The sequence below is a fragment of the Streptomyces cucumeris genome, from assembly GCF_024295805.1.
In the GTDB taxonomy this organism is placed as follows: domain Bacteria; phylum Actinomycetota; class Actinomycetes; order Streptomycetales; family Streptomycetaceae; genus Streptomyces; species Streptomyces cucumeris.
The window spans coordinates 1-55905 of record NZ_JANCLX010000020.1 but is presented as its reverse complement, the minus strand read 5'-3'; the positions used below and the strand labels follow the sequence as shown (position 1 = coordinate 55905).

General features: G+C 73.4%; 52 protein-coding genes (1 of these 52 only partly in view). 27 read left to right on the top strand and 25 right to left on the bottom strand.

The annotated features are described in order from the left end of the window. Positions 1-1016, top strand: partial view of an MFS transporter gene (locus NMK44_RS26355; protein ID WP_254747566.1) — the 3' portion only. 406 nt of this gene lie to the left of the window's left edge; the window shows 1016 of its 1422 coding nt (coding positions 407-1422); the start codon falls outside the window, past its left edge; its stop codon occupies positions 1014-1016. Positions 1017-1091: 75 nt separating this feature from the next. On the opposite strand, the gene NMK44_RS26350 is transcribed toward NMK44_RS26355, so the two are convergent. The 3 genes from NMK44_RS26350 to NMK44_RS26340 all read right to left on the bottom strand — a co-directional run bounded on the left by NMK44_RS26350 (position 1092) and on the right by NMK44_RS26340 (position 4526). Further along, positions 1092-3035: a helix-turn-helix domain-containing protein gene (locus NMK44_RS26350; RefSeq protein WP_254747387.1), complete on the bottom strand. Its 1944-nt coding sequence runs from the start codon at positions 3033-3035 to the stop codon at positions 1092-1094. Between the two features lie 107 nt (positions 3036-3142). Further along, positions 3143-3940 (bottom strand): 3-hydroxybutyrate dehydrogenase, encoded by a 798-nt coding sequence (locus tag NMK44_RS26345; protein WP_254747385.1) that lies wholly within the window; start codon positions 3938-3940, stop codon positions 3143-3145. Between the two features lie 106 nt (positions 3941-4046). Continuing rightward, on the bottom strand, positions 4047-4526 hold the full coding sequence (locus NMK44_RS26340; RefSeq protein WP_254747383.1) for an NUDIX hydrolase: 480 nt from the start codon (positions 4524-4526) through the stop codon (positions 4047-4049). Positions 4527-4737: 211 nt separating this feature from the next. Here NMK44_RS26340 and NMK44_RS26335 point away from each other — a divergent pair, with 211 nt between their 5' ends. Continuing rightward, positions 4738-5763 (top strand): O-antigen ligase family protein, encoded by a 1026-nt coding sequence (locus NMK44_RS26335; RefSeq protein WP_254747382.1) that lies wholly within the window; start codon positions 4738-4740, stop codon positions 5761-5763. Between the two features lie 63 nt (positions 5764-5826). Here the strand turns inward: NMK44_RS26335 and NMK44_RS26330 are convergent, their stop codons facing one another. Together NMK44_RS26330 and NMK44_RS26325 are read right to left on the bottom strand one after the other, a co-directional pair. Then, complete coding sequence (locus tag NMK44_RS26330; protein WP_254747380.1) at positions 5827-6387, bottom strand: hypothetical protein; 561 nt, start codon at positions 6385-6387, stop codon at positions 5827-5829. 75 nt (positions 6388-6462) lie between these two features. Beyond that, the gene (locus tag NMK44_RS26325) at positions 6463-7260 is read right to left on the bottom strand and encodes a glutamate racemase (RefSeq protein ID WP_254747378.1); all 798 of its coding nucleotides are present in this window, start codon (positions 7258-7260) and stop codon (positions 6463-6465) included. A 68-nt stretch (positions 7261-7328) separates the two neighbouring features. Here NMK44_RS26325 and NMK44_RS26320 point away from each other — a divergent pair, with 68 nt between their 5' ends. Next, entirely contained in the window at positions 7329-8540 is a 1212-nt protein-coding gene (locus NMK44_RS26320; protein WP_254747376.1) for a glycosyltransferase, read from the top strand. Between the two features lie 46 nt (positions 8541-8586). On the opposite strand, the gene NMK44_RS26315 is transcribed toward NMK44_RS26320, so the two are convergent. Continuing rightward, complete coding sequence (locus tag NMK44_RS26315; protein WP_254747564.1) at positions 8587-9957, bottom strand: TerD family protein; 1371 nt, start codon at positions 9955-9957, stop codon at positions 8587-8589. A 253-nt stretch (positions 9958-10210) separates the two neighbouring features. Here NMK44_RS26315 and NMK44_RS26310 point away from each other — a divergent pair, with 253 nt between their 5' ends. Beyond that, positions 10211-10684, top strand: coding sequence for a DUF6643 family protein (locus NMK44_RS26310; protein WP_254747374.1), 474 nt, complete (start codon positions 10211-10213; stop codon positions 10682-10684). A 407-nt stretch (positions 10685-11091) separates the two neighbouring features. On the opposite strand, the gene NMK44_RS26305 is transcribed toward NMK44_RS26310, so the two are convergent. The 3 genes from NMK44_RS26305 to NMK44_RS26295 all read right to left on the bottom strand — a co-directional run bounded on the left by NMK44_RS26305 (position 11092) and on the right by NMK44_RS26295 (position 13142). Further along, positions 11092-11808 (bottom strand): response regulator, encoded by a 717-nt coding sequence (locus NMK44_RS26305; RefSeq protein WP_254747372.1) that lies wholly within the window; start codon positions 11806-11808, stop codon positions 11092-11094. 92 nt (positions 11809-11900) lie between these two features. Further along, a complete protein-coding gene (locus tag NMK44_RS26300) occupies positions 11901-12482 on the bottom strand; it encodes a TlpA family protein disulfide reductase (RefSeq protein ID WP_254747370.1) in 582 nt (193 codons plus the stop codon). Between the two features lie 210 nt (positions 12483-12692). Further along, a complete protein-coding gene (locus tag NMK44_RS26295; RefSeq protein WP_254747368.1) occupies positions 12693-13142 on the bottom strand; it encodes a cyclic nucleotide-binding domain-containing protein in 450 nt (149 codons plus the stop codon). Between the two features lie 245 nt (positions 13143-13387). Here NMK44_RS26295 and NMK44_RS26290 point away from each other — a divergent pair, with 245 nt between their 5' ends. From NMK44_RS26290 to NMK44_RS26270, 5 genes are all read left to right on the top strand, one after another. Continuing rightward, complete coding sequence (locus tag NMK44_RS26290) at positions 13388-13813, top strand: ATP-binding protein (RefSeq protein ID WP_254747366.1); 426 nt, start codon at positions 13388-13390, stop codon at positions 13811-13813. Between the two features lie 116 nt (positions 13814-13929). Next, positions 13930-14904, top strand: coding sequence for a universal stress protein (locus NMK44_RS26285; protein ID WP_254747364.1), 975 nt, complete (start codon positions 13930-13932; stop codon positions 14902-14904). A 253-nt stretch (positions 14905-15157) separates the two neighbouring features. Next, a complete protein-coding gene (locus tag NMK44_RS26280; RefSeq protein WP_254747562.1) occupies positions 15158-16798 on the top strand; it encodes a GAF domain-containing sensor histidine kinase in 1641 nt (546 codons plus the stop codon). Positions 16799-16885: 87 nt separating this feature from the next. After that, positions 16886-17488: an Rv1733c family protein gene (locus NMK44_RS26275; RefSeq protein ID WP_254747362.1), complete on the top strand. Its 603-nt coding sequence runs from the start codon at positions 16886-16888 to the stop codon at positions 17486-17488. A 195-nt stretch (positions 17489-17683) separates the two neighbouring features. Continuing rightward, positions 17684-20125, top strand: a complete 2442-nt coding sequence (locus NMK44_RS26270) for a right-handed parallel beta-helix repeat-containing protein (RefSeq protein WP_254747360.1) — start codon at positions 17684-17686, stop codon at positions 20123-20125. Here the strand turns inward: NMK44_RS26270 and NMK44_RS26265 are convergent. Continuing rightward, positions 20095-22353 carry a hypothetical protein gene (locus NMK44_RS26265; RefSeq protein ID WP_254747560.1) on the bottom strand — a complete coding sequence of 753 codons (2259 nt, stop codon included), beginning with the start codon at positions 22351-22353 and terminating at the stop codon, positions 20095-20097. The two genes, NMK44_RS26270 and NMK44_RS26265, sit on opposite strands and share 31 nt — an antisense overlap. Before the next feature lie 389 nt (positions 22354-22742). On the opposite strand from NMK44_RS26265, the gene NMK44_RS26260 reads away from it, so the two are divergent. Further along, a complete protein-coding gene (locus NMK44_RS26260) occupies positions 22743-23585 on the top strand; it encodes a DeoR/GlpR family DNA-binding transcription regulator (protein ID WP_254747358.1) in 843 nt (280 codons plus the stop codon). Positions 23586-23609: 24 nt separating this feature from the next. Beyond that, the gene (locus NMK44_RS26255; RefSeq protein ID WP_254747356.1) at positions 23610-24080 is read left to right on the top strand and encodes an SRPBCC family protein; all 471 of its coding nucleotides are present in this window, start codon (positions 23610-23612) and stop codon (positions 24078-24080) included. 30 nt (positions 24081-24110) lie between these two features. On the opposite strand, the gene NMK44_RS26250 is transcribed toward NMK44_RS26255, so the two are convergent. Further along, positions 24111-25247 carry a PLP-dependent cysteine synthase family protein gene (locus NMK44_RS26250; RefSeq protein ID WP_308358560.1) on the bottom strand — a complete coding sequence of 379 codons (1137 nt, stop codon included), beginning with the start codon at positions 25245-25247 and terminating at the stop codon, positions 24111-24113. 171 nt (positions 25248-25418) lie between these two features. Here NMK44_RS26250 and NMK44_RS26245 point away from each other — a divergent pair, with 171 nt between their 5' ends. Beyond that, positions 25419-25748 (top strand): hypothetical protein, encoded by a 330-nt coding sequence (locus NMK44_RS26245; protein WP_254747354.1) that lies wholly within the window; start codon positions 25419-25421, stop codon positions 25746-25748. Between the two features lie 186 nt (positions 25749-25934). Beyond that, positions 25935-26588 (top strand): ATP-binding protein, encoded by a 654-nt coding sequence (locus NMK44_RS26240; RefSeq protein ID WP_254747352.1) that lies wholly within the window; start codon positions 25935-25937, stop codon positions 26586-26588. A 180-nt stretch (positions 26589-26768) separates the two neighbouring features. Here the strand turns inward: NMK44_RS26240 and NMK44_RS26235 are convergent, their stop codons facing one another. Beyond that, positions 26769-27062 (bottom strand): SHOCT domain-containing protein, encoded by a 294-nt coding sequence (locus tag NMK44_RS26235; RefSeq protein WP_254747350.1) that lies wholly within the window; start codon positions 27060-27062, stop codon positions 26769-26771. A gap of 156 nt (positions 27063-27218) precedes the next feature. After that, positions 27219-28442 carry a threonine synthase gene (locus tag NMK44_RS26230; RefSeq protein ID WP_254747348.1) on the bottom strand — a complete coding sequence of 408 codons (1224 nt, stop codon included), beginning with the start codon at positions 28440-28442 and terminating at the stop codon, positions 27219-27221. A gap of 54 nt (positions 28443-28496) precedes the next feature. Between NMK44_RS26230 and NMK44_RS26225 the strand changes: the two genes are divergently transcribed. The 4 genes from NMK44_RS26225 to NMK44_RS26210 all read left to right on the top strand — a co-directional run bounded on the left by NMK44_RS26225 (position 28497) and on the right by NMK44_RS26210 (position 31102). Then, the gene (locus tag NMK44_RS26225; RefSeq protein WP_254747346.1) at positions 28497-29066 is read left to right on the top strand and encodes a TetR/AcrR family transcriptional regulator; all 570 of its coding nucleotides are present in this window, start codon (positions 28497-28499) and stop codon (positions 29064-29066) included. Positions 29067-29144: 78 nt separating this feature from the next. Beyond that, positions 29145-29543: a (R)-mandelonitrile lyase gene (locus NMK44_RS26220; RefSeq protein ID WP_254747344.1), complete on the top strand. Its 399-nt coding sequence runs from the start codon at positions 29145-29147 to the stop codon at positions 29541-29543. Positions 29544-29594: 51 nt separating this feature from the next. Then, a complete protein-coding gene (locus tag NMK44_RS26215; RefSeq protein WP_254747342.1) occupies positions 29595-30182 on the top strand; it encodes a DUF4865 family protein in 588 nt (195 codons plus the stop codon). Further along, positions 30179-31102, top strand: a complete 924-nt coding sequence (locus NMK44_RS26210) for a phosphotriesterase family protein (RefSeq protein ID WP_254747341.1) — start codon at positions 30179-30181, stop codon at positions 31100-31102. Before NMK44_RS26215 ends, NMK44_RS26210 begins: the two co-directional genes overlap by 4 nt. Positions 31103-31154: 52 nt before the next feature. Here NMK44_RS26210 and NMK44_RS26205 read toward each other — a convergent pair whose 3' ends face one another. Next, positions 31155-32381 (bottom strand): ROK family protein, encoded by a 1227-nt coding sequence (locus NMK44_RS26205; RefSeq protein WP_254747339.1) that lies wholly within the window; start codon positions 32379-32381, stop codon positions 31155-31157. Between the two features lie 17 nt (positions 32382-32398). On the opposite strand from NMK44_RS26205, the gene NMK44_RS26200 reads away from it, so the two are divergent. The 5 genes from NMK44_RS26200 to NMK44_RS26180 all read left to right on the top strand — a co-directional run bounded on the left by NMK44_RS26200 (position 32399) and on the right by NMK44_RS26180 (position 36165). Further along, on the top strand, positions 32399-33619 hold the full coding sequence (locus NMK44_RS26200; RefSeq protein ID WP_254747337.1) for an MFS transporter: 1221 nt from the start codon (positions 32399-32401) through the stop codon (positions 33617-33619). Between the two features lie 69 nt (positions 33620-33688). Beyond that, positions 33689-34423: a maleylpyruvate isomerase family mycothiol-dependent enzyme gene (locus NMK44_RS26195; RefSeq protein ID WP_254747335.1), complete on the top strand. Its 735-nt coding sequence runs from the start codon at positions 33689-33691 to the stop codon at positions 34421-34423. 63 nt (positions 34424-34486) lie between these two features. Then, positions 34487-34972 carry a DUF4442 domain-containing protein gene (locus NMK44_RS26190; protein ID WP_254747333.1) on the top strand — a complete coding sequence of 162 codons (486 nt, stop codon included), beginning with the start codon at positions 34487-34489 and terminating at the stop codon, positions 34970-34972. A gap of 48 nt (positions 34973-35020) precedes the next feature. Then, positions 35021-35266: a DUF6332 family protein gene (locus NMK44_RS26185; RefSeq protein WP_254747331.1), complete on the top strand. Its 246-nt coding sequence runs from the start codon at positions 35021-35023 to the stop codon at positions 35264-35266. Continuing rightward, positions 35263-36165, top strand: a complete 903-nt coding sequence (locus NMK44_RS26180; protein ID WP_254747329.1) for a DUF2797 domain-containing protein — start codon at positions 35263-35265, stop codon at positions 36163-36165. Before NMK44_RS26185 ends, NMK44_RS26180 begins: the two co-directional genes overlap by 4 nt. A gap of 260 nt (positions 36166-36425) precedes the next feature. Here the strand turns inward: NMK44_RS26180 and NMK44_RS26175 are convergent, their stop codons facing one another. The 3 genes from NMK44_RS26175 to NMK44_RS26165 all read right to left on the bottom strand — a co-directional run bounded on the left by NMK44_RS26175 (position 36426) and on the right by NMK44_RS26165 (position 39839). After that, positions 36426-37091 (bottom strand): response regulator transcription factor, encoded by a 666-nt coding sequence (locus tag NMK44_RS26175; protein WP_254747556.1) that lies wholly within the window; start codon positions 37089-37091, stop codon positions 36426-36428. A gap of 14 nt (positions 37092-37105) precedes the next feature. After that, positions 37106-38479 carry a sensor histidine kinase gene (locus NMK44_RS26170; RefSeq protein ID WP_254747328.1) on the bottom strand — a complete coding sequence of 458 codons (1374 nt, stop codon included), beginning with the start codon at positions 38477-38479 and terminating at the stop codon, positions 37106-37108. Positions 38480-38669: 190 nt separating this feature from the next. After that, the gene (locus NMK44_RS26165) at positions 38670-39839 is read right to left on the bottom strand and encodes a geranylgeranyl reductase family protein (protein ID WP_254747554.1); all 1170 of its coding nucleotides are present in this window, start codon (positions 39837-39839) and stop codon (positions 38670-38672) included. 226 nt (positions 39840-40065) lie between these two features. Here NMK44_RS26165 and NMK44_RS26160 point away from each other — a divergent pair, with 226 nt between their 5' ends. Then, complete coding sequence (locus NMK44_RS26160) at positions 40066-41463, top strand: dipeptidase (RefSeq protein ID WP_254747326.1); 1398 nt, start codon at positions 40066-40068, stop codon at positions 41461-41463. A gap of 320 nt (positions 41464-41783) precedes the next feature. Here the strand turns inward: NMK44_RS26160 and NMK44_RS26155 are convergent, their stop codons facing one another. The 4 genes from NMK44_RS26155 to NMK44_RS26140 all read right to left on the bottom strand — a co-directional run bounded on the left by NMK44_RS26155 (position 41784) and on the right by NMK44_RS26140 (position 46224). Continuing rightward, on the bottom strand, positions 41784-42896 hold the full coding sequence (locus tag NMK44_RS26155; protein ID WP_254747324.1) for an NUDIX hydrolase: 1113 nt from the start codon (positions 42894-42896) through the stop codon (positions 41784-41786). 197 nt (positions 42897-43093) lie between these two features. Beyond that, entirely contained in the window at positions 43094-44017 is a 924-nt protein-coding gene (locus NMK44_RS26150) for a carbohydrate ABC transporter permease (RefSeq protein WP_254747322.1), read from the bottom strand. Further along, on the bottom strand, positions 44014-44928 hold the full coding sequence (locus NMK44_RS26145; protein ID WP_254747320.1) for a carbohydrate ABC transporter permease: 915 nt from the start codon (positions 44926-44928) through the stop codon (positions 44014-44016). The genes NMK44_RS26150 and NMK44_RS26145 overlap by 4 nt, the downstream gene beginning before the upstream one ends. Before the next feature lie 12 nt (positions 44929-44940). After that, positions 44941-46224: an ABC transporter substrate-binding protein gene (locus NMK44_RS26140; protein ID WP_254747318.1), complete on the bottom strand. Its 1284-nt coding sequence runs from the start codon at positions 46222-46224 to the stop codon at positions 44941-44943. A 212-nt stretch (positions 46225-46436) separates the two neighbouring features. On the opposite strand from NMK44_RS26140, the gene NMK44_RS26135 reads away from it, so the two are divergent. Next, complete coding sequence (locus NMK44_RS26135; protein ID WP_374215343.1) at positions 46437-48509, top strand: NPCBM/NEW2 domain-containing protein; 2073 nt, start codon at positions 46437-46439, stop codon at positions 48507-48509. Positions 48510-48723: 214 nt separating this feature from the next. Here NMK44_RS26135 and NMK44_RS26130 read toward each other — a convergent pair whose 3' ends face one another. After that, positions 48724-49725 (bottom strand): ROK family protein, encoded by a 1002-nt coding sequence (locus NMK44_RS26130; protein WP_254747314.1) that lies wholly within the window; start codon positions 49723-49725, stop codon positions 48724-48726. 132 nt (positions 49726-49857) lie between these two features. Here NMK44_RS26130 and NMK44_RS26125 point away from each other — a divergent pair, with 132 nt between their 5' ends. Both NMK44_RS26125 and NMK44_RS26120 read left to right on the top strand, forming a co-directional pair. After that, on the top strand, positions 49858-50922 hold the full coding sequence (locus NMK44_RS26125; protein ID WP_254747312.1) for a LacI family DNA-binding transcriptional regulator: 1065 nt from the start codon (positions 49858-49860) through the stop codon (positions 50920-50922). Between the two features lie 149 nt (positions 50923-51071). Beyond that, positions 51072-51521, top strand: a complete 450-nt coding sequence (locus NMK44_RS26120; protein ID WP_254747310.1) for a hypothetical protein — start codon at positions 51072-51074, stop codon at positions 51519-51521. 87 nt (positions 51522-51608) lie between these two features. On the opposite strand, the gene NMK44_RS26115 is transcribed toward NMK44_RS26120, so the two are convergent. Further along, on the bottom strand, positions 51609-51992 hold the full coding sequence (locus NMK44_RS26115; protein WP_254747552.1) for an SHOCT domain-containing protein: 384 nt from the start codon (positions 51990-51992) through the stop codon (positions 51609-51611). A 170-nt stretch (positions 51993-52162) separates the two neighbouring features. Here NMK44_RS26115 and NMK44_RS26110 point away from each other — a divergent pair, with 170 nt between their 5' ends. Further along, entirely contained in the window at positions 52163-52792 is a 630-nt protein-coding gene (locus NMK44_RS26110) for a GAP family protein (protein WP_254747307.1), read from the top strand. 31 nt (positions 52793-52823) lie between these two features. On the opposite strand, the gene NMK44_RS26105 is transcribed toward NMK44_RS26110, so the two are convergent. After that, entirely contained in the window at positions 52824-54122 is a 1299-nt protein-coding gene (locus NMK44_RS26105; protein ID WP_254747305.1) for a hypothetical protein, read from the bottom strand. A gap of 357 nt (positions 54123-54479) precedes the next feature. Next, a complete protein-coding gene (locus NMK44_RS26100; protein ID WP_254747303.1) occupies positions 54480-55769 on the bottom strand; it encodes a DUF6986 family protein in 1290 nt (429 codons plus the stop codon). Positions 55770-55905: the final 136 nt, after the last annotated feature.

Here is a 55905-nt window from a genome sequence, read left to right as displayed (position 1 = left end):
AGTGGGGCGGTGCGGTGCTGCTGGTGTCGGAGCACGGAGACGCGCGGCGGCGCGGGTTCTGGGCGTCCTGGCCGCAGACCGGCGCGCCCGCCGGGCAGTTGCTGGCCACCGGTGTGCTCTCGGCGCTGACCGCGCTGCTGTCGGACGCCGCGTTCGAGTCCTGGGGCTGGCGGGTGCCGTTCCTGCTGTCGGGTGTCCTGGTGCTGGTCGGCTTGTGGATTCGTCTCTCTGTCGATGAATCGCCGGTGTTCCGGGCGGCGTTGGCCCAGGCCGAGGCCCGTAAGGCGGAGGCGGGACGGCAGCCGGACGCGGCCGCGAAGACCCCGCTGGTCGACGTGGTGCGCCACCACTGGCGGGATGTGCTGATCGCCATGGGCGCCCGGATGGCCGAGAACATCAGCTACTACGTGATCACCGCGTTCGTCCTCGTCTATGCCACTTCCGACCATGTGGGCCTGGGCAAACAGACCGCGCTCAACGCCGTGCTGATCGCCTCCGCCGTGCACTTCGCGGTGATCCCGGCCTGGGGCGCGCTGTCGGACCGGATCGGGCGGCGCCCGGTGTATCTGCTGGGGGCGGCGGGGGTCGGGGCATGGGCGTTCCCGTTCTTCCTCCTCATCGACACCCGGGACTTCGGGGCGCTGCTGCTCGCGGTGACCGTCGGGCTGGTCTTCCACGGCGCGATGTACGCGCCCCAGGCGGCCTTCTTCTCCGAGATGTTCGCGACCCGGATGCGCTACTCGGGGGCGTCGATCGGGGCGCAGTTCTCATCGGTCGCGGCCGGTGCCCCGGCCCCGCTGATCGCCACCGCGCTGCTGGCCGACTACGACAGTGCCACCCCGATCGCCCTGTACGTCATCGCGGCCGCGCTGGTCACGCTGGTGGCGGTGGGCGTGGCCGCGGAGACCCGGGACCGCGATCTGGCGCGGATCGAGCCGGGTGCACCCGGCGGGGAGCGGGCCACGGGGACGCAGGACGCGGCGGAGCGCGCACCCCGCTCGGCCCCGGCGTCCTAGCGGGCCATGGACGCGGGTCCCGGACCTCTCCGGGACCCGCGTCCGTACGCGGTGGTGCGCCGCGGCCGGCGGCGTTCAGCGGGCCGAGGCCAGCCGGTGCAGCCGCAGCGCGAGCTGGATCTCCAGGGCGCGGGACGGCGACTGCCAGTCCGGGCCCAGCAGCCGCCCGACCCGCTCCAGCCGCTGGGCGACCGTGTTGACGTGGACGTGGAGTTCGTCCTTGGTACGGGCCGGGCTCATCCCGCTCGCGAAGTACGCGTCCATGGTGCGCACCAGGTCGGTGCCACGGCGGGTGTCGTAGTCGAGGACCGCACCGATGGTGCGGTGGACGAAGTCCCGCACCCGGGCACCGTCCGGGGCGCCGTCGCGGGTGCCGCCCAGCAGCAGCCCCAGGAAGCCGAAGTCCTCGGCGGCGGCGCCCTCCCCGGCCCGGCCGAGCACCCGCAGCGCGGCCAGACAGCGGCGTGCCTCGGCATAGGCGGAGGCGACCTCGGCGGGGTGGGCGGCGGGTCCGGGGACCGGCGCGGAGGCGCCGACGGTGACCGGCGCGTGCAGCGCGGTGCCGAGCTGACGCGCGGTCCGCCGGGCCAGCGCGTCAGCGGTGCGGCCCTCGGCCAGCGGCAGCAGCAGTACGGTGCCGCCGTCGCGGGCGGCGGCCAGACCATGGCCGGTGGCGGCCAGATGGGAGGCGGCGGACCACAGCCGCTGCCGGTCGGCGGCCTCCTCGGCGGGCGCGCCGGAGCCGTCGTCCGGACCGGGCGCACCGGCCGCGGTGGGTGCGTCCAGCTCCGCGGCGAGGACGACATGGGGCGCGTCCAGGTCCGCCCGCAGCCGGGCGGCGCGCTCGCGCAGCAGCCGAGGCGCGCGGCCGGGGGCGTCGAGGAGGTCGTCCAGCAGCTCGCCGCGCACCCGCTGTTCGGCCTCGCCCGCCGAGCGCCGGGCGAGCTGGAGCAGCGAGGTGACCACCGCGGCGCGTTCCAGGGTGCGCTGGTCCACCGGGTCGAGACCGGGGTGCCCGCGCAGCACCAGCGCGCCGAGCAGTTCACCACCCGCGGCGACGGCGGCGATCCAGTCCTCGCCGTGCCGGACCGCGTGACCGCCGGTCCGGGAGCGGTCCACGGCCGCCGCGGGCGCCCGGTCGGCCTCGACGAACTCCACCGAGCCGCTGAGCACTTCGGCCACCGCGTCGGCGACGTCGTGCACCCCGCCGCCGCGCAGCACCAGTTCGGTCAGCCGGTCGTGGACGTCGGAGGCGCGCTCGATGACCCCGCTGCGGTCCTGGATGATCTCGTTGGCGGCCTCCAGTTCGGCCAGCGCCGTACGGGTCTCGGCGAGCAGGTTGGCCGTGTCGATGGCGACGGCCGCGTGGGCGGCGAACGAGGCCAGCAGCGAGATCTGCTCCCGTTCGAAGACCCGGGCCCGCCGGTCGGCGGCGAAGAGCACCCCGATGACCCCGCTGCCCAGCAGCAGCGGCACCCCGAGGATGGCGACGAGACCCTCGTCCTGGACGCCCGCGTCGATGGTGTGGGTGTGCTGGAAGCGGGGGTCGTCGAAGTAGCTGTCGGTCACATAGGGGCGGGCGGTCTGGGCCACCAGTCCGCCGAGCCCCTCCCCCATGCCGAGCCGGAGCTGCTGGAAGCGGGCCGAGACCGAACCGTCGGTGACCCGCATATAGGTGTCACCGGCGGTCGGGTCGTGCAGCGTCAGATAGGCCACCTCGGTGCCCAGCAGTGAGCGGGCGCGCTGGACGATGGCCTGGAGCACCGCGTCCAGGTCGCGCAGTCCGGCGAGGTCGTGCGCGGTCTCGAAGAGCGCGGACAGCTCGGCCTCGCGCCGCCGCCGTCCCTCCAGCTCGCCGCGGACGCGCAGGGCCAGCAGCTTGGCGCGCTCCAGGGCGGCCAGCCGGTCGGCCGGAGCCCCGTCGGCGCGGGCGCGCAGCACCGGGCGCTCATACGCCTCGGCGGGCGCGCCGCGCGCCAGCAGTTCCAGGTACGGGTTCTCCGGCTGATCGTCGGCCATGGTCCCAGGGATACTCCCGCCGGGTGCGCCCGCGCCAGCCGCAGGACGTGCGGGCAGCCGGTCCTGCGGCCGGGACGGAAGCGGGCGCCCGCTGGATGGACCCGCGTTCAGTGGGCGGTCCATCCGCCGTCCATGGTGAGCGAGGCCCCGGTGATGAAGGAGGCGTGCGGACCGCACAGATAGGCGACGGCCTCGGCGACCTCCTCCGGTTCGACGAGCCGTTTGACCGCCGTGTCCGCGAGCATCACCTCGCCGACCACGCGCTCGGGCGAGATCCCGTGGGCCTCGGCCTGATCGGCGATCTGCCGCTCGACCAGCGGGGTGCGCACATATCCGGGGCTGACGCAGTTGGAGGTCACCCCGTGGGCGGCGCCCTCCAGGGCGGCCACCTTGGACAGCCCTTCGAGCCCGTGCTTGGCGGCCACGTACGCCGCCTTGTACGGGGAGGCGCGCAGACCGTGCACGGAGGAGATGTTGACGACACGGCCCCAGCCCTGTGCGTACATATCCGGCAGCGCGCCCCGCAGCAGCCGGAACGGGGCCTCCAGCATCACCGTGAGCACCCGGGAGAAGACCTCGGGCGGGAACTCCTCCAGCGGGCGGACGAGCTGGAGTCCGGCGTTGTTGACCAGGATGTCGGTGCCCGCGGCGGCCTGTTCTGCGGCGTCGAGGTCGGTGAGGTCCAGGGCCCACGCCTCGACGGTGCCGAGCCCGGCGGGACCGGCGGCCACCAGCCCGGCCAGCCCCTCGGCGTCCAGGTCGACGGCGCGGACGGTGGCGCCCGCGGCGGCCAGCCGGAGCGCGCACGCCCGGCCGATCCCCCCTGCGGCACCGGTGACCAGGGCGGTGCGGCCGGTCAGATCGGTGACGGAGGGGACGGGGCCCGAGGGGGTGGCGGCGCTCATGAGCGGCAGACTAGGCACCGGCCGCGGCCGGACCGATGTGGCCGGACCACACACTTCGGCGCCGGGTGATGGGCCGGTCCCCCGCGACGGGGCCGAACCAGATGGGTCAGTCCCCCGCGACGGGCTCGAACCAGGTGGGTCCGTCGCCCAGCGCCTGCTTGATCCGGGTCAGCGAGAAGTCCTCGAGCTGCGGCAGCGCGTCGAGCGAGAACCAGCCGACCTCCAGCGACTCGTCGTCGTTCACCCGCGCCTCGCCGCCCACCGCCCGGCAGCGGAAGCAGACGTCCACGAACTGGCACCGGTCGCCGTTGGGATAGGTCACCGGGGCCAGGGTGCGGACGAGGACGATCCGCTCGGGCACACAGCGCACCGCGGTCTCCTCCTCCACCTCGCGCACCACGGCCTCGGCGGGCTGTTCACCGGGTTCGGGGATACCGCAGATGATCACCCAGCGGCCGGTGTCCGCGCGGCGGCCCAGCAGCACCCGGCCCTCGTCGTCGAAGACCACCGCGCTCACACCCGGCAGGTAAAGGAGCTGCCGGCCCGCGGTGGCCCGGAGGTCACGGATGAAGTCGGGGATCGCCATGGGCCGAGGGTATCGGGCGGATCCGGGCGCCGCCCCGGCGGTCACGGCCACCGCAAGCGCTGTCCGTTTCACCACTGACGCATGGTTTCTGCGCACCATATACACATACCTCAGCACAAGCGCTACCGTTCCCGGTGTCATGGCCCGTACCCGGTCTCCGGCCGCGGTCGCGGTGCCGATGCGACGGGGGGTCGACGGTATGGCGTCATCAGTGGTGAGACCGGTCGTGCAGGGCCAGGAGAGAACGGCCCGCGGCATCACACCCGACATCGTGGGCGCGGCGGTCCTGGGGAGCTGCGCGCTGTGGGCACTCATCGCGTCCCTGGGACGGATGGCCCGCCCCGAAGGGGTGCTGCTCGCGGTGCTTGCGGTGGCCGCCGGATACGCCTGCGGCCGGATCGCCGGATCGCTGCTGCCGGTCGCCGCCACCGCGGCCGCCGCGCTCGCGGGGTTCGGCCTGGCCCTGACCACACTGGACGGGCTGCCCGGCCATGAGGGCGTGAACACCGCGCAGTGGACGCTGGCCACCGGGGCGGCATGCTGTGCCGCCTGGGCCGCGCGGCCCGTCCCGCTGCGGTCCGCGCTGTGGCTGCTGGCCGTGACGATCACGGTCACGGCGGCGGTGGGCGGGGAGACGGCGGGCGCGACCGCCGCCGGCGCCGTCCTGGTGTGCTCCTTCACCGCGGCCCGGCTGCGGCAGCGGCTGCTGGGCCTGGCGGCGCTGGCCCTGGTCACCGCGGTCACCGTCGGTGGCTGCTGGGCAGTGGCGGCGAACGCCGTACCGGGCGGACTGCCGCCCGGTCTGCGGGCGCAGCTCACCGAGCACCGGGTCCGGCTGTGGCAGGACGCCGCCCGGATCGCCGGGGAGAACCCGGCGCGCGGGGCGGGCCCGGACCGCTTCACCGAGCTGAGCCCCACCGCGATGGAGGCCCCGGATCCGCGGACCACCCCGCATTCGGCCCCGTTGCAGCAGGCCGCGGGCGAGGGCGTGCCGGGGGTGGTCCTGCTGGGCGCGGCCTTCTCCTGGATGCTCTTCGCGCTGTGGCGCTCACCCCGGTCCACCCCGGTCGTGCTGACCGCCGCGGCGGTGCTGACGGCCCTGGCCGTCGAGGCGTGTCTGGGCAACGCGCTGAGCTTTCCGCAGATCACGGCGGGGGCGGGACTGCTCGCCGGACTGGCCACGGCCAGCCGCTCCGACGATGCCCCGGCGCCGTCCCCACAGGCGGGCGAGACATAGCCGGACGGCGCGGACCGGGCGGCGGGCGCGGACCGGCACGGACCGGGCGGGTGAACGGGGCGGTCAGACCTGGGTGGTGGGCTTGGCGATCGTGCGCAGCCGCTGCCGGATCACCCACACCGCGGCCTCCGCGTCGTCCACCGTGACCGTGAAGACGCGTCCGTCCCCGAGGCGGACCACCAGCCCCTCACCGCGCCGCACCACCACCGCCGTGCCCTTCTCGGGGCGCCAGCGGTAGCCCCAGCCGCCCCACTGGCAGGGGGTGACCCGGGAGGCGACATCGACGTCGACCACATCGCTCAGCGGGATGCGGCGCCGTGGCAGCCCCATGTGACCGCAGCGGATCTCCAGGGTCTCCGCGTCGATCCGGACCGCCACATGGACGAAGGCGAGGGTGCCGAAGAGCATCAGCAGGCCGGCGGCGACACAGCCGATGACCGACATCAGGAGCGGGGCGATACCGGAGCCCCAAGGGGACTCGACGGCGAGGTCGACGCCGAGCGCCAGACACGCGGCACCCGCGGCGGCCAGCACCCACTGCACACGATTGTGCGCACGCCCGGTCCAGACCGCGGGGGGCTCCCCGGACGGGGTCTGCTTCCCGTGCTGGTGGTGGTGCCTCATAGTTGGCAGGGTACTCACGTTCCGCTACCGCGGCACCAGATCATATCGTTCCCGCTGGTGAGAGCGGGTTTTCGGTCAGCCGCGCACGGCCCCGGCGGGCGCCAGCACAGTGCCCTCGGGGTACGCCAGCGCCTCGTGCGGGAGCTCCTCCTCGCGGCCGCTGAGCAGAACGGTGAGCGCGCCGCGCGCCGGTGCGGGCCGGTCGGTCGGCAGCGGATCCACGCCGATCCGGCGCAGCGCCTGGGCTGCGACGGCCCCGGCGGAGCCGAGGAGGACGAGGGAGGGGGCGCCCGGCTGCTGCACGGCGGTCCGGATGCGGTCGGTGACCAGCTCGTAGTGGGTGCAGCCGAGGACGACGGTCGTCACATCGCGCGGGGTGCGCTCCGCGGCGACGGCCACCGCCTCGTCGATGGCGGCGTCGTCGGCGTACTGGACGGCGTCCGCGAGCCCCGGGCAGGCCACCGGTGTCACCTCGACACCGGCCGCGAACTCCCGGATCAGGTTGTCCTGGTACGGACTGCCGGTGGTGGCGGGGGTGGCCCAGATGGCCACCGGACCGCCTCCGGCCGCCGCGGGCTTGATCGCGGGCACCGTGCCGATCACCGGCAGCGCGGGCTCCAGTTCGGCGCGGAGCGCGGGCAGCGCGTGGACGCTGGCGGTGTTGCAGGCGACGATCAGCACATCGGGACGGTGGGCCGCGGCGGCGCGGGCGCAGGCCAGCGCGTGCTCGGTGACGTCCTCGGGAGTACGCGGCCCCCACGGCATACCGTCGGGGTCGGAGGAGAGAACGAGATCGGCGTCGGGCCGCAGACGGTGCACCGCGGCGGCGGTGGCCAACAGGCCGAGTCCGGAGTCGATGAGCGCGATCTTCACCCGGTCACTTTAATGGATCGGTCCCGTCGGCCCGTCGTCCGGGCACCGCTTGGGGCAGACTGCGGCGGGTGAGCGAGCTGACGTGGACCGCCGCCGCGGCGCTGGCCGCCTGGCTGTGGCTGCTGCTGGGACAGGGCTTCTTCTGGCGTACGGACGTCCGGCTGCCGCGCACCGGACCGCCGGGGTCCGCGGGCCAGGACGACGAAGGCGGCTACTGGCCCTCGGTGGCCGTCGTGGTGCCCGCCCGGGACGAGTCGGCCGTCCTCCCGGTGAGCCTGCCGTCGCTGCTGGCCCAGGACTACCCGGGGCGGGCCGAGATCTTCCTGGTCGACGACGGTAGTTCGGACGGCACCGGCAAGCTGGCCCGTGAACTGGCCGACCGGTACGGCGGACTGCCGCTCACCGTGGACTCCCCCGGTGAACCGGAGCCGGGCTGGACCGGCAAGCTGTGGGCGGTGCGGCACGGGATGGCGCTGGCCGCGCGGCGCGAGCGGGCCGGGGCCGGTGCCGCCGAGTACCTGCTGCTGACCGACGCGGACATCGCCCATGAGCCGGATTCCCTGCGGAAGCTGGTGCGGGCGGCCACCGGGGCCCGACTGGACCTGGTCTCACAGATGGCCCGGCTGCGGGTGGCGACCGGCTGGGAGCGGCTGATCGTGCCCGCGTTCGTCTACTTCTTCTGCCAGCTCTACCCCTTCCGGTGGGTCAACCGGCCCCGGGCGCGCACCGCGGCGGCCGCGGGCGGCTGTGTACTGCTGCGCCGGGAGGCGGCCGAGCGGGCGGGGATCCCGGAGACGATCCGGCAGGCCGTCATCGACGACGTGGCGCTGGCCCGCGCGGTCAAGCGGTCCGGCGGGACGATCTGGCTGGGCCTGGCCGAACGGGTGGACAGCGTCCGGCCGTACCCGGGCCTCGGCGAGCTGTGGCGGATGGTCGCGCGCAGCGCCTACGCCCAGCTGCGCCACAACCCGCTGCTGCTGACCGCGACGGTCGCCGGGCTCGCCGTGGTGTACCTCGCGCCGCCCGCCGCCGTATGCGCCGGGCTGCTGACCGGAAGCGCCGTTCCGTCGGCGCTGGGCGCGGCGGCGTGGGCGCTGATGGCCGGGATGTACGTCCCGATACTGCGCTACTACCGGCAGACCCTGTGGCTGGCGCCGCTGCTGCCCCTGACGGCGCTTCTCTATCTGCTGATGACCGTGGACTCGGCGCTGCGGCACTACCGCGGACGGGGCGCGGCCTGGAAGGGGCGTACCTACGCCCGTCCCAGCGCCGCGCCCTGAGGCCGGCGTCCGCCTTCGCCATGACGGCCGCGTCCGCGCGGGTGGCTCATTTGCGGCCGGGCGTCCAGTTCATGCCCCATCCGTAGGCGTAGTCCAGGGTGCGCTGGGGGCTGACACCGCGCTCCGGCACCAGATAGCGGGCCTCGCGCTGGACGACGAGGTCACCACCGGTGTTGGTGATGAGCGCGAGGGCGCAGACCGGGGACGGCACGGTGCACTCGTCGAGCGAGAAGTCGACCGCGGCGCCGAACTGCGGCTGGAGGGTGACCGTGGCGTTGAGGTTGGCGAAGCTGCGCGCGCCCTCATAGATGGTCACGAAGACCAGGATGCGGCGGAACGCATCCTTCTGGTCGAGGTTGATGGTGAGGTTCTCGCCCTGGGCGCGGGCGCCGGTGCGGTCGTCCGCGTCGAGCAGGATGAACGGCGGCTGGTGCAGCGAGCCGAAGGAGTTCCCGAGCGCCTGCACCACGCCCTTGCTGCCGTCGGACAGCTCGAAGAGGCAGCCGAGGTCCAGGTCGAGGTCGCCGTGCATGGCGATGGCCTTGCCCAGCTTGGCGCCCCACCCCTTGAACTGCTTGTGCACCTGCCAGTTGAGGTTGACCCGCATCGCGCCGCCGGTGCCGCCCTGCTTGGTGAGCGAGACCGTGGGTGCCTCCTTGGTCAGCGTGACCTTGCTGAGGTTCACCGGCGCCCCGGAGGCCGCGGGGGCCGCAGCGGGCGGCGCCGGAGGGGCGGGCGGCGGGAAGGCGGCGGTGCCGCCGCCGGGGGGCGGGGGCGGGGGGTAGCCGCCGGCGGGCGGACCGGACGGCGGCGCCGGGGGCGCGGAAGCCACGGGCGGGACCGGGGGCGCGGCGTAGGGGGACGCGGGCGGGGCCGGGGGCGCCGCGGGGGCGGCCTGGGGCTCGTCGACGCTGATCCCGTAGTCGGTGGCGAGCCCGGCGAGCCCGCTGCCGTACCCCTGGCCGACCGCGCGGAACTTCCAGGCGTCCTGCCTGCGGTACAGCTCACCGAGGACGAAGGCCGTCTCGACGGAGGCGTCCTGACTGTCGAAGCGGGCGATCTCCGCGCCGCCGGAGGCGTCCAGGACCCGGATGGTGAGACCCGGTACCTGACCGAAGGTGCCGCCGTCGGCGGAGCCCACGAGCACCACGGTCTCGATCTCGGGCTCCACGGCGGACAGATCGACCGCGAGGGTGTCGGTCACGGCGTCCCCGGCGGTGCGCTTGCCCTCGTGGCGCACGGCGCCCGAGGAGTGCGTCGCCTGGTTGTAGAACACGAAGTCCGCGTCGGAACGGACCTTCCCGGAGACCAGCAGCAGCGCCGAGGCGTCCACGTCCGGTACGCCGGGACCGGTGCGCCAGCCGAGCTCGACGCGCACCGACGCGGCCGGTACCGGTGTGTTGCTGCCCTTGGACATCGACATGTCGTCCCCCTGCCTTTCTCTTCATCTAGCTGCGGGTCAGTCTGCCCTGGACCACTCTTGCGCGTGACACCGGAGTACGACCGCGGGTAACCCGCTGAAAACGCGCTCTTTACACGATCTCAACGCACCCTGGCGACCGATTTTCCCGGGTTCGCAATGATTGATGCGCCGCGACGACTCCCCACACGCAAAACAACCCTCTTACCGGACTCCCCAATGAGCACATCGTGGGCTTAACTTATGGGCTATGACCTCCCCCCGCAGTACATACGGCGGCGGCTACTACTCCTCGCCGTCCTTCCCGGACACTCCCATCTACGACAGCCTCGTCGCGGAGCGGGGGACACCGCAGATCGCGCCCATCAGGGTGCCGTCCGCATACGACACCGGAAGTCACCTTCCGGCCCTGCCGTCGGCGCTGCCCGCGCTGCCGGCGGGTCCCTCGCACCACACCCCGCCGCCCGGCTACCAGCAGCCCGCGCCGCAGCCCATGGGGCTGCAGCAGGCGCAGGCGCCGTACATCCCGCCGCAGGCGACGGGTCCGCGCGGCTACCCGGGCGCGCAGCAGCAGCGCCCGCAGCAGGGCTCGCCGATGGGGTACGACGCGATGCGTCCGGCCATGCAGCGTCCGGCCCCCGCGCCGTCCCCGTATGACGACCCGTACGGCCGTCAGCAGCAGTACCCCGGCGGCCGGCCGCCGCAGCCGGGGGGCGGCTACTGAACCACTTCGGGAGGTGAGCGACCGGGCCCTGTGCCCGGTCGCGGGAGGATCGGGCCGGACGGGGCTTCTCCGTCCGGCCCCTGTTCGTCCGGTGAGGGTGCGCCGGGAGCCGCTGTGCGGGGTGTGCCGGGAGTCGCGTCCTGCGCACGGGGGGCCGTTCGGCGTACGGAGGGCCGTTCGGCCCCTCCCGCGACGGCCGGTTCCCGGCCATCCTGGACGGGCTGTTCCGCGAGCCATCTCGATCAACGGGGACGGACCGGGCTCTCACCCCACTGCGGTGGGAGCGACATCGCCGGCCGCCCCCGTTCCGCGTGGGGTGCGAGGCAGGAGGGGAGCCTGCCTCGCGCCCCACGCGAGGGATCGGCGTCCCGCGGGCGGTGCTCCCCCTCCGGACCGGCGCCGGGGCCTCACTGGCCCGTACCGCGCTCCTTCATCCGCTCGGCGATGACGGCGGCCTGGATCCGCCGCCCCACACCCAGTTTGGACAGGATCGAGGAGATCCGGTTCTTCACCGTCTTCTCGGCCAGGAACAGCCGTTCGGCGATCTGCCGGTTGGTCAGTCCGTCACCGATGAGCTCGAGGATCTCCCGCTCGCGCGGGGAGAGCCGCTCCAGCTCGGGAGGTCCGCTGGGCTCCGGTCCGCGCAGCCGGGCCATCACCCGCGAGGTCGCGCCCGGGTCGAGCATGGACCGGCCGTCGGCCACCGTACGGACGGCGGAGACCAGGTCGGAACCGTTGATCTGCTTGAGCACATAGCCCGCGGCACCGGCCATGATGGCGTCGAAGAGGGCCTCGTCGTCATCGAAGGACGTGAGCATCAGACAGGCGAGTCCGGGCAGTCTGGCCCGCAACTCCCGGCAGACCTCGATCCCTTCGTGGTCGCCGCCGTCGCCCGACGAGCCGAGCCGTACGTCGAGCACGGCGACCCGGGGCCGTACGGCGGGGGCGCGGGCGATGGCCTCGCGGGCGTTCGCCGCCTCACCGACCACCCGCAGATCGGGCTCGGCGTCGAGGAGGTCGCGCAGTCCGCGCCGCACCACCTCGTGGTCGTCGAGCAGGAAGACCCCGATGGGCTCGTCGGCGGCGGGGCCGTCGGGGCCGAGGGGGTCGGCTGTCTCGGGCACTGCACTCCTCACATGGCACACGGGGCGCCGGTCGTGATCCAGCTGCCCAGCTTTACGGCCTGACGCGCCGAAGCGTAAGGGCCGTTCGGCCCTCAGGCCCTCTTCTCCGCCGCCAGCGGAGTGATGACCTTCCGCAGATCGGCCTCACCCAGCGGTCGCAGCGCCCGCGCGGCGATCCGCCCCCGGCGGTCGAGGAAGACCGTCGCGGGAACCGCCTGCGGGTTGATCTCGCCCCGGGGGAAGGCGAGCACCAGCTTGCCCATCCGGTCGTACAGGCTGGGGTACGGCACCCGGTACTTCTTCTCGAAGGCGCGGGCGGCCTCCCGGCTGGGGTCGCGGGTGTTGATCCCGACGAAGCGGACACCCTTGGCCCGGGTCTCCTCGGCCACCGCCGCCAGACCGGACGCCTCGGCCCGGCAGGGGCCGCACTGCGAGGTCCATATGTTGACCACCACGACCTCGCCCCGGTAGTCCGCGATGTCCAGCGGCTCGTCCTCCAGGGTCCGGCCCGCCAGGCCCTGGAGGGGCTTGCGGTCGGCGGGGGCGATCCGGCTGATCCCGTCGCGGTCCGGGGCCGCGGCGGACGTGGAGCCGGAGCCCCCGCCGCAGGCGGACAGGGTCAGGGCCGCGACCAACAGGAGAAGCCCGTGGCGCGGGATATGACGGGTACTCATCCGATCAGCTTCGCACGCACCGCCCGGCGCCCCGGAGCGACCCCCGGCCCCGCGCGGACATCGCGTCGGATCAGCCCGCGGCGTCAGGGGGCGCCTCCCGGCGGTAGCCACGGGAGCGTGCGCCCGCAAGGCCGAGGGGCCTCCGCGGATGATCCCGACAACGCGGCGACGTTGCGTGGCGGGCCCGGCGGGACTTTGCGGACAACACACCTAGGGCGTCATCCCCCCGGCATAGGGCCCGTACAGGTCCAGCAGCCGGGTCCGGGCACTCTGCAGCCGGCGGCCGATCACCTGGGCGCAGGCCAGCGCGAGGGCGTAACCGAGCTCGGGGTCCTCGTCGCACAGCCGGCGCACCGCCTCGGCGTCGAACTCATGCGCCCGCACCGGGCTCAGCGCCTCCGCGCCCAGGTGCCAGGTGTCCGGGGGGAACAGCCACGACCAGCCGATGAGCTCCCCGGGACCGAGGGTCTCGATCACCGCGGCGCGGCGCCCGGGCACATGCAGATCGAGGGTGACCGCGCCGGTGCGGATGATCCAGAAGCGATCCGCCTTGCGGCCCTCCTCGAAGATGCGGCCGCCCGAGGGAAAGGACACATCGCGGGCGAGCGCCATCACGCGCTCACGGTGCTCGGTCTTCAGCGCGCTGAGAAGTCCCATCATGACCTCACTCTGCCGTCTCCGCTGCCGCCTCGCCCCTCGGCGGTGACCGTGCGTAGACGAGGCGGCTGATCCAGATCGGTATGCCGGTGAACGGCTATCGACTCACCTATACCCATTTCCGGTCAGGTTTCAGATAGGACACGTCATTTTTGATCGCCGAGGGCTTCGGCGGCCTATTGGCCCTACCCTCGGCTGCTTCACCGACCCTGTGATGTCGCTCGTCCTCGTCAAAACGGGAGGCACTGGTGCTAGCCGACCCTCGTCGTCGGACCGCCCACCGAGCCGGAGACCATCTGCTGAAGCGCCGTTTCACCGCGGGCGAGCTGCCCCGGCTGCGGGTGCAGGTCGAGGAGTGCGCCGCCTGGGCCGGGCTGTGCGAGGCCCGGCGCGGAGACTTCGTGCTGGCCGTCGACGAGATCGCCAGCAACGCGATCGAGCACGCGGGCGGCACCGGCTCGCTGCTGCTCCGGCGGGTCGGGGACGAGCTGGAGTGCCGGATCTCCGACTCCGGCCCCGGCTTCTCCGAGGACGTCATCCCCCGGATCCTGCCGGGGCTGGACGGCGCCACCAGCGGTCGCGGGCTCTGGCTGACCCAGCTCGTCACCGACCGGCTCGCGGTCAGCGCGGGGGCCGTGGGCGCCGTGGTGACGCTGGCGATGAGGCTGCGGTAGAGCGGCCGCGGCGGGTCGCACGGCGGGGCGTGGCGCGTTTCGCCGCTCCCCGCGTTTTCCACGGACAAGAGGGAAAGAACTCAACCATGTGCTGACATGAGAGGCGGTGGGCACGGGTGGAGCTTCCCGTGGTCGTCGGGGTGGACGGTTCGGACACCGCCTCCGGCGCGCTGGACTGGGCGGCCGGGATGGCCGCGCTGCGGGGGATCCCGCTGCGCATCGTCCACGCCTCGCTCTGGGAGCGGTACGAGGGCTGCCTCCCCGCGTCGGCGGCCGGCCGGCCCGCCGAGCGGCTGCGCGGTGAGACGGTGCTGGCCACGGCGGCCGAGCGGGCCGGGCGTGGGGCACCGGCGCTGAAGGTGATGACCGACCTGGTGACGGACGACCCGGTCACCGCGCTGCTGCGGGCCGGGCAGAGCGCGGAGGCGGTCGTCGTCGGCTGGCGCGGACGCGGAGAGTTGGCGTCGCTGCTGCTGGGCTCGGTGGGGCTGGGCGTCGCGGCCCGGGCGCACTGCCCGGTGGTCGTGGTGCGCGGCCGGTCCGGGAGCGTCCGGGGCGGTACCCGCCGGGTGGCGGTGGGGATCGCGGAGCGGGAGCGTGCCGCCGGTCCGCCAGCCGTATCGCCGCCCTCCCCCGCCGTCGCCTTCGCACTGCGCGAGGCACGGCTGCGCGACTGCGGTCTGGAGGCCGTGCACGCCTGGCGCTGTGCGGGGCCCGACGACCACGGCCCGCGTATCGCGTATGCCGCGGAGCGCGCGGGCCAGGGCGCGCGCCGGGAGCGCGACACCGCGCGCGAAGGCCAGGACGGGCGTGCCGGGCGCGCGGACCATGCCCGGCACGCCGCCGCCGTACTGGCCGGTGCGCTGGCCGGCGCGCTGAGCGACGCGGCCGGGGCACCAGTGGTGCCGGTGACCCACCGCACGGTGGAGGGCTCGGCGCGCAAGGCGCTGCTGGACGCCTCGGACCGCGCCGATCTGCTGATCGTGGGGGCGCGGCGGCGGCAGGGGCACTTCGGTCTGCAGCTCGGTCCGGTCAACCACGCCGTACTGCATCATGCGCGGTGCCCGGTGGTGGTGGTGCCGCGGAGCTGACCACGCTTCAGCGGGCGCGCACGGAGCGCGTCCGCCCGGCCGCGCGCCGCCCGTGGCCGAGTTGCGACGATCGCCGTCCGGCGACCCGCCGGGCACCGATATCCTGCTGGTGAGCGGGTCATGGGGGTATGGAGGCCAAGTGTCGGGCACAGCGGATCACGGGCGTCATCCGGCACTGCCCCAACTCCGTCTCGATCAGCTCCTCGACGAGCTCCAGGCGCGGCTGGACGCCGCCCGGTCCACCCAGGGGCGGATGCACAGCCTGCTGGAGGCGGTGCTCAGCGTCGGCCGCGAACTGGACCTGGAGCAGGTGCTGCGGCGGATCGTGGAGTCCGCGGTGGCGCTCACCGACGCCGAGTACGGCGCGCTGGGCGTGGTCGACCGGCACCGGCTCTCCCAGTTCCTGCCGGTGGGCATATCCGAGGACCTGGTCCACCGGATCGGACCGTTGCCCAGCGGCCACGGTCTGCTCGGCGAGCTGATCCGCCATCCGCAGCCGCTGCGGCTGACCGATCTGTCGGAGCATCCGGCGAGCCACGGTTTCCCCGAGCACCATCCGCCGATGCGCTCCTTCCTGGGGGTGCCGATCCGCGTCCGCGACGAGGTCTTCGGCAATCTGTACCTGACCGAGAAGCGCGGCGGGGCCCAGTTCGACCCCGATGACGAGGCGGTGCTGACCACCCTGTCGGTGGCCGCGGGGGTCGCCATCGACAACGCCCGGCTGTACCACGAGAGCCGGCGCCGAGAGCAGTGGCTCGAGGCGCTGGGGGTGATCACCCGCACGCTGCTCGCGGGCACCCCGGCCAACCAGGTGCTGAGCCTGATCGCCCGGCTCGCCCTCCAGGTGGCGCTGGCCGACTCGGCGGCCGTCCTGCTCCCCGTCGCGGGCACGGACAGCCTGAAGGTGGAGGTGGCCGAGGGCCATGACGCCGAGCGGATCGGGGGTCTGGTGGTACCGGCCGACGGTTCGCTGGCCGGGCTCGCGGCGCGCACCGGCCGCCCCGCCGTCGCCACCGACGTCCGGGTGGACGCGCGGGCGCGCGCCTGGCCGCTGCCCGACCAGGAGAGCGAGTTCGGTCCGCTGGTGGCCGTCCCGCTGGTGGCGAACGAACGCTCCTCCGGCTCGCTGCGGCTGTGCCGGCTGGCCGGGCGGCCGCCCTTCGACGACAACGAGGTCGAGCTGCTGTCCGGGTTCGCCGCACAGGCCGCCCTCGCCCTCGAACTGGCCCGGCACCGCGCCGAGTCGGAGCACATGGCGCTGCTCCAGGACCGCGACCGGATCGCCCGGGACCTCCATGATCTGGCCATTCAGCGGCTGTTCGCGACCGGTCTGACGCTCCAGAGCGCGGGGCGGCTGATCGAGCGTCCGGAGGCGGCGGAGCGGGTCGGCCGGGCGGTGGACGACCTGGACGAGACCATCAAGATCATCCGCTCCACCATCTTCGCGCTGCGCACCGTGGGGAACGAGGACGGTGAACCGGCCACCTTGCGGCGGAGGCTGGTGAAGGCCGTCCGGGCGGCGTCGGACGCGCTGGGGTTCGCGCCCTCGCTGCTGATGGACGGCCCGGTGGACACCGATGTGCCGGACGACCACGGCGACCAGCTGCTCGCGGTCCTGGCCGAGGCGCTCAGCAACACCGTCCGGCACTCCCGGGCCCAGCGGGTGGACGTCCGGCTGACCGTGGAGAACGCCGGCGGGATCACCCTGATGGTCACGGACAACGGAGTGGGGCTCGGCGGTGCCGCGCCCAGCGGCGGACTGGTGAACATGCGCTCCCGGGCCGCCCTGCTCGGCGGCGCCCTGCGGATAGAGGAGCCCGACGCGGGTGGCACCCGGCTGATCTGGCGGGTACCCCTGACCGCCGACGGCCCCGCCGTGGAACGGAAGCGCTGAGCCCGTGATATTGCTCTCTCTTCACCGAATGCGCGCATATCCCGTCCGGCTTACGGTATTTACGGACGGGGAAGGGGGGTGTGACCTATGAAGATGATCCGGGGACTCTGGCATTGGCGCCACAATCCGCTGCGCCGTGCCACGGACCTCGCCGAGGCCACCGCCGCGCTGATCGCCGTTCTGCTGATGCTGGTCACCGCCCCCACCGTCGGTGTCATCACCGGTTCCCTCGCCCATGACGCCCTGGTGAAGGCCGCCCGCGAGCAGCGCGCCCACCGGTATCTGGTTCCGGCCACCGTGGTCAGGATCCTCCCCCACCCCCCGGTGGACTCCGACCCCGAGACCTCCTCCGCGCGGGACGCCCACCGCCGGGTGTTCGCCCGGTGGACCGCCCCGGACGGCAGCAGACACCGCGGCCCGCTGGCCACCCATCCCGGCGCCGACCCCGGTGAGCGGTTCCATCTGTGGACCGATGAGCGCGGCCACCCGCGCGGGCGCCCGCTGGACACGGCCACCGCGGCCACCCACGCGGTGCTCGCCGGCATCGGCGCCGGAGCGGTCACCGTCGCCCTGGTGGACGGCGGCCGACGGCTGGTCGTATGGCGGCTGATGCGACGGCGTTACGCGCAGTGGGACACCGCCTGGGCCCGTGCCGGACAGGACTGGGGCCGGGCGGACGCGGGCAGCTGAGCGCGCCGCCTTCATAGCGCGCCCGGTGTCGCGCGTAGACGTTTTGTCATCCTGACAGCAAGTCCACGCGGGCCTCACGGGGAGGTCAACTCCTCACGCCCCGCGCACGCTACGGTGGGGCATTCACACGCGCAGCGCCACAGTCGCGTGTCGCGCACATCCGGCTTGACCACGAGGTGGGGGCACAACAGCACCATGGCACAGGGCTCGGTCGTCCAGGTGACGCACAGCGGAACGTCGCGGTGGCGGCGCCGCACCGGAGAGTACGCCTCCCTCACCGCGGCCCTGGAGGCCGCGAGCGACGGCGATGTGCTCTCCATCTCGCCCGGCACCTACCGCGAGAATCTGGTGGTGGACCGGGCCGTGACCCTGCGCGGGCCGGAGGGCTCCGCACGCGGGTCGGTGCGGATCGCCCCGGCCGACGGCGTCGCCCTGACGATCGGCGCCTCCGCGGTGGTCCAGGACCTGTGTGTGGAGGGCCAGGACGCGGCCGCCCCCGCACTGCTGGTCGAGGACGGCACCCCGGAGCTGATGGACCTGCGGGTGGCGACCCGCTCCGCGGTCGGCATCGAGGTGCGCGGCGGCGCCCGGCCCACCGTACGGCGGTGCACCGTGGACAACCCGGCGGGCATCGGGGTGAGCGTGCTGGACGGCTCGGGCGGGGTGTTCGAGGAGTGCGAGGTGGTGGCGGCCGGGCAGTCCGGCGTGGCGGTGCGCGGCGGTGGCCGTCCCCGGCTGGACCGCTGCCGGATCCACCACACCTCGGGCGCCGGGCTCTCGCTGACCGGTGAGGGCAGTTCGCTGGAGGCCGTCGGCTGCGAGGTGTACGAGATCCGGGGTGCGGGCGTGACGGTCTCCTCGCGCGCGACCGGGCACCTCACCGACTGCAAGGTGCACCGCACCACCTCCGACGGGGTCAACCTGGACACCGACGCGGTGCTGACGCTCGCCGACTGCGAGATCCACGACATCCCGGAGAACGCGGTCGACCTGCGCTCGCGTTCGGTGCTCACCCTCACCCGCTCCACGGTGCGCCGGTTCGGACGCAACGGCCTCTCGGTCTGGGACCCGGGCACCCGGGTCGACGCCAACCAGTGCGAGCTGCACGAGAGCACCGGTGACTATCCGGCGGTGTGGGTGAGCGACGGCGCCACCGCCGTCCTCGACTCATGCCGGCTGCGCGACGTCCCGGACGCGCTGTTCGTCCTGGACCGCGGCTCCCGGGTGGACGTCGTGGACAGCGATCTGTCCCAGGTGCGCAACACGGCGGTGTCGGTGAGCGACGGCGCCACCGCCCAGCTCGACGACTGCCGGATCCGGGAGGCCGCCACCGGCGCCTGGTTCCGTGACCACGGCAGCGGCGGCACCCTCGCCAACTGCACGATCGACGGCGCCTCGACCGGCGTGATCGTCACCAAGGGCGCCGATCCGACCGTGGAGCGCACCACCGTCTCCGGGCCGACCGAGGCCGGGTTCTATGTGTCCGCCGAGGGGCGCGGCACCTTCCAGGGCTGCCGGGTGACGGGCAGCGGTGGCTACGGCTTCCACATCATCGACGGCTGCCGCACCACGCTGACCCGCTGCCGTACCGAGCGCTGTGCCCGCGGCGGTTACGAGTTCTCCGAGGAGGGCGCGGTCGTCGAGGACTGCACCAGCGACGAGAGCGCGACCAAGGCCCTGCCCTCCGCCCCGTCCGCCCTGGCGCTTCCCCCGGCCACCGCGCCCGCGCTGGAGACCGTCCCGTCCACGGTCGGGCTGCTGGGCGGCGTGCCCGCGCCGCGTCCCACGCAGCCCGCGGCGCCCGCTGCCGAACCGCCGGTGGAGGTCCGCCCGTCCACGACGGTGCTGGGTGAACTCGACGCGCTGGTGGGGCTGGAGAGCGTCAAGCGGGAGGTGCGGGCGCTCACCGACATGATCGAGGTCGGGCGGCGCCGTCAGCAGGCCGGGCTAAAGGCCGCGTCCGTCCGCCGCCATCTGGTCTTCACCGGCTCCCCCGGCACCGGCAAGACCACGGTCGCCCGGCTCTACGGCGAGATCCTGGCCTCGCTCGGGGTGCTGGAGCGCGGCCATCTGGTCGAGGTCTCCCGGGTGGACCTGGTGGGCGAGCACATCGGCTCGACGGCGATCCGTACCCAGGAAGCCTTCGACCGGGCGCGCGGCGGGGTGCTGTTCATCGACGAGGCGTATGCCCTCTCCCCCGAGGACTCCGGGCGGGACTTCGGCCGGGAGGCCATAGACACCCTGGTGAAGCTGATGGAGGACCACCGTGAGGCGGTGGTGGTGATCGTCGCCGGGTACACCGCGGAGATGGAGCGCTTCCTGTCCGTCAACCCCGGTGTGGCCTCCCGCTTCTCCCGCACCATCACCTTCGGTGACTACGCCCCGGAGGAACTGCTGCGGATCGTGGAGCAGCAGGCCGATGAGCACGAGTACCGGATCGGCGAGGGCGCGGCCGAGGCGCTGCTGAAGTACTTCACCGCGCTCCCCAAGGGTCCGGCGTTCGGCAACGGCCGCACCGCCCGCCAGACCTTCGAGGCGATGGTGGAGCGCCACGCGGGCCGGGTCGCCCAGTTGGGGGACCCGACCACCGACGAGCTCACCCTGCTCTACCCGGAGGACCTGCCGGAGCTGATCTGACCGCTCTCCTCCTCCCCCGGGGTGGAGCACGGCTGTTCGGGGAGCCGGGCCAGCAGGGCGGCCCGCTCCTCGTCGAAGACGGGGTCGGCCTGGTACTCCGAATGCCCCAGTATCGGTGCGGGCAGCGGGTGTTCGGGCGTACGGCCGTAGGCGAGCGGGTCCTTCAGGGCCCCGCGGTCGACCTCCGGGCCGGTGCCGTCGGGCAGCCGGATGGGCCCGCCGATCGGATCGGTGTAGCGCCACAGATTGCGCCAGCAGCGCACCTCGCCGTGGAGCGAGAGCAGCGGACCGGGGCCGAAGTATGCCGGGAACCAGCGGCCGTAGAGCCGCTCCACCGGTGATCCGTAGGTCAGCAGTGCCACTCGGCCGCGGGTGCCGGGGTCGAGCTGCCAGACCGCGGCGGCGGCCAGCACACTGCCCTGGGAGTGGCCGGAGATGACCAGCCGTCCGCCGTGCCGCCGGGTCCAGGTCTCCATCCGCCAGGTCAGATCGGGGACGGCCCGCTCGGCGTAGCAAGGGGGTGCGAAGGGGTGGGCGGCGCGCGGCCAGAAGGTGCCCACGTCCCACAGGATGCCGATGGTGCGGCGGGCCGAGGGGCTGCGGTAGGCGCGGCGGGCCCAGGTGACCAGCATCAGGAAGGCCAGCCCCATCAGCCAGGAGCCGATCGCCTGGCAGGTCTGGGCGGCGGCGTCCACCAGGCCGGGGGTACCGTCGGCCGCCCGTCCGGGGACCTGGCCGGTGGCCCAGGCCCCGGTGACCGCGAGCCCCCCGGCCAGCAGGGTGCACAGGGCGATCGGGCCGACGATCCAGGGCGCGGAGTCGGTGACCCCGGCGCGGGCGATGGTCCCGGCGATCCGGCGGGTGCGCACCCCGTCGGGTCGCTCCCCCGGATAGCCGTCCATGATCGTCTCCAGCAGCCGGGCACGCACCCGCCAGACCCGGACGGCGAAGACCAGCACCAGCAGGAGCAGCGCGAGCAGCAGCAGCGGTATGGCGGTGGCCAGCCAGGACAGCAGGAGGGGCGGGGCGACTTCGGGCCGCTCGCCCATGCCCGGAGTGGCGCCGCCGTCCAGCCAGTCGGCGATCCGCTGGGCGACGCCCCCGGCCAGCACCGCGCCGAGGCCGCAGGCGAGGGTGGCGACGGCGGGCCCGGCGAGCCCGTACAGCGGGGTGCGGCCGGCGGGCGCGGCCCGGTAGAGCACGAGCGAACAGCCCGCGATCATCAGGATGAGCACGCCCTGCCCGATCGCCAGGACGCAGAAGGTCTGGTTGCCGGGCAGCTTCCCGTGCGAGACCCATTCGGGGCGGGACCACGCGGCGTGCAGGACGGAGAGCACGAGCGCCCCGAGCGCGGTGCCGGGCAGCGCGGTGATGGTGATCTTGTCGAGTGTGCCGTCGACCCTGGTCTCGCTGCGGCCTCGGTGGCACACCACGAACACCACGGCGACGGCGACCGCGGCCAGCAGGACCAGCAGCGCCCAGCCCGCGGCGTCCAGCGGGGCGCTGCCGCCGGGCCTGCGGTCCTGGGTGGCGGCGGCGGTGGTCACCGCGGCGGCGATGGTGAGGAACCCCGCGGCGGTGTGCGCGGCGCGCAGCCGGGCGACGATCCGGCGGCCGTACCAGAAGCCGGGCAGGCACAGCCCGGGGCGGTTGCCCGCCTCGGGGGCGCACTCGTCGACCGGGCGCTCCAGCGGGGACTGCGACTCGTAGGCGCTCCAGGTCCGGTTGGACAGGTACCACAGCAGCCCGGTGAGCGCGGTGGGGAGCACGGCGGCGAGCGCGATCCGGCGGCCGGGCTGGCTCCACCAGCCGTGGTTCCCGGGCGCCATGAAGCCGAGCCAGGACTTTTCCCCGGCGCAGGCGTCGGCGCCCGCGCACTGCCAGGCCACCAGGTCCAGGGCCACCTCACAGGCCCCGGCGATCAGCGTGACGGTGAGGCTGAGCGCGACCAGCCGCACCAGCAGTCCGTAGCCGCGCACGGTCCGCTCGCTCCGGTCGGCCGCGGGGCGCATCCAGTGGACGAGATTGGCGACCATGAAGGGCAGTAACAGCAGCCACAGGGCGCGGGAGCTGTTGCCGGAGGTCAGATTGGACCAGACGTACGCCTCGCGGACCGGGCTCTCGCGGTCCTCCCGGGGGCGCGTCTCGGCGTCGGCCTCGTCGGTCCTGCGGTGCACCCCGGCGGTCTCGTCGCCGGTGACCCGGACGGTGCGCGGATCGCCCAGCATCTCCTGGGGGGTGGCGCCGCCGACGCCGTGGACCAGCAGTTCCAGATCCGGTGGCGGTCCCGCGGCGCGCGCCGCGCGGTCTCCTTCCGGTGCCGCGGCCGGAACCCCGGCCGCGCCCGGCCCGCCTGTCGCCCCTGCCGTGTCCGGCGTGTCCGCCGCGCCGCTGCCCACGGTCGATGCCACCGTGTCCCCCGATCCCGGTGTGGTCGATACCGGTGTGGTGCCGTCGTTCCCCCTCAGGATTGTTCCCAGCGGCCGGCGGGCCGGACCCTGACGGGCCGGGCGTGGCGAAATCGTAATGCTCATACGCTCCGGTGATCGGGTGTCCCCGGTACGTGCGAAGATGAGGCCGCGGGCCGTGGGCGCCGACCGGAAGGAGACGAGGCAGGGTGAGCGACAACCAGAACCTCCTCGCGGAGCAGCGCCGCGCCTTGATCCTGGACGAGGTGCGCCGGCGGGGCGGGGTGCGGGTCAATGAACTGACGCGCAGGCTCAATGTCTCGGATATGACGGTCCGTCGCGATCTCGATGCGCTCGCCCGGCTGGGCGTGGTGGAGAAGGTGCACGGCGGTGCCGTGCCGGTCGCCGAGGCGAGCACCTACGAGCCGGGGTTCGAGGCCAAATCGGGTCTGGAGCTGAGCGCCAAGGAGGACATCGCCAAGGCGGCGGCCGCGATGGCCGCCCCGGGCACCGCGATCGGGCTCGCCGGGGGCACCACGGCCTTCGCGCTGGCACAGCAGTTGCTGGACGTCCCGGATCTGACCGTGGTGACCAACTCGGTGCGGGTCGCCGATGTCTTCTACAACGCCCAGCGTTCCGCGACGGCCGGGGGCGGACCGCGCCCGGGGGCGGCCACGGTGGTGCTCACCGGCGGGGTGCGGACCCCTTCGGACACCCTGGTGGGGCCGGTGGCGGACGCCGCGGTGCGTTCCCTCCACTTCGATCTGCTGTTCCTGAGCGTGCACGGCATATCGGTGGAGGCCGGGCTGTCCACGCCGAACCTGGCCGAGGCGGAGACCAACCGGCACTTCGTCCGGGCCGCGCGGCGGGTGGTGGTGGTCGCCGACCACACCAAGTGGGGCATGGTGGGCCTGAGTTCGTTCGCCACCCTGGACCAGGTGGACGCGCTGGTGACGGATCCGGGGCTGCCGGAGGACGCGCGCGCGGAGATCTCGGAGTATCTGCCGGAGCTGGTGGTGGCGGGCGAGGCTACCGGGACCGCAGACATCTGACGGGACGGCAGTTATGGTGTGCGCATGACACACCGGCTACGTCCCGTCGGGCTCGAGTACGCCGAGACCGCCCCGCTGCGGATGGTCTTCGTCGCCGAGGCCCAGGCCCCGCCCGGGGCGGTGTTCACGGCCCTGGCCGACACCGAGGGCTGGCCACGGTGGTTCCGCGAGGTGAGCTCGGCACGCACCACCGACGGCGGCAAGGGCCGCGAGATCCGCCTCCGCGGCGGGGTCCGCTTCCGCGAGACGGTGATGACCGCGGAACCCGGTGAGCGCTACGCCTACCGCATCGACGAGACGAACGCCCCGGGGCTGCGGGCGCTGCTGGAGGAATGGACCCTGGCCCCCTCCGGCGGCGGCACCCTGGTGCGCTATGTCTTCGCGCTGGACGCCCCGATGCCGGTACACCTCGCGGCCCGGCTGGCCCGCCCGGGGCTGGGGCGCGCCTTCCGCACGGCGGTCCGCAACCTGGACCACCTCCTGGCCGGGAAATAGGGGCGCGGCCGGTCCCGGGTCCCGCGGCGCTCAGCCGGACCAGCGGCCGGTGCCGAGGAAGGTGTCGATCGTCCTCGCGTAGGGCGCGATGTCGAGACCCTGCTCCGCCAGCCACCGGTCCGAGTAGTACTTGTCCAGATAGCGGTCGCCCGGGTCGCACAGCAGCGTCACCACACTGCCGGTGCGTCCGGCCTCGACCATCTCCGCGACGATCCGCAGCGCGCTCCACAGCCCGGTCCCGGTCGAACCGCCCGCCTTGCGCCCGATGGCGCCTTCCAGGGCGCGCACTGCGGCGACGCTCGCCGCGTCCGGGACCTTCATCATCCGGTCGATCGCGCCGGGGACGAAGCTGGGCTCCATCCGGGGGCGGCCGATGCCCTCGATCCGTGAGCCGCGCTCGCTGGACGCCCGGTCGTCATGGTGCACCCAGCCGTCGAAGAAGCAGGAGTTCTCCGGGTCGGCGACGCACACCCGGGTGTCGTACCCCATGTAGTGGACGTAGCGCGCGATGGTGGCCGAGGTACCGCCGGTGCCCGCGGTGGCCACCACCCAGGCCGGTTCCGGATAGCGCTCCAGCCGTAGCTGATGGTAGATCGACTCGGCGATGTTGTTGTTGCCGCGCCAGTCCGTGGCGCGCTCGGCGTAGGTGAACTGGTCCATGTAGTGGCCGCCGGTCTCCGCCGCGAGCGCGGCGGACGCCTCGTACATCGTCCGCGGGTCGTCCACGAAATGGCATCGGCCGCCATGGAATTCGATCAGTCGGCACTTCTCCGGGCTGGTCGTGCGCGGCATCACCGCGATGAAGGGCACACCGATCAGCTTGGCGAAGTACGCCTCGGACACGGCGGTGGAACCGCTGGACGCCTCGATCACCGGCTTGTCCGGCCGGATCCAGCCGTTGCACAGCCCGTACAGGAACAGCGAACGGGCCAGCCGGTGCTTGAGGCTGCCGGTGGGGTGGGTGGACTCGTCCTTCAGATAGAGGTCGATCCCCCACCGCTCGGGCAGCGGGAAGCTCAGCAGATGGGTGTCGGCGGAGCGCTGGGCGTCGGCCTGCACCCTGCGGACGGCCTCCTTGAGCCACTCCCGGTAGCCGTGGTCGCTGCGGTCCACGTCCACCGTGTCGATGACCCCCCGGTCGCTGACCCCCGGTGTCGTGCTGTCCACGTCGCTCCTCGTACTCGTGCCCGGCCCGGGTCGCACGATCGGGCCGTTTCGATCCTAAGTGGACCCTGGTGCGCCCTGGTGCGCCGGGCTCGTCCCGGGCACACTGCGCAGCAGGGAGAATGAGAGGCAGCGGCACGCGTGCCGGCGGGAGCCACCGGGGAGGCGGTCGTCATGGCCGATACGGAGTTCAATGCCAGAGGGGTGCGGATCGAGCGGTTCCTCCGTTCGGTGACCCGTGCCGGGCAGGTCCTGATCAAGGACGGCAGGCTCCAGTTGCTGACCAGTTACGGCAGCGAGATCGACAGCGCCCCGGTCCAGTCGGTCCGTGCGAGCAAGCCGTGGTTCGTGGACGGCGACCAGGCCATGGCCACCGTGAACGGCACCCGTTACCGCCTCACCCTCGGCGAGCAGGACACCGCCGCCAAGTCCACCGGCCCCGCGGCCGCCAGCCGCTTCCTGGACGCGGTCCGGTCCGCCCGGGGGCCCGGCCGGGGGAAGTGAACCGGCCGAGTTGCGCATGCGCGCGAGGGGGCCGACCCTGGACGAGTATCAGTATCACTGAGGGTCAACAAGCGGTGACGCTGAGAACCGACTCACCGGTCGCGCCCAGCAGCCACCACTGCTGAACGTGTTCGTCGCCCGCACCTGAATCAGGCTAGCCCCAACTTCTTTCAGGGAGTCGCAGCCGTGATCAGTCGTCCTAGCAGGCATTGCACGGTGGAGCTGCAAGCCCTGCCGTCGCGGATCGGTCAGGTCCGCAGAATCGTGTCGGCGCAACTGCGCTACTGGCATCTGGATCCGCTCATCGACCCGGCCGCGCTCGGTGTCACCGAGCTGCTGACCAACGTGCACCGGCACGCCGAACCGGACAAGCAGTGCACGGTGGAGATCGTCCTGATGCTGGACCGGCTCACCGTCTCGGTCCGCGACCAGGACCCCCGGCTGCCCCGCCTCCGCGCCCATGACCCGGTCTCCACCCACGGCAGGGGGCTGGCCCTGGTCGCCGCGGTCAGCCAGAGCTGGGGCATGCACGCACGGGACGACGGCGGCGGCAAGGTCGTCTGGTTCACCCTCGCCGTACCGCAGCCCGCCACCACCGCCAAGTCGCCGTTCGCGGCGTACGGCGCGGGGCGTACCGCGCCGCCGCGGGGCGTCGATCTCACCCAGCCTGTCCAGACCCCGGTCGGCACTCCGGCCCCGGCTCCCGTCCAGGTCCCGCCGGTCCACTCCCCCGCCCCGGCCCCGGTGGCGGCTCCCGCCCCCGCGTCGGCGGCGGCCCCGGCTCCGGCGGCCGTGGTCCGGGAGCGGGCGCCCGCCGCCCGATCGGCCGTCTCGACATGAACGGTGGTCCGTCCCGCCGCCCGGTGAGCGGGGCGGACCCGGGAGGCGCGCCGTGCGGCCGGGGCCCGGCCGGAGGGCGGACCGCCACCGGTTCGGCCACGCCGCGGAGGCACCTCCCAGCGGTAGCCGGGGGCGGCCGCGCCAGCGCGGCGAGCGGGGCGAACCCGGGCTGACGCGGCGCTAGGCCGTGTCGTTCGGCACCCGCGGTCCGAACCGCTCGTCCAGGACCGACAGCCGCCGCCAGTACTCCTCCTCGTCGATCTCACCGGCCGCGAAGCGGCGGCCCAGCAGCGCGATCGGGGAGCGCTCGCCGTGGCCGGGGAGGCCGTGCGGCCACCGGGCGTGCCGCCGCCCGGCCGTACGCCGCAGCAGGGCGATCCCGCCGCCGATGACCAGCGCCCACATCAGGGGGACGAGCAGGATCCAGGGACCGGGTCCCGCGCCGTCGGCGAAGCCGTGCGCCAGGGTGTTCATGCTGATCGCGCTCCTCGGAAGGGGTGGGGTACGCGGCCGTGGTCCGGCCGGCACCTTCCGAGCGTCGTCCACCGCGGCGCCCGCGTCGTCGTACGGCCGGTGACATCCGCCGTACCCCGGCGGGAGTAGCCCCGGCGGGAGTAGCCGCGGCGGGGCTCAGGCGGTGATGCCCGCCGCGCGCAGCCGCCGCTCCACCTGCTCCCAGACCGGCTCCACCGGTTCGGCCGGATGCGTCCCGGTGTCGATGTCCTTGAAGCCGCTGGAGGTGGAGACACAGACCACGGGTCCGTCGAAATCGCCGCCGCGCCTGCGGTGACCGCGCAGCCCGGCAAGCCCGGCGGCGGCGGAGAGCTCCACCCACAGTCCCTGGCGGCCCAGTTCGGCCTGGGCGGTCGTCATGTCCTCGTCGGTGACCAGCAGGGCCTCGCCGCGGCTGCGGGGCACCGCGAGCACCCCGCGGTAGCCGCCCACGGCGCAGTCGATCCCGTACGCCTTGCTCCGGCCCACCGCGACGGTCGCGGCCGGGCGGCCCGCGCGCACGGCGGCGGCCAGTGGACCGCCCACGGAGGGCTCGCAGCTGAAGATCCGGGGGATGTGCGGGGCCAGGCCGAGCCGGTGGAGTTCGGCGAACCCCTTCCAGACGCCGAACAGCAGCTCGCCGTAGCCGGTCGGGACGAACACCGCCGCCGGTACGCCGAGTTCGGTGAAGATCTCGTACGCCACGGTCTTGTAGCCCTCGGGGCCGAAGGCGTGGCTGGTGTGGGTCTCGGTGAGGTTGCTGACGGGGTGGAAACCGCAGCGGTCCACGATCCGGCGCATCAGCGGCCAGCGCGCGTCGGCAGGGACCGGCAGCACGACGGCGCCGTAGGCCCGCAGGAAGGAGATCACGGCCGGGGGCGCCCCGGCGGAGGCCAGGACCACACAGCGCAGCCCGGCGCGGGCGGCGTACGCGGCCGCCGAGGCACCGTGGTTGCCGGAGGAGGCGACCACCACGCCCTCCGCGCCCACGCCGACCGCGGCGCTCACGGTGCAGCGGTTGAGCCGGTCCTTGTGGCTCCAGGTGGGGTTGCGCGACTCGTCCTTGATGAACACGCCGTCGTCCAGGGCGAGCAGCGGGGTACCGCCCTCGCCGAGGCCGGGGGCGGCCAGCGGCGGCAGCAGGGGTGCCCACCGGTCCAGCCCCCCGCCCGTCGGCCCGGTCCGCCCGAACAGCCCGGCGGGCACGTCGTCGTAGGCGTAGTCCACCTCGACGGGGTACGTCAGCTCCGGGGTGGCGGTCCGCGGACAGCCCCGGGTCAGCGGCGGCCACAGCGGATAGCGGACCGATGCGTCGCCGAGTGAGCGCTGACCGGTCGCCAGTGAGTCCTGTGCGGATGTCATTACCCGGAGTGTAGGCGCTGGAATTCTGTACCTACTAGTGTGTACAGTGACGTCATGAGCACTCCGGAACGCCTGATCGAGAGCACCAGGGAGCTCCTCTGGGAGCGCGGTTACGTGGGCACCAGCCCCAAGGCCATCCAGCAGCGCGCGGGAGCCGGACAGGGCAGCATGTACCACCACTTCAGCGGTAAGCCGGATCTGGCGCTCGCCGCCATCCGCCGCACCGCCGAGGAGCTGCGCGGTGTCGCCGCGGCCTGTCTGGACGGACCGGGCGGTGCGTACGACCGCGTCGGCGCCTATCTGCGGCGGGAGCGCGACGTGCTGCGCGGCTGTCCGGTCGGCCGGCTGACGATGGACCCGGACGTGATGGCCGACCCGGAGCTGCGGCACCCGGTGGACGAGACCCTCGACTGGCTGCGCGGACGGCTCGCGGAGGTGCTGGCCGAGGGCCGCGGGACCGGGGAGTTCACCGCCGGGCTGGACCCGGAGCCGGTCGCCGCGACGGTCGTGGCGACCGTCCAGGGCGGCTATGTCCTGGCCCGCGCGGCGGGGTCCCCGGCGCCCTTCGACAGCGCGGTGGAGGGACTGCTCACCCTGCTGGCCGCCTTCCGGGCCCCCGCGTAGCGAGCCGGTGGGAGGCGCCGGTTCCCCACGCCTCCTCCGGACCGCCGATTCCCCTTCCCGGCAAAGGAATTCCTCATCGTGGAGATCACCCGTAACCCCCGCCGCAGCGAGCGCGGCCCCGCGGACCGTTTCACCGGTTCCGTCTGGCTGGACGAGATCGCGGCCCCGGCCGAACCGACACGGCTGCGGCTGTACAGCGTCCACTTCGCCCCCGGCTCCCGCACCGCCTGGCACCGCCATCCGCACGGCCAGGTCCTCCATGTCACCGAGGGGCGCGGGCTGGTGCAGTGCGAGGGCGGCCCGGTCGAGGAGATCCGCGCCGGGGACACGGTATGGATCGAGCCCGGCGAACGGCACTGGCACGGCGGCGGACCGTACACCTTCATGACCCATCTCGCCCTGGTGGAGACCGCGGCGGACGGTACGGCGGCCGTATGGGACGAGCTGGTCGACGACGCCACGTATCCGGCCGCCTGAGCGGGCCGCCCGCCGCTCCCGCCCCGCCCACCACTCCCCAGGAGTTCGCCCATGGACGCGATGCAGTACCGGATCACCCTGCCCGACGACTACGACATGGAGGTCATCCGCCACCGGGTGCGGACCAAGGGCCCCCTGCTGGACGACTTCCCCGGGCTCGGTCTGAAGGCGTACGCCATCAGCGAGCGCGGGGTGGACGGCGCCGCGGTGAACGCGTACGCGCCGTTCTATCTGTGGGCCGCGCCCGACGCCCCGCACCGCTTCCTGTGGGGGCCCGGATTCCGCGGCCTGGTCCAGGACTTCGGACGGCCGGTGGTCGAGCACTGGCCGGGCCTCGGCTTCGCCCGGGGACCGGCCGTGACCGCCGTACCGAGGGCGGCCACCCGGCACACCGAGACCGTCCCGGCCGCGGCCGATCCCGCCACGGCCATCGAGGACGCGCTGGCGGAGCTGACCCGGCGGGCGGGAGCGGACGGTGCGCACTCGACGGCCGTCGCCATCGATCCGCGCGGCTGGGAACTGGTCCACTTCACCCTGTGGGAGGACACGGCCCCGCCGTCGGAGCCCGGTGACCGCTACCAGGTGCTCCATCTGTCGGCGCCCGGGCTGGCCGCGCTCCCCGAGGGACGGCGGTGGTGACGGGCTCGCGTCCGGCCGTCCGGACCGTCCTCGGCGATGTCCCCGGCGCCGAGCTGGGCATCTGTGACGCCCATGACCATCTCTTCATCCGCAGCACGCAGTTGCCCGGCCAGGAGCTGGCCGACGCGGAGGCGGCCGAGGCCGAGCTGCGCGCCTTCCGCGCCCTGGGCGGCGGGACGGTGGTGCAGTGGACGCCGTACGGCCTCGGCCGGGCGGCCGGCCGGCTGCCCGCGCTCTCGCGGGCCACCGGAGTGCGGCTGGTGGCCGCCACCGGGATGCACCAGGCCCAGCACTACCGGCCGGGCACGGTCGAGGGGGTTCGGGACCGGCTCGCCGAGCTGTTCACCGACGAGTTGACGCGGGGCATCGGCGGCACCGGCCCCCGCGCCGGGCTGATCAAGGTCGCCGGGGGCTTCCACGGGCTCGACGCGCACGCCCGCCACACCATGACCGCCGCCGCAGACGCCCACCACCGCACGGACGCGCCGATCGCCGTCCACCTGGAGCTGGGCACGGCGGCGCCGGACGTACTGGACCTGCTGTGCGGAGAGTTGGGCGTACCGCCGCACCGGGTGCTGATCGGCCATCTCAACCGCTCACCCGATCCGGTGGTCCACCTTCAGGTGGCGGCCATGGGCGCCTTCCTCGTCTACGACGGGCCCTCCCGCGCCCACCACACCACCGACTGGCGCCTCCCCGAGGTGCTCACCGCCCTCGTGGAAGCGGGCCACGCCGGGCAGTTGCTCCTGGGCGGCGACACCACGACGGCCGGGGCGCGCTCGGTGAACGGCGGCCCCGGTCTCCCGTACTTGCTGCGCCGGCTGCGGCCCCGGCTGGAACTGGCCGTCGGCGCAGCGGTGATGGACCGGATCCTCATCGAGAACCCGGACCGCGCCCTGGCGGTGAACTGGCCGGACTGACCCGCGGCCGGGTATCCGGGCGCAGCAGCGGCGCGCCGCCGCGCCCGGGACGTCACACGGCGCCGAGCGCCGCCAAGGGGTCGTCGAGCACCCGCTGCCAGGCCAGTTCCGCCGCGCCCACCAGGCTGTTGTGGTCCAGCGTGCACGGCAGGATCGGAACGCCGCCGCTGCGCCCCCACAGACTGCGCTCGGCCACCACCGACCGCAGCCGTTCCGGATCGGCCTCCAGGAGCTCGCGGTGCAGTCCGCCGAGGATGATGCGGTCCGGGTTGAGGATGTTGACGAGTCCGGCGAGGCCCAGGCCGAGGCGGTCGATGAGCAGGTCGGACGCGGCGCGGACGGACGGGTCGGCGTATTCGTCCCGGAGCAGTTCACGGGCCTGCTGGAGCAGCGAGACCTCGGGGCCGGGGTCGCGTCCGGCGGCGGTGAGGAAGGCGAGCGGATCGGCCTCGATGTCCAGACATCCACGGCTGCCGCAATGGCACGGCCGCCCTTCGGGGTTGACGGTCAGATGGCCGACTTCCAGCGCCAGTCCGGCGCTGCCGGTGTGCAGCCGTCCGTCGAGGACCAGCGCCCCGCCGACGCCCCGGTGCCCGGTGGCCACGCACAGCAGATGCGCGGATCCGCGGCCCGCGCCATGGCGGTGTTCGGCGAGGGCGGCGAGGTTGACGTCATTGCCCGCCAGACCCTCGACCGGCTCCCCCACGGGGTTGGTGACGCCCGCGGCGGCCAGACCGCGGGTGAACAGCTCGTGCACCGGAGCGCCCGCGGGCCAGGCGACGTGCAGGGGGTTGAGCGCGGTGCCCTCCGGTTCGGCGACGGCGGACGGGACCGCCAGCCCCGCGCCCACGCAGCGGCGGCCGGATTCCCGCAGCAGTTCGGCCCCGGCCTCGACCACCGCGTCGATGACGTGCGCCGGATCGGCGGGGACCGTCATACAGCCGGGGGCGGTGGCCACGAGTTGCCCACCGAGTCCGACGAGCGCGGCGCGGAAGCCGTCGGCGTGCACCTGGGCGGCGAGCGCGACGGGACCGCGCGGGGCGATGCCGAGGCGGTGCGAGGGCCGCCCCTGCGCACCGGCGGATCCGAGCGGGCGGGAGTCGACCTGGATCAGTCCGAGCGCTTCCAGTTCGGCCGCGACGGCGCCCGCCGTGGCGCGCGTCACCCCGAGCTCGGCCGTGAGCACCGCGCGGGTGGGCGCGCGGCCGGTGTGGACGAGCTCCAACGCGGGTCCAAGAGCGCTTCGGCCGCGCTCAAGCCTTGTCCGTGTCTGGGTCACGGTCCTATTCTCACTTTGTGCCGACAGTAAACAAAACATGGACGGCCGCTTCGGGGACCCCGCATTCCGTCACCCCCGATCGCGGTCTCACCCGACTCCGTGCCGCCATCACCGTGTTCTTCGCCCTCGACGGCTTCGTGTTCGCCGGATGGGTGGCCCGTATCCCTGCCATCAAGGAGCAGACCGGCGCGTCGGAAGGGGCGCTCGGGCTGGCCCTGCTGTGCGTATCGGCGGGGGCCGCGGCCACCATGATGGCCACCGGGCGGCTCTGCCGCCGCTTCGGCAGCCATGCCACCACGGTCGCCGCGGCGGCCCTGTTCTCGCTGAGCGTCGCCCTGCCGCCGCTGACGCACTCCGTCCTCGCGCTGGGGCTGGTGCTGCTCATCTTCGGCACCGGGTTCGGCGGGCTCAACGTCGCCATGAACAGCGCGGCGGTCGATCTCATCGCCGCCCTGCGCCGCCCGGTCATGCCCAGCTTCCACGCCGCCTTCAGCCTGGGCGGTGTGATCGGGGCCGGACTGGGCGGACTGATCGCCGACCAGCTCTCCCCCGTCCGCCACCTGGCGCTGCTGGCCGCCGTCGGCCTGGTGCTCACCGCGGTCGCCGGACGGACCCTGATCTCCCTCCCGGCGCCCGTGTCCGAGACGGCGGAGACGGCGCCCTCCGCACCCGCGCGGCCGAGGGCGGCGCGCCGCCTGGTCGCCGTCTTCGGTCTGATCGCCCTGTGCACGGCCTACGGCGAGGGCGCGATGGCGGACTGGGCGGCGCTCCATCTGCACCAGGACCTCGATGCCTCGGCCGGACTCGCCGCGGCGGGCTACTCCGTCTTCGCGCTGACGATGACGGTGGGCCGGCTGTCCGGCACGGCGCTGGTCGAACGGCTCGGCCAGACCCGCACGCTGGTCGTGGGCGGGGGCATGGCGGCCGCCGGAATGCTGCTGGGCTCCCTCGCCCCGTCGGTCTGGGCCGCGCTGGCCGGATTCGCGGTCACCGGGCTGGGACTGGCCAACATCTTCCCGGTCGCCATCGCGCGGGCGGGTGCGCTGACCGGACCGGGCGGGGTCGCCGCGGCCTCCACCCTCGGCTACGTCGGCATGCTGCTCGGCCCGCCGACGATCGGTTTCCTCGCGGACTGGCTCTCGCTGTCCGCCGCGCTCACCACGGTCGCGGCGCTGGCGGCGGTGTCGGCCGTCATCGCCGCTCTCACGCGCAACGCCGCCCGCACCACGGATAACTGATCACCCGTCATCCACACGACGACCCCGGCGGGCGGCCCGGTTGTCGGTGCCGGCTGGCAGAATCCCGACATGGACATCAGTGAGCTGATCGACTGTGTGGACCGCGAGGGACGACTGCTGGCCGACGCCGCGGCCCGGGCCGGGGTGGACGCCCCGGTTCCCACCTGCCCCAAGTGGCAGGTCCACGACCTGGTGAGCCACACCGGGCGGGTGCACCGCTGGGCGACCCGGGTGGTCGCCGAGGGTCTTGCCGAGCCGGCGCCGTTCACCCCCGATCCACAGCTCAGCGGCGAAGCGCTGCTGGAGTGGTTCCGGGACGGCCACCGCGCCCTGGTCGAGGCGCTGCGCACCGCCGATCCGGAGCTGACCTGCATGACCTTCCTGCCCGCACCCTCGCCGCTGGCGTTCTGGGCCCGGCGGCAGGCCCATGAGACCGCGATCCACAGGGCCGACGCCGAGTCGGCGCTGGACGGGGAGCTCTCGCCCGTCACCCCGGAGTTCGCGGCCGACGGGCTCGATGAGCTGCTGGCGGGATTCCACGCCATGGAGCGCAGCAGGGTGCGCACGGAGACCCCGCGCACCCTCCGGCTGCGGGCCACCGACGGGGACGCGGTGTGGACGGTGCGGCTGTCCGACGGGGTGCCGCGCACCGAGCGCGTTGCCGACGGGGCGGCGGACTGCGAGCTCTCCGGGCCGGTCACGACCCTCTATTTCGCGCTGTGGAACCGGCTTCCGCTCAGCACGCTCGGCACCACCGGCGATCCGGAGCTCGCCCGGCTGTGGCAGGAACGCGGGGGAATCTGAGGGTGAGCGAGGGCACCGGAAGTGGAGTTACCAGTGAGTAACAAATCATGTTAGCTTCCAGCCATGTCTCGTCGATCGCTGTCCGCACGGACCCTGCGCCACGGAATGAACGTGTGGCCGCCCTACCTCTTCGCCGGTGTGCGGGTGCTGCACCTCGCCGACGACTGGAGCAACGCCCGGGTCCGGCTGCGGCTGCACCGCCACAACCGCAACTATGTGGGCACCCACTTCGGCGGCTCGCTGTTCGCGATGGGCGACCCGTTCTGGATGCTGCTGACGATGAACAGCCTCGGCCGGGACTACATCGTCTGGGACAAGGCCGGGGAGATCGAGTTCGTCTCACCCGGCCGCGGGGACGTCTTCGCCGACTTCAAGCTCACCGAGGACCGGCTGGAGGAGATCCGCGCGGCCACGGCGGACGGCGGCAAGGCGCTGCCGTGGTTCGAGAACGATGTGGTGGCGGACGACGGTACGGTCGTGGCACGCGTGCGGAAGCAGCTCTATGTGCGCCGCAAGCACCGTGAGGACCACCGGGCCGGCACCGGCTGACCGCGGACGCCCGCGGGGGACGGCGGCGAGGAGCGAGGACTGAGACGCATGAGCGGACCCCGTGGCGAGAACGACCGCGACGCCGTGACGGTGGAGATCGTCTTCGCCGTCGTCACCGGCGCTCTGCTGGCCGCCGTCCTGTTCCTCGCCCTCGCGGGCCCCGTCCTCTTCGGCGGGCTGGGCGAGGACCATGAGGCGGTCTGGGTGCGGAGCGCCGGGGCGGTGGCCACCGCCGGATTCCTGCTGCGCGTCCTCCAGGTCCTGTGGTGGCAGCCCCGCAAGAGGCGTGGATGACCGAGCCGGACCGGAACCACTGGGTGTGCGCCGGACCGCGCTGGACCCGCTCCGGGCCCGCGCTGGTGTGGCGCCATCCGGTCCGCGGTGAGCGGGTCTCCCCGCTGGACGGGGACCGCCCGCTCGCCTTCACCACCGGGTCGCGGCGCGGCTGTGTCGGGGTGCGCCGGGGCGCCCGGCACACCCCGTGCCCGACCGGGGCCGAGGTGGGTGACGCGGCCGTCTCGGCGCAGTGCCCGGAGTGCGCCCGGCTGGACCGCTCATACTCGGTGGCCGCCGACACCCGCACCGACGACCCCCGGCCGTACGACGTCTACCTGGCCTGGTTCGGCCCGGAGCTGATCAAGGTCGGGATCACCGCGGCCGAGCGGGAGGGCGTACGGCTGCTGGAGCAGGCGGCGCTCTCCTACGCCCTGCTGGGCCGCGGCCCGCTGATGGCCGCGCGGCGCGCCGAAGCCGTCCTGGGCACCGCGCTCGGGGTTCCGGACCGCTTCCCGTACGCCGCCAAGCGGGCCGCGCGCGAGACACCGCCGCCCCCGGAGGAACGGGCCGCCCAGCTCGCCGGCCTCCACGGCAGGGCCCGGGCCCTGCCCGGGCTGCCGGAGTCGCTCACCATCGCGGAGTTCGCCCCCGTCCACCACGACTCCGCGTTCCGGCTGGACCGGGTGCGGCCGCTGGACGGGGTGCTGCGGCTCACCGCCGACCGCGCGGTGGCGGGCCGTATCGACGCCGTCGCGGGCCCCGACGTCCATCTGACCGCGACGGACGGCCGCGCGCTGCTGCTGGACGCCCGCCATCTGGCGGGCCGCCGGCTCGCCGCCGCCCCGCCCGGCACCGTGACCACGGCGCCGGTGACCGCACCGGAGCGGGAGCCCGAGGGCCCCGACGCCCTGTTCTGACGGGTTCTTTCCAGGGCGGCACCCTCAGGGCGCGTCCGCAATGTCCCACCAGGCCCGCGACGCCTGACACGCACGCTCGCCGCGTTGCCGGGATCATCCGAGGCGGCCCGCCCCCGCACTCCGTCCAGGGGTGCCCCCGCAAGGGCGGCCCTCCGCCGTGCGAACGCACGCTCCCCCGGCTACCACCGGGAGGCGCCCCCAGAAGCCGCGGGCCGATCCGACACGACATTGCGACACACCTAGGCGTCCGACCCGGTGCCTCAGCCCAGCCAGCCCGGCCGGACCAGCCCGGACTCATAGGCAAGGACGACCAGTTGGGCACGGTCGCGGGCGCCCAGCTTCACCATCGTCCGGCTCACATGGGTCTTGGCGGTGAGCGGACTGACGACCAGCCGGCGGGCGATCTCCTCGTTGGACAGCCCGATGCCCACCAGGGCCATCACCTCGCGCTCCCGCTCGGTCAGCTCGGTGAGCGCCGACGCGGGCGCGGGCGCCTTGGAACGGGCCGCGAACTCGGCGATCAGACGTCGGGTGACCCCGGGCGAGAGCAGGGCGTCGCCCTCGACCACGGCGCGTACGGCGCGGAGCAGTTCCTCGGGTTCGGTGTCCTTGACGAGGAAGCCGGAGGCGCCCGCGCGGATCGCCTCGAAGACGTACTCGTCGAGTTCGAAGGTGGTCAGCATGACCACCTTCACCCCGGCCAGCGCGGGGTCCCCGGTGATCCGGCGGGTCGCGGCCAGCCCGTCGAGCAGCGGCATCCGGATGTCCATCAGGACGACGTCGGGGCGTCCCTCGCGCACCAGGGCCAGCGCCTCCTCGCCGTCGGCGGCCTCGCCGACCACCTCGATATCCGGCTGGGCGGCCAGCAGGGCGCGGAACCCCGCGCGGACCAGCACCTGGTCATCGGCCAGGGCCACCCGGATCACACGGTCCACCCCGCTCACGGCGCCTCCTCCTCCGGCCCGTCCGCCACCGTACCGGCCGGACGGCCCAGCGGGATGCGGGCGCGGACGCGGAAGCCGCCGTCCGGGCGCGGGCCCGCCTCGACCGTACCGCCGAGCGCCGCGGCGCGTTCGCCCATGCCGACCAGGCCGTTGCCACCGCCGGACGGCCGGTCCGCGGGCCCCGTCCCGGCAGTCTCCGCGGACGTGGCCGGGCCGTCGTCGTCCACCCGCAACTCCAGTGCGTCCGGGGCCCAGCGGAGCCGGACCCGGGCGGTCCGGGACCCGGAGTGGCGGACGGTGTTGGTCAGCGCCTCCTGGACGATCCGGAACGCGGCGAGGTCGGTGCCCGGCGGCAGCGGGACGCGCCGTCCCTCCTCCGCCACCTCCACCGTCAGCCCCGCGCTCGCCGCCTGCTCGGTCAGCTCGCCGAGCCGGGCCAGCCCGGGGGCGGGGGAACGCGGCGCGGCGCCCGGGGCGCGCAGGGTGTCCAGCACCTGCCGGACCTCGCCCAGCGCCTCCTTGCTGGCGGCCTTGATGGTGGTCAGCGCAGTCCGGGCCTGTTCGGGGTCCTGGTCCAGGAGGGCGAGCCCCACCCCCGCCTGGACGTTGATGACCGAGATGCTGTGGGCGAGCACGTCATGCAGTTCGCGGGCGATCCGCAGCCGCTCCTCATCGGCCCGGCGGCGCACCGCCGCCGCCCGCTCGGCACGCTCCCGGGCCCACTGCTCACGCCGGACGCGGACGAGTTCGGACGCGGCGACGATGGCCGTCACCCACGCCGCGACGGCCAGCTCCTGCCCCCAGGAGGCCGGGCCGTCCCCGCTCGGCGGCAGCCAGCGGTAGAGCCAGTGCCCGATCAGCACCCGGCCCGCCCAGAGCAGCCCCAGGGCGCTCCAGGCCGCGATCCGCCGCCCCGCGGCGACCGCGGCCACGGAGGCCACCACCACGCTGACGAAGACCGGGCCGTTGGGATAGCCCGCGCCGAGGTAGACCAGGGTCACCGCGGCCGTGCCGAACACCGCGAGGCGCGGGTGCCGATGGCGTACGAGCAGCAGCGCGGGCCCGGCGAGCAGCAGGGCGTAGCCGAGCGGACCGAGGTCGGTCCGCTCGGGCTGGTCGTGTGCGGCGAACCGGGTCCCGACGAGCTGGATGACCGCGACGGCGGCCGAGGAGCGCCACAGCACCCGTCCCGCACCCCGCGGCTCCTCCCCCTCAGCATCCTCACCGGCCCACCAGGGGCCCCGGCCGCGGCGCCGAGGCGGCCCGAAGGGGCGGTGGCCGGACGGCGGCCACCAGCGGCCCCGTGAGGACCGGTCCGGCCCTCGGGCCCGCCCTCGGCGCGGGTCGCGTTCCCCCGGTGCATCGTGCATACCCGCCACGCTAGACGGCTCCGACCTGCCGCGTCGTCCACCCGACGCGGGTGCCTGGGCTACTCCCCGGGGAGTAGCCCACCGCTCGCCCTCCGGAGCGCCGGGAAGGGGCGCGGGGAACGACGCGAGCGACCACGACGCAACCGTGGACGAACGGCGACCGGACCCCGCGGCACGGCCCGCGGATCGCTCAGCCGCGGTCCATCGCCATCAGGGCGCGGCGGGCGGCGGGGTGGCTGCGGACGAGCTCGGCGAGGGTCGTGGTGCCGCGCGTGATCTTGGTGAACGCGCGCCAGGCCGGGCGGAATCCGGTGAGCGCCGCGTGGAAGACCCCGGGGCGGCGGGCGAAGGCCGCGTACATCCGGCGGCCCACGCCCATCTCCACACCCAGCCCCGCCTTGATGGCGAACGCGTAGTTCAGAGCCTGGCGACGGGCGTCGACCGCGTCATGGGCCTCGGCGATACGGACCGCCCACTCCCCCGCCAGCCGACCCGAGCGCAGCGCGAAGGAGATGCCCTCGCGGGTCCACGGCTCCAGCAGACCGGCCGCGTCCCCGCACACCAGCACCCGGCCCCGGGAGAGCGGGGAGTCGTCCGAGCGGCAGCGGGTGAGGTGGCCGGAGGAGATGCTGGGTTCGAAACCGGCGAGACCGAGCCGGGCGATGAAGTCCTCGAGGTAGCGCTTGGTCCCGGCGCCCTCGCCGCGGGCGGAGATGACGCCGACGGTCAGGGTGTCGCCCTTGGGGAAGACCCACCCGTAACTCCCGGGCATGGGGCCCCAGTCGATGAGCACCCGGCCCGCCCAGTCCTCCGCGACGGGCGGCGGGACCGGGATCTCGGCCTCGAGGCCGAGGTCCACCTGGTCCAGCTTCACCCCGACATGGGCGCCTATGCGGCTGGCGCTGCCGTCCGCGCCGACCACCGCGTGGGCGAGCAGCGTCTCGCCGTCGGCGAGCACCACGGCGACGGTGCGGCGGTCCGGCACCGAGGGGCCGTGCTGTTCGACGCGGGTGACGGCGACACCGGTGCGCAGGTGGGCGCCCGCGTCCTTGGCCGCCTCGACCAGACCGGCGTCGAACTCCGGCCGGTTGATGAGGCCGAAGAGCGCCTGCTTGGAACGGCGGGTGCGGGAGAGCTTGCCGTTCATCGAGAAGGTCACCGCGTGCACCCGCTCGCGCAGCGGCAGTTCGAAGCCGGGCGGCAGGGCCTCCCGGGACGGACCGATGATGCCGCCGCCGCAGGTCTTGTAGCGGGGCAGTTCGGCCTTCTCCAGCAGCAGCACCCGGCGGCCCGCGCAGGCGGCGGCGTAGGCGGCGGAGGCACCCGCGGGGCCCGCCCCGACCACCACCACGTCCCACACCGACTCGTCGCCTGGCGCTGCCGAAGGCTCTGCCGGGGACTCCCCGTTCCGGTCCGTGTTGTCGCTGCTCACGTGTGCTTCCGCTCCCAGTCGGCCGACCTGATCACCGTGCGTCCCCCCACCGTCCGCATCCTACGGCGCGGTGGTGCGTGACCCCGCTGTGGGATGATCGCGGCACCGGATCAAGCCGTACACACGTGCCCATCACAGCACAGGAGTGTCCCCCATGGAGCAGGCACCACACGTCCCGGCCGCGGACCACGCGGAGCACGCGGCGCTGGCCGCCACCGTCGCCTCCCTGCAGCCGCGCGCCAAACGGGAACTGGCCGAATTGGTGGCCTTCAGGTCGGTCGCGGACCCGGCGCAGTTCCCGCGCGCCGAATGCGAGGCGGCGGCCCGATGGGTGGTGGAAGCCCTGGAAGCGGAGGGTTTCCGGGATGTCGCGCTGCTGGACACCCCGGACGGCACGCAGTCCGTCTACGGGCTGCTCCCCGGCCCGGCGGACGCCCCGACCGTGCTGCTCTACGCGCATTACGACGTGCAGCCGCCGCTGGACGAGGACGCCTGGCTCAGCCCGCCGTTCGAGCTGACCGACCGTGACGGCCGCTGGTTCGGACGCGGCGCGGCGGACTGCAAAGGTGGCTTGATCATGCACCTCACCGCGCTGCGCGCACTCAAGGGACACGGCGGTGTCCCGGTCAACGTCAAGGTGATCGTGGAGGGTTCCGAGGAGCAGGGCACCGGCGGTCTGGAGCGCTATGCGGAGGCGCATCCGGACCTGCTCACGGCCGACGCCATCGTGATCGGTGACGCGGGCAACTTCCGCGTCGGGCTGCCGACGGTGACGGCCACACTGCGCGGGATGACGCTGCTGCGGGTGTCGGTGGACACGCTCGGGGGCAATCTGCACTCCGGCCAGTTCGGCGGTGCGGCACCGGACGCGCTCGCCGCGCTGATCCGGATGCTGGACTCGTTGCGCGCCGAAGACGGTTCGACGGCGATCGAGGGGCTGGCATCGGACGCGGTGTGGGAGGGGCTCACCTATGAGGAGGAGGACTTCCGCAAGGACGCCAAGGTGCTGGACGGGGTCGAGCTGATCGGCGCGGGCACGGTCGCGGACCGCATCTGGGTGCGCCCGGCCGTCACGGTGCTCGGCATCGATTGCCCGCCGGTGGTCGGCGCGACCCCCTCGGTGCAGGCGAGCGCCCGGGCGCTGGTGAGCCTGCGGGTGCCGCCGGGTGTGACGGCGGACGAGGCGAACCGGCTGCTGACCGAGCATCTGCGGGCCGCGGCCCCGTGGGGCGCCCGGGTCGGGGTGGAACAGATAGGCTCGGGCCAGCCGTTCCGCGCGGACACCGGCAGCCCGGCGTACGAGGCGATGCGGTCGGCGATGCGGGTGGCCTACGACGGCCAGGACATGGCGACCGCGGGCCAGGGCGGCTCGATCCCGCTGTGCAACACCCTCGCCTCGCTGTACCCGGAGGCGGAGATCCTGCTGATAGGGCTGAGCGAGCCGGAGGCACAGATCCACGCGGTCAACGAGAGCGTCTCACCGGAGGAGTTGGAGAAGCTCTCGCTGACCGAGGCGCTGTTCCTGACGTCGTACGCCTCGGGCAAGCACTGACATCCACCCGCCCCGGCCGAGCCCCGAACCGCCCGGCCGGAGCGGCGCGGACGCCGGTCACCCGGGCGCTCCCGGCTCGGCCGAGGATCGTCGCCAACGCCCCGGGCCCGCCCGGCGGCTTCGCAGGCCCCGACGGTCCGCCGGACCGGGTCACCGATCCGCGCTGACGCATCCGAACGGTTGCGACCGGGCCCCGGCCGCAACCACAGGGCACCCGGGGCGCCCGGCGCCCGAGCACTCCAGCTCGACGCCGATCACCGGAGCGTTCCTGCCCCGGCCGGAGGGAGGCCGCTCAACTCCCCGCGCCGGGCCGGGCCCCGTCAGCCCGCCGTGCCGGGGAGTGCGGCCGGGTCGGGTGGGGGGTCGGCCAGGGTGGCGTCCAGGGGGGACGCGTCCAAGGGGCCCGCGGGGACGCCCGCCTCGAGGTAGAGGGGGCGGCCCTGCTCCCGGGCGCGCAGCGCCCACCGGAGCCGGTGCAGCCGGACCGGCGGCAGCATCCCGGCGGCCTCGGTCTCGGTGGCGAAACGCCACCCCCGCAGTTCGGAGCCGGGGAGCAGCAGATCACGGGCGGCCTCCGTGGTGAGGCGGCCGCCGTCGAACAGCAGGCGCAGACCGCCGAAGCCGGGCGGCTGGGGCCGTTCCCAGTCGGCGACCAGCAGCCGCAGCGGGGCGTCCAGCCGGATCCCGAGTTCCTCGGTGACCTCGCGCACCCCGGCGTACATCGGAGCCTCGCCCGGTTCGACCACCCCGCCCGGGAACTCCCAGCCGGGCTTGTAGGTGGGATCCACGAGCAGCACCCGGTCGTTCTCGTCGAACAGCAGCACCCCGGCGGCGAGCGTCGCGGCCGTCGGCTCGGGGGTCTGCACGATGTCGCAGTTCCCGGCGCCGTCGCGGACGGCGTCCGCGATCTGCGCGGCGGTCTGGCGCGGGGTGAGCCCGGTGGTGTCCACGACATGGGCATCGGTGGTCAGCCAGCCCAGGGCCGCGCGGTAGGGCGCGAGATGGTCCAGAGCGCGGCGGCGGACGCACTCACTGGCGTCCGGATCGCCGGGGACCGCCTCGCGCTCGGCTATTCGCTCGCGAAGGATCGTTTCATCGGAGTGCAGCAGAACATGCCGGACCGGTATCCGGCGAGCGGCGAAGGCGCCGAAGATCTCATCCCGGTACTCCTGTCTGAGGACCGTCATCGGGATCACCAGCGGACCCCCGACCTCCGCGATCAGGGCCGCTCCGGTGTCCACGACCAGCCGCCGCCACGAGGGCAGCTCCTGGTGGTCGGACACCTCCTCCAGGCGCTTGCGCGGCAGCAGCTTGCGCAGGCCGTCGCCGACCACCTCCGGGTCGTAGAACGTGCTGCCGGGCATGAGGTCCACCAATTCGCGGGCCACGGCGGTCTTGCCCGCGCCGAACGCACCGTTCAGCCAGACGATCACATTTCCCCCTATTCATCGCCTCCTGACAGTTGCCCGCATCACCCTGTCACGGAAACGCCGGATCGCCTCGGAGTACGGGATCCGGCGGGATCCCGCCGGATCCCGCCCTCCCGCGCCGGATCCGGCCGCCCCGCAACACCCGTCGCGCCGCCGCGGATCCCGCGGCGGCGCGATACGGATGCGCTATGGGGGTGTGCTCAGCCCTTGCTGGCTCCGAGGGTCAGTCCGGCGATGAAGTGCCGCTGGAGCAGCAGGAAGACCAGCACCGTGGGCAGCGCCACGATCACCGAGCCCGCCGCCAGCAGGTTGTAGTCCGTGAAGAACTGCCCGCGGAGGTTGTTCAGGGCGGAGGTGACCGGGAGTTTGTCCCCGTTGGAGATGAAGACCAGCGCCCACAGGAAGTCGTTGTACATCCAGGTGAACTGGAGGGTCCCCAGGGCCGCGAGCGCCGGCCGGCACAGCGGAAGGGTGATCCGCCAGTACTGCGTCCACACCCCGGCGCCGTCCACCCGCGCCGCCTCGACGATCTCCATCGGCAGTGTGCGCATGAAGTTGGCGAGGACGAAAACGCAGAAGCCGACCTGGAACGCCACCTGGACGGCGAGCACCGCCCAGTAGGAGTCGTACATCGTCATCGAGTCCGACATCCAGTACGGCAGGTCGATCTTGTTGAAGAACACATAGAGCGGGGTGACGATCACCTGCTGCGGCAGCAGGTTGCCCGCCGTGAACACCATCAGCAGGACCAGTCCGCCGCGCATCTGGAGCCGGGTGACGGCGAACGCCACGAACGAGGCCAGGAACAGCGTCAGCAGCACCCCGGGCACCGCGATGATGAGCGAGTTGACGAAGTACTTGCCCATACCGGAGTCGAACGCCTGCCGGTAGTAGTCGAACGACAGATGGCGCGGCAGCGAGAAGTAGCCGTGCTCGGCGGTCTCCTCGTACGGGCGCAGCGAGGCGTAGACGGCGAGCAGCAGCGGGGCGAGGAAGGCCAGCGAGACGGTCATCAGGAAGGCGTGCACGCCGAGCCTGCCGGGACGCACCCGGGGCCGCCCGCGCTTGGCCGGTTCCACGGGGGCGGTGGCCCGCGCCGGGGCCGACGGTGTGGTGACGGTCATCCCTTCTTCTCCCCTCGCAGCTCCTGGACCAGGTAGGTCACGATGAATCCCAGGGACACGGTGAGCAGGACGACGGCGATGGCGGAGCCGAATCCGATTCTGCTGGCCTCACCGATGATGTTGTCGGTGACCAGGACGGAGAGGAGTTCGAGTCCGTTGCGGCCGTGATTGATGGCGTAGACGATGTCGAAGGCGCGCAGCGCCTCGATGACGGTGATGACCAGGACGATCACATTGACCGGCCGCAGCGTGGGCAGCACGATCCGGAAGAAGGTCTGCGCCTCGCTCGCCCCGTCGATGGACGCGGCCTCCTTGAGCGAGGCGTCCACGGATTTCAGCCCGGCCAGGTAGAGGATCATCACATATCCGGTGTGCCGCCAGGCAGCGGCGATGAGCACCATCCAGATGTTGAGGTCGGGATCCCCGAGCCAGTCCACCGGGTTGTCCTCGTTGCCGAGCACGGCGTTGAGCGCGCCCTGGTCCCGGGAGAAGACCAGTTGGGCCATGAAGCCCACGATGGCGAGCGAGAGCACCACCGGCATATAGATGGTGGACTGGTAGAACCGGCTGAAGCGGACACCCCGGTCGATGAGCACCGCGAGCAGCAGCCCGAAGGGCGTGGCGACGAGTCCGAGGAAGGCCAGCCAGAGCAGGTTGTTGCGGACGGCGGGCCAGAACGGCGGGTAGTCGTTGAACAGGGCCTGATAGTTGTCCCCGCCCACCCACTTGATGTCGCCGAGTCCGTCCCAACTGGTGAAGGACAGGCCGATGGAGGCCAGGGTGGGGCCCCAGATGAGGGCCACGTCGATCAGGACGGGTATGCCCAGCAGCACACCGATGACGGCGAGGTCGCGGCCTGTGAACTTCCGCGGCCCCGTCCGTCCGGCACGCCGCGCGGTCTTGAGCGGCACTGCGCGATTCTCCTAGCTGGCGGCGAAGATGGTCTTCTTCTGGGACTCGATGTCCTTGGTCAGACCGTCGATGTCATCGGGGTCGTTGATGAACTGCTGGATGGCCCGGATCATGACCTGCGAGGCGAAGTCGGGGCGGGTGTCGCGGTCCATGAACTGGGAGATCTGCTTGGCGCCGGAGACCAGTCCGGCGGCCTTCTTCTGGAGCGCGTTGTAGGAGTCGGTGGACGCGTCCTTGTGGACCGCGACGTTGTTGGGGTCCCGGATCAGGTACTTCTCCTCGGCGGCCGGAGTCGCCAGGAACTTCAGCAGCTCCTTGGCCTCCTTCTGCTTCTTGGACTTCTTCGACAGCAGGAAACCGTCGATCGGGGCCTCGACCGCGTCCTGGCCGTAGGCGGAGTCGATCTCCGGGAAGGGGAAGAAGTCGAGGTCGCCGCGGTCGGCGTCGGAGAACTGCTGACCCGGGTGGGGCAGTCCGAAGACCGCCATCCCGGACTTCTTCTGGGCCAGGCTCTGCGCGGCCTCCTGCCAGGTCCGTCCGTTGGCGCCCTTCTGGTGGTAGGGCATCAGACCGCGCCACAGGTCGAAGACGTGCTTGACCTTGCGGTCGGTCCAGGACTCCTCGCCCGCCATCAGCGAGATGTGGAAGTCATAGCCGTTCGCGCGCATGTTGAGGTAGTCGAACGTGCCCATGGCGGGCCAGCCGTCCTTGTCGCCGAAGGCGAACGCGTCGAGGCCGTCCTTGTCCATGCGCTTGGCCAGGGCCCGGTACTCGTCGAAGGTCTTGGGTATCTCGTAGCCGCGCTGTTCGAAGAGGCTCTTCCGGTAGAAGACCGCCCAGGGGTAGTAGTAGTACGGCACGAAGTACTGCTTGCCGTCCTTGCCCGTGGACTGCGCCTTGAGCGCCCCGGAGAACCCGTCGAAGCCGTCCCAGAGGTCGCTGATATCGGCGAGCAGCCCCTGCTGGGCGAAGAACTGCATCCGGTATCCGGCGAACCACATGAACACGTCGTCCGGCGTGCCCTTGAGATAGCGGTTGATGTTCTCCTGGAACGACTCATGGTCAACGGTGTTGACCTTGACCTTCTTGTCGGACTTCTTCTCGTAGGCCTTGAACACCTCGGCGAACGCCTTGCGCGGTACGGCGTCCGAGGCATTGGAGCCGATCTTGACTTCCTTGCTCGGGCCACCACAGGCGGTGAGCAGCGTCGGGAGGGCGACCGCCCCGGCTCCGACCGCCGTGCCCCGAAGCAGCGCACGGCGGGAGATCCGATGTTCTGACGATGACTGTGCCATGTCCCCCTCCACGGAGGTTAAATCCAACACAAACGAACGTGAGTGAAGGGATCACACCCCCCGTTCGTCCCCTAGTCAAGGGTTTTGGCGAGCTATCGGGCAACTGTTATCAGTTCGCTTCCAACAGACTCCAACATGCTCTACCGTAAACGCTCGTAGCTGTTGCGGCCATGACAGGCCGCGACAGGCGCCGAGATCAGAGGAGCCGCACGGTGCGCCATTCGTCTCTTCGTACGACCCGGTCAAGATTCATAGGATGTCTGGGGACAGTCGTTCTCACCGCGGTGGGCCTGTCAGTCCCCGCCGTCGCCCAGCCGTCGCCTGCCACCAAGGCCACGACATCATCGTCCGCATCGGATGCCTCATCCCCCTCAGCCGACGGAGGCGGGCTCGCCCTCACCCCTCCGATGGGTTTCAACAACTGGAACTCCACCAACTGCGGTCCGGAGTTCAACGAAGGCATGATCAAGGGCATCGCCGACCTCTTCGTCTCCAAGGGGCTGAAGAAGGCCGGTTATGAGTACGTCAACCTCGACGACTGCTGGGCACTGCCCCAGCGCGACGGCAACGGCAAGTTGGTCCCGGACCCCAAGCGCTTCCCGCACGGCATCAAGGCCGTCGCCGACTACGTCCACGCCAAGGGCCTGAAGATCGGCATCTACACCAGCGCGGGCACCAAGACGTGCAACTTCCAGCAGGGCTTTCCCGGAGCGCTCGGCCATGAGGAGTCCGATGCCCGGCAGTTCGCCGACTGGGGCATCGACTACCTCAAGTACGACAACTGCTACAACCAGGGCATCGACGCCAAGAAGCGCTACCGCACCATGCGTGACGCGCTGAAGAAGGCGTCCGAGGCGACCGGCCGCGAGATCGTCTACAGCATCTGCGAATGGGGTGAGAACAAGCCCTGGGAGTGGGCCAAGGACGTCGGCCAACTCTGGCGCACCACCGGCGACATCAGCGACAACTGGGGCAGCATGCTGGGCATCGCCAAGAAGAACCTGCCCCTGGCGGAGTACGCGGGCCCCGGCCGCTGGAACGACCCCGACATGCTCGAGGTCGGCAACGGCGGGATGACGGACACCGAGTACCGCAGCCACTTCTCCCTCTGGTCGATCATGGCCGCACCGCTGCTGATCGGCACCGATCTGCGCAAGGCCACCCCTGAGACCTTTGAGATCCTGGAGAACTCCGAGGTCATCGCGGTCGACCAGGATCCGCTGGGCAAGCAGGGGAAGGTGGTCTCCTCCCGGGACGGGCGCTGGGTCATCGCCAAGGAGATGAAGGACGGCAGCCGCGCCGTCGCCCTGTTCAACGAGACCGACCGGCCGCAGCGCATCTCCACCACCGCCGCCGAGGCCGGGCTGCCCGGCGCCCGGGCGTACCAGTTGCGCGATCTGTGGCAGCACCGCAGCTACCAGACCGCCGGTACCGTCTCGGCCACCGTTCCGGCCCACGGCACCGTGCTCTACCGCGTCTCCGCCGACCGGAAGTGGGCCTCCTACCCGCCCGCCGCCGACCTCGGCCTGGCGGGCACCGCGATGGCCGAGGCGAACACCCCGGCCACGCTGGACACCACCTTCACCAACCTCGGCCGCGGCTCGGCCCGTTCGGTCGCGGTCCGGCTGACCGGCCCCGAAGGCTGGACCATCAGGGCCACCTCACCGTCCCGCGCCGCCTCTCTCGGCTCCGGCCGCACCCTGACCACCCACTGGCGGATCACCCCGCCCGCCGGCGCGAAGCCCGGCGCGTACGACCTGACGGTGCGCGCCGACCACCGCTCCCCGCGCGGCGCCGAGGCCCGCACCGAACTGGCCTCGACGGTGCACGTGGTGGTGGCGCCGCCCTCCGGCGTGTCCTCCGCGGGCGATCTGCCGTGGGTGAGCGCGGGCAACGGCTGGGGCCCGGTGGAGCGGAACACCAGCGTCGGTGAACAGGCCGCGGGCGACGGTCACCCGCTCACCATCGACGGGAAGACCTACGCCAAGGGGCTGGGCGCCCATGCGCCGAGTGAGATCACGTACTACACCGGCGGCCGGTGCTCGGCGTTCACCGCGCAGGTGGGCGTGGACGACGAGAAGCGGGAGGCGGGCACCGTCACCTTCGAGGTGTGGGCCGACGGCCGGAAGGCGGCCTCGACCGGCACCCTGACCACCGCCGACTCCGCCCAGGCGCTCTCCGCCGCGATCGACGGCGCCACGACCGTACGGCTGGTCGTGACCGACGCCGGTGACGGCGACAACAGCGATCACGCCGACTGGGCCGACGCGATGTTCACCTGCTGACGTCACCCCCCGACACCCCCCACCGGACGGGCCCCTCCCCCACCCCTGCCCCGCCTCGCCGCGCGGCAGCCCGGGGAGGGGCCCGGCTGCCGCCGGACGCGCCGCCGCTCGGCCCTCTCCGTACGCGCGATGCCGGTTTCGGTGCGACCGTCGTCGCGCAACGGTGCCCCCGGGGTCCGGGCGGACCGCTCGGGGGCGGTGGGTGATGGCCGGCTCAACCGCCGTTCGGGGAAGGGCTCGTGGGAGCCGGGGGGCTTGTGGGAGCCGGGGCGCGGAAGCCCTCCAGCCGCTGTTCCTGGGCCGCCGCCGCGGCGGCGCCGACCAGTCCCGCGTCATTGCCCATCTGCGCCGGGACCACTTCAAGACCCTGGACGTAGGACAGCGTCGCGTAGGAGCGCAGAGCGCGCCGCAGGGGCGCGAACAGCACCTCACCCGCGCCCGCCACCCCGCCGCCGACCACCGCGACCTCGATCTCGACCAAGGCGGCGGTCGCGGCGATCCCCGCGGCGAGGGCCTGCGCCGCCCGCGCGAACGAGCCCCGCGCGACCGGGTCCCCGGCCCGCGCGGCGACGGCGACGGCCTCGGCGGTGGTGTCCCCGTCCGGGCCAGGGCGCCAGCCGCCGTCCAGGGCCCGACGGGCGATGTTGGGTCCGCTGGCGATGCGCTCGACACAGCCGCGCGCCCCGCACGGACACGGGTCCCCGTCGAGGTCGACGCTGATGTGGCCGATATGCCCGGCGTTGCCCGTGGGGCCGGGGTGCAGCCGTCCGCCCAGCACCAGCCCGCCCCCGACACCGGTGGACACCACCATGCACAGGGCCGCGCTCCGGCCGCGGGCCGCGCCCTGCCAGTGCTCGGCCGCGGTCATCGCCACCCCGTCCCCGACAAGCGTGACCGGGAGTTCGCCGGTGGTCTCCCGGACCCCGGCGACCAGCGGGAAGTCACGCCAACCGGGGATGTTGACCGGGCTGACGGTGCCCACGGAGGCGTCCACCGGGCCCGCGCTGCCGATCCCGACGGCGGCCACCCGCGCCCAGTGCTCGGTGGCCGCGAGCTCCCGCAGCACCGCGGTGACCTCCCGCAATACCGTGGCACCGGCCTCCCGCGCGGGGGTGGCGCGGCGGGCCCGCACGACCGGAGTGCCGCCGCCGTCCACCAGAGCGCCCGCGATCTTGGTGCCACCGATGTCCAGTGCGGCGATGAGGTCACGTGGCATGGATGTCGACTCTCCTGGTGGGCCCGGCGCCATGGGTGTGCGGGACCAGTCTTCCCTGCCGCTGACAACGTTGTCCAGAGGCTATGCTCGTCACCCCTCCGCCACCACGACCAGCGACGGGACGAGCGCACCGTGACCGACACCGCCCCGGGCCCCGCCGACCGCACCACCGCGCGCCGCTACGGCACCCGGCCCACGATGAAGGACGTCGCCGCCCGGGCCGGGGTCGGGCTGAAGACCGTCTCCCGCGTGGTCAACGGCGAGCCGGGGGTCACCCCGGACACCGAACGGCGCGTCCAGGAGGCGATCACCGCGCTCGGCTTCCGCCGCAACGACAGCGCCCGCATCCTGCGCAAGGGCCGTACCGCCAGTATCGGTCTGGTCCTGGAGGACCTGGCCGACCCGTTCTACGGACCGCTGAGCCGGGCCGTGGAGGAGGTCGCCCGCGCCCACGGGGCCCTGCTGATCAACGGCTCCAGCGCCGAGGACCCCGACCGTGAACAGGAGTTGGTGCTCGCGCTGTGCGCCCGGCGGGTCGACGGCCTCGTGGTCATCCCGGCCGGAGGGGACCACCGCTATCTGGCCCCGGAGATAGCGGCGGGGGTGGCCACGGTCTTCGTCGACCGCCCGGCGGGCCGGATCGACGCCGACGCCGTGGTCTCCGACAGCTTCGGCGGCGCGCGGGACGCCGTCGCCCATCTGATCGCCCACGGCCACCGCAGGATCGGTTTCCTCGGCGACCAGCCGGGCATCCACACCGCCGCCGAACGGCTGCGCGGCTATCGCGCCGCGATGGCCGGGGCCGGACTGCCGGTCGATGACGCCTGGGTCTCGCTCGGACCGACCGATCCGGCCCGGGTGCGGGCGGCGGCCACCGCGGCGCTGGAGGCCGCGGAGCCGGTCACCGCGCTCTTCGCGGGCAACAACCGGGTGACCGTCACCGTGGTCCGGGTGCTGGCCGAACGCCCCGCGCCCGCGCCCCCGGTGGCCCTCGTCGGCTTCGACGACTTCGAGCTGGCCGATCTGCTCTCCCCGGCCGTCACCGTCGTCGCCCAGGACGCGGCCCAGCTCGGCCGTACCGCCGCCGATCTGCTCTTCCGGCGGCTGGACGGCGCGGGCGGCGAGCCCCACCGGGTCGTCCTGCCGACCCGGCTGATCCCCCGCGGCTCCGGCGAGCTGCCCCCGTCCGCGCCCTGAACGGGCCGGTCCGCGGCCTGCACGGGCCCGTCTTCGTCCGGTACGCCGGGGCGCACTGAACGGACCCGCCCCGGTTGCCCCGCCCTCCGGCCGCCCACAGGGTGGGTGCGGAGGACCGGGACCCCGGCCGCCGGGACGAGGGAGACGCGATGAGCGGGCGCCTGATGCGGACGATCTGCGCGGTGAGCCTCATGGCCGCGCTGGCGCCCGCCGCCGGCTGCTCCGACGAGGGCGGCACCCCGTCGTCCGCGGTGTCCCGGGCCTCCGCCGCCGTGGCGTCGGCGACCGCGTCGGCCAAGGCCCAGCTCGACAAGATCGAGGGCGGCACCAAGGCCACCCGGGACGTGACGGCGGGCCCGGTGTCGTTCAACGGCCAGGGGCGCGCCACCACCCGGCTGACGGTGACCAACTCGGCGCGGCAGACCGCCTCGTTCACGATCCTGGTCAACTTCCGCGATGCGGACAAACACCTGGTCGACGCCGTGGTGGTCACCGTCCGCTCGGTCCGACCGGACACCCCCACGAAGGCCACCGCGCGCAGCCACCGCGCGCTCTCCGGCAAGGTCACCGCACAGGTCGGCACCGCGGTGCGCTACTGAGCGGCACCGCGGCGCCGATGGCGGTGTGCCGGGCGGGCCCCTCCTCGGTCCGCCCCTCGCGGCCGGACTCCCGTCCGTCCGCTGCCCTCAGGCGGCGAGCACCTTGGCCTTGGCCCGCTCATACTCCTCCGTCGTGATGTCACCGTGGTCCTTGAGCTCCACCAGCCGTGACAACTCCTCCGCGCGGCCGGTTCCGGCGGTCGTGCGCACGAACTCCCGGAAGTCCTCCTCGGCCTTCTCCGCGCGTGCCATCTGGCGCCGGCCCATGCCCTTGCCGCGCGCCATCAGATACACGAAGACACCGAGGAAGGGCAGGATGACCACGAAGACGGACCAGCCCGCCTTGCCCCAGCCGCTCAGCGAGTCATCGCGGAAGATATCGCCGAAGACGTGGAACAGCAGCATCAGCCACAGGACCCAGAGAAAGATCCACATCGTGGTCCAGAACACATTGAGCAGTGGGTAGTCCATCATCTGCCTCCCGTCGGACACGCCCGGCGGGGACCACGAGGGCCCCACCCGGGCCCACATCACCAGCTTACGTCCGCGGGCCGGACCGCCCCGGTCGGCGCAAGCCCGGATGCCGGACGGTCCCGGGTGCGGGGGAATGGAGGGAGGACGGACGGGGCGAAGGGCGGCCGATGGAGCTCCAGATTCTTCCGCTCGCCGTCACCATGATGGCGGGTCCGCAGATCGTGGCCGATGTGATCCTGGTGACCACGCGGCGGCCGGTCCGCGTCTCCCTCGCGTTTCTGCTGGGCGTGGCCATCGCGGCGACGGCCGGAGTCGCCCTCACCCGGGGGATCTTCACGCTGCTGGGCCAGGTGGTCTCCCCGGGCAGCCCGGAGCAGCGCGGCTCGGCCGGGACCGTGCTCCAAGTGGTGCTGGTCGGGCTGCTGGTGGCGGTCGCGGTGAAGAACTACGTGAAGCGCGAGACGGTGGAGCCGCCGAAGTGGCTGGGCACGCTCATGGAGGCGGGCCCCGGCAGGGCGTTCCGCACCGGGATCCTGATCATCCTGCTGATGCCGTCCGACATCATGGTCATGCTGACCGTGGGGGCCTCGCTGGCGCAGCATGACGCGGGGCTGGTGGCGGCGTTGCCGTTCATCGGGCTCACCGTGCTGATCGCCGCGCTGCCGCTGCTGGTCTACCTCCTCTTCGGCAGCCGGGCGCGGCGGGCCATGCCCCGGCTGCGGGAGTGGCTGAACAGCCATAGCTGGGTGGTCAACATCGCGGCCTGCCTGATCTTCATCGTGCTCATCCTCACCTGAGGCAGGGCGGGGTGTGACGCCCGGTGGGCGTTCAGCCCCCGGTCCGGCCCGTCGCGGCCAGCAGGGCGATCACCGCGAGCGCGGCCAGCAGGATCAGCGCCAGGAACAGCACCGTGAGCGCGGTGGGATGGTTCCCCAGGGCGAATACGCAGGCCGGCACCAGCAGAGCCACGACGGTCAGCCCCCGCCGGTGGTCGGCCGTCCAGGTCCCGGCCCTGCCGGTGCGCACCCCGTGGTCCGCGCCCCAGCGGGCCGCCGTGTCGGCGGCCCGCTCCGCGCTGCCGCGCACCGCGCGCGGCAGCCGTCCGGGTCCGGCGAGGTACGCCCCCAGGGCGATCACGACGGACAGCACCAGCACGGTGGCCACGGTGACGCGCAGAAAGCGCACCACGGTGTCGAAGATGACCGAGGCGGCAGCCCGGGAGAGCACGCTCGGCGGTACGTGCTCCAGGTAGTAGCGGCGGCCGACGACCAGGGCGAGCGCGAGCAGGACCGAGGCGGCCGCGGCGCCCAGGGCGCCGCGGGCCAGGGCCCGGCGGCGCCGGTGGGCGAGCAGCACGCCGCTGCCGCCGAGGACGAGGGTCAGCAGCGGGAGCCGGTTCCCGGCCAGGTCGAGCAGCCGGGCCGAGCGCCGGATGGTGTCGAGCTGGTCGGAGTGGAAGAGGATCAGCTGCTGGTTGACGTCCGGGATGCCGTGAGCGGACGGGAACCCGGCGGCGACCAGTTGGTGTTTGACCCGTTCCACGGCGGGTCCGACATTGAGCACGACGGTGTCGCCCTCGACGCCGACCGGACCGTGCCGCTTACCGGTCAGGGCGTCCACGACGGCGGTGTGGGCGGCCCGGTTGGCGCCGGTCCACACCGCAGCGAACTGCTCGCTGTGCACGATGTGCGCGGCGACCCTGCGCACCGCCTGGTCGAGGGCGGAGTCCCATTGCGGGGCCAGTCCCTCCACGGTGTCGGCTGCCTTCGGCGGAAGGCCCTGGTCGCGCATCCAGTCCGCGATGCCGGCGGTGAACTCCCGGCTGTCGCGACGCAGGTCGACGACCTCGCCGACCCGTTGCACGGCGGTGTCCTGGATGGCCGGGTCGGTGGCCAGCGGGGCCACCGTCGCCACGAAGCGGTCGGTGTTCAGGACGTTGTCGTGGACCCACACGGTCAGCACGGACGCCGGGACGAGCAGGCACGCCAGCAGGATCAGCAGGGCCGACAGAACGCTCCTGACGAGGCGGCCGGGCCCGCACGGCCACCACCCGGGACCGTCCAGCCCGGCCGGGGCGGACGGCACCGGCGGGGGCGAACCCGGCGGGTCGTCAGGGGCGCTCGCCATGCCACCATCTCCCGCCCGGCCCGGCCGCACCGCATCCCGGGTGACACGTCCGGGTGAGCGGATGTGGCCGGGCGGGTCAGGCGTCCGGGCGACGGGTGAACGGGGCGCGAGCGCGGCGGTAGCGTCCGGGCGACGCGACGCCGTGACGGGAGTGACCGGTCGAGCACCGGCCCGGAGCACCGACGGCTCGGATGCCGATCCCAGGCGACCGCCGCGGCACCGGCCGGGCAGCGCGACGCCGTGACGGGAGTGACCGGTCAACCGCCGGCTCGGATGCCGGTGCGCGGGCGTCGCCCTCGCCGCGCTCCGGGCGGGCGACGGTGGTGCGAAGGTCTCCCCCGGGTCAGCGCCCCCGGCTCAGCGTGGCGGGTCCTGCGGGGTGCGCCCGGCGAGCGTGTCGAGCTCGGCGCGGGCCAGTCCGGTCAGCCGTTCGACCTCGGCGGCGTCCAGCGCCCCGCAGTCCAGACCGCGCAGCAGATGGCCGCTGAGCGCCCGCACGGTGGCGGGCTCGTCCATCACGGCGCCGCCCGCGCGCCGCACATAGGCGGACAGCCGTTCCGCGGCGGCCTCCAGCCCCTCGCGGTAGAAGCCGTAGACGGCGGCGTAGCGGGTGGGGAGATGGCCGGGGTGCATATCCCAGCCCTGGTAGTACGCACGTGCCAACGAGCGCCGGACGAGACGGTGGTGGAGCCGCCAGGCGTCGTGGACGCGCTCGGCCGGGCCGACCGGCAGGACATTGGTGGACCCGTCGGAGAGCCGGACCCCGGTACCCGCGGCAGCCACCTGCATCACCGCCTTGGCGTGGTCGGCCACGGGGTGGTCCGGGGACTGGTGGGCGGGGCCGACCCCGCAGGCCGCGCTGTAGTCGAAGGTGCCGTAGTGCAGTCCGGTGGCGCGGCCCTGGGCGGCGTCGATCATCCGGGCGACGGTGGCCCGGCCGTCGGCGCCGAGGACGGCCTGGGTGGTCTCGATCTGGATCTCGAACCCGATGCGGCCCGCAGCCAGTCCGCGGGCCCGCTCGAACTCCTCGCACAGCCGCACCATGGCGGTGACCTGCTCGGGATAGGTGACCTTGGGCAGGGTGAGAACCAGGCCGCCGGGAAGTCCGCCGGCGTTCATCAGCCCGGTGAGGAAGATGTCCAGGGTGCGGATGCCGCGGTCGCGGACGGCGGCCTCCAGGCACTTCATCCGGATGCCGGCGTACGGGGGCGCGGTGCCCTCGGCATGGGCGGCGGCGAGGAGGGCTGCGGCACGGGCGGCCGCGGCGTCCTCCTCGCTGTCGGGGCGCGGACCGTAGCCGTCCTCGAAGTCGATGCGCAGGTCCTCGACCGGTTCGCGCTCCAGCTTGGCGCGCACCCGGCGGTGGACCGGCCCGGCGAGCGCGTCGGGCAGACCGAGGACCGCGGCGAAGGAGGCGGCGTCGGGGGCGTGCTCGTCGAGGGCGGCCAGTGCCTGGTCGCCCCAGGTGCGGACGGTGTCGGCGGTGAAGTCGTCGGCGGGGACGTAGACGGTGTGCACGGGCTGGCGGGTGCCGGGGTCGCCCGGGTAGCGCCGGGCGAGTTCGGCGTCGACGGCGGCGAGGGAGGCGGCGACTCCGTCGCGTACGGCTCCCGGAAGGCTGGTCTCCACCGTTTCGCGCCGGTCCATTCCCGCACCTCCACGCCTCGACCACAGCGGATCAGCTCTTTCAACAATTCGTTGAAGAACGTATCCGGGCGGCGGGGGCGGGTCAACACCCACGCCCGGTGGGCGGGAACGCGCCCGGACGGCCGGGGGGGGCCCG

What these genes read in the sequence shown, in the direction of transcription:
- NMK44_RS26160 (WP_254747326.1), top strand. Translation starts at nt 40,066, where the DNA reads ATGGAGCAGGCACCACACGTCCCGGCCGCGGACCACGCGGAGCACGCG.
- NMK44_RS26255 (WP_254747356.1), top strand. Translation starts at nt 23,610, where the DNA reads ATGACACACCGGCTACGTCCCGTCGGGCTCGAGTACGCCGAGACCGCC.
- NMK44_RS26215 (WP_254747342.1), top strand. Translation starts at nt 29,595, where the DNA reads ATGGACGCGATGCAGTACCGGATCACCCTGCCCGACGACTACGACATG.
- NMK44_RS26235 (WP_254747350.1), bottom strand. Translation starts at nt 27,062, where the DNA reads ATGAACACCCTGGCGCACGGCTTCGCCGACGGCGCGGGACCCGGTCCC.
- NMK44_RS26110 (WP_254747307.1), top strand. Translation starts at nt 52,163, where the DNA reads ATGGAGCTCCAGATTCTTCCGCTCGCCGTCACCATGATGGCGGGTCCG.
- NMK44_RS26115 (WP_254747552.1), bottom strand. Translation starts at nt 51,992, where the DNA reads ATGGACTACCCACTGCTCAATGTGTTCTGGACCACGATGTGGATCTTT.
- NMK44_RS26310 (WP_254747374.1), top strand. Translation starts at nt 10,211, where the DNA reads ATGACCTCCCCCCGCAGTACATACGGCGGCGGCTACTACTCCTCGCCG.
- NMK44_RS26150 (WP_254747322.1), bottom strand. Translation starts at nt 44,017, where the DNA reads ATGACCGTCACCACACCGTCGGCCCCGGCGCGGGCCACCGCCCCCGTG.
- NMK44_RS26120 (WP_254747310.1), top strand. Translation starts at nt 51,072, where the DNA reads ATGAGCGGGCGCCTGATGCGGACGATCTGCGCGGTGAGCCTCATGGCC.
- NMK44_RS26140 (WP_254747318.1), bottom strand. Translation starts at nt 46,224, where the DNA reads ATGGCACAGTCATCGTCAGAACATCGGATCTCCCGCCGTGCGCTGCTT.
- NMK44_RS26295 (WP_254747368.1), bottom strand. Translation starts at nt 13,142, where the DNA reads ATGATGGGACTTCTCAGCGCGCTGAAGACCGAGCACCGTGAGCGCGTG.
- NMK44_RS26340 (WP_254747383.1), bottom strand. Translation starts at nt 4,526, where the DNA reads ATGGCGATCCCCGACTTCATCCGTGACCTCCGGGCCACCGCGGGCCGG.
- NMK44_RS26245 (WP_254747354.1), top strand. Translation starts at nt 25,419, where the DNA reads ATGGCCGATACGGAGTTCAATGCCAGAGGGGTGCGGATCGAGCGGTTC.
- NMK44_RS26350 (WP_254747387.1), bottom strand. Translation starts at nt 3,035, where the DNA reads ATGGCCGACGATCAGCCGGAGAACCCGTACCTGGAACTGCTGGCGCGC.
- NMK44_RS26190 (WP_254747333.1), top strand. Translation starts at nt 34,487, where the DNA reads ATGTCTCGTCGATCGCTGTCCGCACGGACCCTGCGCCACGGAATGAAC.
- NMK44_RS26280 (WP_254747562.1), top strand. Translation starts at nt 15,158, where the DNA reads ATGCACAGCCTGCTGGAGGCGGTGCTCAGCGTCGGCCGCGAACTGGAC.
- NMK44_RS26185 (WP_254747331.1), top strand. Translation starts at nt 35,021, where the DNA reads ATGAGCGGACCCCGTGGCGAGAACGACCGCGACGCCGTGACGGTGGAG.
- NMK44_RS26275 (WP_254747362.1), top strand. Translation starts at nt 16,886, where the DNA reads ATGAAGATGATCCGGGGACTCTGGCATTGGCGCCACAATCCGCTGCGC.
- NMK44_RS26330 (WP_254747380.1), bottom strand. Translation starts at nt 6,387, where the DNA reads ATGAGGCACCACCACCAGCACGGGAAGCAGACCCCGTCCGGGGAGCCC.
- NMK44_RS26180 (WP_254747329.1), top strand. Translation starts at nt 35,263, where the DNA reads ATGACCGAGCCGGACCGGAACCACTGGGTGTGCGCCGGACCGCGCTGG.
- NMK44_RS26345 (WP_254747385.1), bottom strand. Translation starts at nt 3,940, where the DNA reads ATGAGCGCCGCCACCCCCTCGGGCCCCGTCCCCTCCGTCACCGATCTG.
- NMK44_RS26270 (WP_254747360.1), top strand. Translation starts at nt 17,684, where the DNA reads ATGGCACAGGGCTCGGTCGTCCAGGTGACGCACAGCGGAACGTCGCGG.
- NMK44_RS26230 (WP_254747348.1), bottom strand. Translation starts at nt 28,442, where the DNA reads ATGACATCCGCACAGGACTCACTGGCGACCGGTCAGCGCTCACTCGGC.
- NMK44_RS26170 (WP_254747328.1), bottom strand. Translation starts at nt 38,479, where the DNA reads ATGCACGATGCACCGGGGGAACGCGACCCGCGCCGAGGGCGGGCCCGA.
- NMK44_RS26265 (WP_254747560.1), bottom strand. Translation starts at nt 22,353, where the DNA reads ATGCTGGGCGATCCGCGCACCGTCCGGGTCACCGGCGACGAGACCGCC.
- NMK44_RS26105 (WP_254747305.1), bottom strand. Translation starts at nt 54,122, where the DNA reads ATGGCGAGCGCCCCTGACGACCCGCCGGGTTCGCCCCCGCCGGTGCCG.
- NMK44_RS26100 (WP_254747303.1), bottom strand. Translation starts at nt 55,769, where the DNA reads ATGGACCGGCGCGAAACGGTGGAGACCAGCCTTCCGGGAGCCGTACGC.
- NMK44_RS26130 (WP_254747314.1), bottom strand. Translation starts at nt 49,725, where the DNA reads ATGCCACGTGACCTCATCGCCGCACTGGACATCGGTGGCACCAAGATC.
- NMK44_RS26300 (WP_254747370.1), bottom strand. Translation starts at nt 12,482, where the DNA reads ATGAGTACCCGTCATATCCCGCGCCACGGGCTTCTCCTGTTGGTCGCG.
- NMK44_RS26195 (WP_254747335.1), top strand. Translation starts at nt 33,689, where the DNA reads ATGGACATCAGTGAGCTGATCGACTGTGTGGACCGCGAGGGACGACTG.
- NMK44_RS26225 (WP_254747346.1), top strand. Translation starts at nt 28,497, where the DNA reads ATGAGCACTCCGGAACGCCTGATCGAGAGCACCAGGGAGCTCCTCTGG.
- NMK44_RS26315 (WP_254747564.1), bottom strand. Translation starts at nt 9,957, where the DNA reads ATGTCCAAGGGCAGCAACACACCGGTACCGGCCGCGTCGGTGCGCGTC.